We start from the raw sequence: 57,671 nt of genomic DNA, 5'->3' as shown, positions 1-57,671 counted from the left end.
ACCATCGAGGTGCTGACCGGCGAGGATGACAGCTATTACGTCGCGGATTCCTACCGGATGCCCGCGCAGCCCGTGACGCCCGAGGACAAAGACTTCCCCACCGTCCCGATCGAGGCGATGCCGCCGCGCGCTTTCATCACCAGCCATGCCGATGGCGCGGCCGTGGCGCGGGGCAAGCCGCTGGTGCTGGAAGGCATCGCGATGGGCGGGGATGCTGCGCTGGCCAAGGTCGATCTGGTCGGGAACGGGTGGGAACTGCCTTGCACGCTCGGCCCGGACGAAGGGCCCTACGCATTCCGCCGCTGGCAAGTCACCATCCCGCAAGTCACGGCGAATCTTGAACAAATCGGCGTTCGTGCGGCCAATGCGAAGGGCGCGGTGCAGCCTGAACAGCTCGTCTGGAACCCTTCCGGCTATGCCCGCAACGTCATCGAACGCATCACGCTGGTGGCACAATGAGAGGCGCTGTCCTCCTCCTCGCCCTGATGCTGGCCGGTTGCGACTCTGCACCGAAAGCCAGTTTCGCGGACGCGAGTATCGCCCTGCCCGATGATCCGATGAACTTGCCCGAAGGCCCCGGACGGCAAGCGGTGCTGGAGAACTGCACCGCCTGCCACTCACCTTCGACCATGCTCCAGCAGCCGAAGGTCAGCCGCGAGAAATGGGAGTCGATCGTCGGCAAGATGATCAAGCTCTACAAGGCTCCGGTCGACGAACAGGCGGTGCCGCAGATCGTCGATTACATGGTGCATGTGCAAGGCCAGCAAGCCGCCCGCTAAGGGCAATGTTCCACATGAAACATAGTGCCAAAACGAGGCTAAAGGGGGTCTAGGCGGGGTCTAACGGGGGTCTAGGCCCCGCACCGCCGCAGCCTCACCCTTCCAGCGGGCTGTTCGCCGGATCGCGCAACAGCGCCAGCGCGAGCCCTGCGATGGTCAGCGTCCGTGCCAACCCCTTGTCCGACGGATCTGTGAGGATCAGGCGCGGCCGGCCGTTGATCTCCACCGCACCGACCGGCTGCCCCGCCTGCTCGAAGACATAGCCGATCGGGCTCGCCAGTTCGAGCGGCGAGCCTGCGATCTTGTGCACCGAACTGATCTGCACAACCTCGCCCCCCAGCGCGATTTCGCCGCGCCGTTGGCGGCGGCTGAGATTATCGGCAAACCCGGTCTTCACCTCGTGCAATTCGAAGCGCGCGGGGAAGGCCTGCCCGTCAGCGGTGAAACGGCAGGCATAGGACATCGGCGCGGGGGTGAAGGACACCGCGCCCACCTCGACCACCCGCTCGCGCATCCGGCAATCGGCTTCGATGGTCCACGAAATCTCCGGGCCTTCCATGACGAAGCCGGCATGGCCGCGATTGGTGACGAGCGCATCGAACACCGCGAGCCGATCTTCCGAGCGCGTGAAGCTGCCCTGCCACGGACCGATGTAGAACCGCCCCTTGTCACCGCCGCCGCCCAGCCCTTCGATGGGCAGGGTCTGGCGCGGCTGCCCGGCCAGCGCAGGCGGTAAGCGCATTTCCGCGGGCGGCACAGCGCTGCATCCTGCGATAAGCAGCATGGCGGCAAGAAAGCTGTACTTTTTCATCCCATTGAAATCCGAAAGTGAAGGGGTGCCGGCCGGTCTTGCGGGGGGCACTAGCAACCGGCACCCCGCACGCATCACCAGCCGAGGCGGATGGATGCGCGCAAGCTGTAGCCGATCTGGCCGAACTGTTCTTCCAGTCCGACCTCCCCGGCAATCTTGTAACTCCCGTCCCCGCCCAGCGCGCGGGCGCGGGCGAACCAGCCGCCGTTGCGGCCTTCGGGATTGAGGGTGAATTGCGCGCCGGTGTTGTACCGTGCGCGGGTATCGCCGAGATCGCTGGTCAGCAGCTCGCGCCAGCCGCCTTCGGTCTCGAGCCGCAGCCAGCCGCGATCACGCGCCTGCATGCCCCACAGGTCGACCCCGAGCGCGACGCCGCCATTGATGCCGATTTCCTTGCTGGACCGCGCATCAACCGTCAGGTTCAGCGCGTTGCCGCCGCCGGTTTCGGTATAGCCATCTTCCTTCAGACGCAGATAATCGACCACCAGCGAGGGGCGGAAGAAGAAGAACCGGCCGCCGCCTTCGATCGAAACGCCGCCGGTCGCGGTGACGAAATCGCCGCTCCATTCGCGCAGGATCGTGTAATTGGCGGCGTTCGCCCCCGTCCCGCCCGAAAACACACGGCTGCCCGTATAGTCCGCCTTACCCGCACCGACGCGGGCGAAGCCCACCACCGGGCCGAACTTGCCGCGCCAGTGCGCACCGGCTTCGTAAGTGTCGCTCAGCACGGAATTGTCGATCGGGCCGTTCTTGTGCTTGTTCCACAGCCAGCTGCCGGTCACCCCGAAGGCGCCGGCCGAGGTAAGGTATTCCACCCCGCCGCGGAAGCCGAGGCCGGTGAGGTCAAAGGCCGCCGATTGCCCGCGATCCTTGTCGACATTCCAGTTGGCAAAATCGGCGATGATCCGGAACTTGCCTTCCTGATCGAAGGGCGAATCCGGGTCCATGAAGTGCCGGTCAAAGGCGCGCAGGCCCTGGCTCAGCCCTTCAAAGGTGCCGCCTGCGTGGTCGGGCAGGGTCTGCGCGACATAGGCCTGGAAAACGTCAGCGGTGTTGATCGCCAGGAACAGGTCGGCGACCTTGGTGTCCTTGGACAGCGCGGCGAACAGCGGGTCGAAGGCCGCCGCTTCCGAACGGTTGAGGCCCAGATCGGCGGTTGCCTTGCGGGTGATGGCGACGTTCACATTGTTGCCGCTCACCGCCAGCGCCGCCTTGTAGAGGAACGGCACGAGCGCGGAATCGGCGGTGAGGTTGCTCGCCCCAGCCAGGCTGCCTGCGGAAATCACGGTGTAATTGCCGACTGCGGTGTTGATGTCGGCCAGACGGATGCGGAGCTTGCTCCCCGTGCCGAAACTTGCCGCGCCGCTCACGGTGATGGCGGTGCTGGAGCCTGCCGCGCCGCCCAGCGTCGCGCCGATCACGCCGTTCGCGCCGACATCAAGGCTGGCGATGCTGGTCTGGCCCGTCAGCACCATGGTGCCGCTGCCAAGGCTGACCGCAACGTTCTGTGCGCCGGTCAGCCGTCCGCCGAATCCGGCCGTGTTGGCGAGGCTCAGCACGCCCGCACCGCCGCCGAAATCGACATTGCCGATCAGTGCCGCATCGCCGGTCATGATGAGGCGATTGGTGCCCCCGCCGAAGCTGACATTGCCGGTCACTGTGCCATCGGCCAGTTCGAGCAGGTCTGAACCGCTGCCGAAGCGGATGTCGCCGGTGATGGTGGGCGCGGTGACGCCTGCCGCAACCGCGGTCTGGCGGATGATGGAATCGCCGGTGCGCGCGCTGAGATCGATGGCGATATTGCGGGTCGAGGTCGCATCGGCCCCGGTCGCGCTGATTGCGCCGCTGTTCTCGACCAGGCCGAGCGTGCCCGAAAGGTCGCGGATGGCATAGGCGCTGCCGTCCTTGATGGTGGTGGCGTTGATCGTCCGCGAATTGCGCAGCACCGGCAGCGATGCGCCCGCGCCGATCAGCACGGCGGTTGCCGTTCCGGTGCCGGTGGTGCCGCTGACAGTCGCAGCGATCGTCCCGGCGTTGCGCAGTTCGGGCGTTGTGGCTCCGGCCGCGAATTCAAAGGCGGTGGCATTGGCCCCGCGCGATGCGCCGCCGATCTGGCCGTTGATCTGGATACCGTTGGCGATGCTGACGGCTCCGCCGCGTCCGCCGATCCGCATCCCCGTGCCGTTCACGCCCGCATAGACCCCGTCGCCGAGGATGGTGCCGGCCATGATGATGCCGAAGCCATTCGCGGTGCCCTGCGTCGCGCCGATGGTGGTGGCGGTGGTGCCGCCGATCTGCACCGCGGGGGCCGCGCCGTAGGAGATGATCCGGGTATTGCCTTCCTTGGAGTCCTCGATCCCGTCCTTGTCCTCGTCATTATCGGTGGCGACGGCGTCAGGCGGGGCAACCTCGAACACGATCCCGCGTGCGACATTGCCCTCGATCACCAAGGCGCTGCCGCCTTGCAGCAGATCGTCGGCGTCCAGCTTGGAGACGTCGGACGGGGCAGGCACGGTGCGGTAGCCGGTGGTGGTCAGGGTGCTCTGCACCCGCAGTGCGCCGCCGATATCGCCGCTCAGCACCGCGCCTTGCGTGTTCTGGCCGCGCGCGGTGATCTCGCCCGCAAGCCGGACATTGCCCGACACGCCGCCTAGCGCCACGCCGACGCTGTTGTTGCCGTTGATCGTGGTGCGACCCTCGATGGTGACATTGCCGGTGATCGGTGCCGAGGCACGGATGCCGGCGGAATTGTTGCCTTCGACGACGATCGTGCCGGTGTGGCTGAGGTTGCCGGTCAGCGCGCCGTCTATGCGGATCGCGGTGCGGCCCGTGCCGATCGCGAACGCCCCGTCGAGGTCGCCGTCATTGTCGCTGTCGGTCGCGGTGTAGGTCTCGTCGATGGTGATCGTGCCGGAATTGGTGATGTTGGCGGTGCGCGCACCGGTCACCAGAATGCCGGTGGCGTTGTCGGCATTGGCAATGGTGATGTTGCCTGCGTTGGTGACGGAGTTGTTGCTATCCACCGTCACCGCGGTGCCGGTGGACACGGTCACCGAACCGGCGCTTTCGATCCGCACGTCATTGGGCTGGCCGCTGTTCACGGTCGAAGTGACGACCGGCGTGGTGCGCGCGGTGTTGATGACGGTCTGCGCGGCAAGCGGCTGGGCAAAGGCGGCAAGCGCCGTTCCGGCAAGAAGCGTGCGGTTCATCGAGGGGATTCTCCTGGTCTTTGAACCATGAGACGGAGCCCTCGCCGCGCGACCTTGGCGCCAGCGCAAAAAACTTCAGAAGCGCGTGTCGAACCCGATACGGAAGGTGCGCGGCTGGAGCGGTGTTTCCTGCGCACGCCCCGTTGAAAACGGCGTGCCGAGCGCAAAGCGGTTGCCCTCGCTGCCCGCAAGGTTGGTGACCGACAGTGTCAGCCCGGCATTGTCGCGCCCCCAGCGGATAATCAGACCGCTGTCGAGATAGTCGCCCTGCAATTCACCCAGCTCCGGCCCGATGCCGAGCCGCGACGTGCCGACGTAGCTGATCCAGCCATCTGCCGAGAGTGCGGTGCCGTTGTCGAACTCGCGGCTCCATTGCAGTCCCGCCCTGCCCGAAAAGCGTGCGATGTTGGGGATGCGCGACAGGCGCGGGGCGGCCAGGACGCGCGACCTGCCAACGTCGCCATCGGGCGGGATGACATCGAAGCCGACCAATGCAGCGCCGATCTGGGTGAAGAACACCGGCTCGTCGACCTTGCTGTCGTTGAGCGTTGCCCCTGCCTCGGCGCGCAGCCCTTCGGCAAGGCGCACGCTGCCCGAAATGCTCGCCGCCCACAGGGTGCCATTGCCGATGTTGGCGGTGGACGGCAGGCCGCCATCGTCGATGAAATCGGCCTGGATATCGCGCCAGCGGGTGTAGGAAAGGCTCGCCGAGACATCGAAGTCCCCGCGCCCCGGCTGGCCCCAGCCCCCGCCCAGCTCCACGGTGCGCGCATGGTCGGACCGGAACTGGCGCACGAAATCGCCCGCCACCGCCAACCCGCCCGGGCGGAAGCCTTCCTGATAGCGGATATAGGCGCGGCCCTGATCGCCGAGATCGACCAGCGCGGAGGCAGAGGGGAGATAGGCGGTCTCGCGCCGCTTGGCCGTGATCGCCGCGCCCGCCAGCGCCGCCGCGCGCGACACATCCTCGCCCCCGCCGCCCAGCTCGACCTCGGTGATGCGCAGGCCCGCCGCCAGCGTCAGCCGGGGGAGAAGGCGGTAACTCGCCTCGCCATAGCCGGTAATTTCGAACACCGCGTTGCTGACTCCGGTCGCCGCGGGCAACAACCGCGCATTGCCATCGATCACGCCGCCTTCGCCCAGGTCGAACACCGGCACGATCAAGGCCAGATCGCCCAGCCCGCGGGTCACGGTGTTGTCATTATCGATCACGCTGGTGCCCAGCACCCAGCCGAAGCCGCTCTCCCCTACCGGCTGCCACAACCGCGTCTCGTTGGCGATCATGCGGGTTTCGTTGCGCTGGCGGAACAGCCGCGGCGGCCCGCCGGGCGCGGTCGCATCGTAACGTTCGGTGAGATCCTGCACGCCGATCCCGGTCGATGATTTGACGCGGATGTCGCCGACGCGCCCGGTCACCACAAACTGCGCCTGCCCGTATTGCGCGCGGCTGCCTTCGGTCACCTGCGCCGAACTGACCAGCCGCCGCGTGCCAGACCGGTCCGCATACTGGCTGTCATCAGCCTCGGTATCCTGCCCGAGGAGGATCACATCCGCGCTCCAGTCCGGTGCGATATCAACCCGCAGCGCCGCCCGGCCCGAGAGGATCGCGGTGCGATTGACATTGCGCCGCCCGATCAGGGGCTTGTCGATATAGCCGCCGAGCGTTGCCGCATCGAAGTTGAGCCGCAGCGTCGCGGTCTCTCCGGCCAGCGGCAGGTTCAGCGTCGCATGGACATCGCCGCCCGGCTCGCCACTGGCGATCGCGCTCGCCCCGCCGGAAAAGACGAGGCTCGTCTCCCCCGGCTCCGGCGCGCGCGGCACCAGCCGGATGATCCCGCCCAGCGACCCCGCGCCGTAAAGCGTGCCCTGCGGCCCTTCGAGGATCTCGACACGCTCCATGTCGGACAGGCGCAGATCGGGATCGGGCGAGTTGTAGCTGAGGCGCAGGTCGCCGAAATACTGGCCCACGGTCGCCTGCGTCGGGCCGGTAAAGCTCGAATCCGCAATGCCGCGAATGAACAGCTTGTTGCGCCCGCTGCCGAGATAGGTCGAACTGACCGTGGCGGCGCGCTGCATGATCTTTTCCGTGCCGCCCACCCCGCCGCTCTGGAGCACATCGCCATCCAGAAGCGTCACCTGCGCTGCAACTTCGGTGAAGCTCAGATCGCGCTTGGTCGCGGTGACGGTGATCGGCGCGCCCTCCACCTCGGGCGGAGGGGCGCTGCTGGCCGCCGCCGACACCGGCTCGGCACGTGGCACCCGCGCGCGCGGGATCGCCGCCGCGCGGCGCGGCGCGGCGATCAGCCGCCAGGCGTTCGGCCCGACCTTGACCGCCTGCAAGCCGCCCGACCGCGCCAGCTTTCGCACCGCGTCCGCGGCGTCCATCCGCCCCTTGATGCCCGCGACTTTCTGCCTTCCCAGCGCCGGATCGGCGATGACGATGCTGGCATTGGTCGCCCGCGCGATCCCGATGGCCACATCCGCGACCGTGCCAGCCGGCACAGCCAGCGTGACATCACGCGCGGCAAGCGGCGCAGGCGCGGCCATCACGGCGATAGCCAACAGGGGGGCGAGCGGCCTCATGGTGTCACACTTGCGGGCTCATTGGGCGGCAATCACCCAGCCATCGCCCTCGGCGCGCACCCGCACGCCCAGCAGTGCCTCCAGCGCGCGCGGATCGTTGCGCACGGTGCCGGTTGCGATGCTGCCCGATAGCCGCGTGGCAGTGTCGGCGCTGGCGAAGCTGGTGCCGGTGGCGCGGGTCAATTCCGCAGCGATGACGGCAAGGCTCGCATTCTCGAAGGTGATCCGGCCCCGGCTCCATTCGCCCACGGCGTTCGGATCAATGGCGGCCACACGGTAACGCCCGCCTTCGCGCACGGCGCGCATCCCGGCATCGACGCGAATCGCCTGATCCTTGGGGTTCACAACCACCGCGCCTTCGGAGACGGCCAGATCGAGCGTCTCGCCCGAAAGGCGCACATCGAACACCGTGCCTGCATCGACCAGCCGGTCATTGCCGGCCATCAGCACGAAGGGATCGGTTTCGTCATGCCGGATGGTGAACAGCGCCTGCCCGGCTTCGAGCCGCGCGGCACGGTTCCCCTCCAGCGTGAGGCGACTGCCGCCTGCCAGTTCGACCTTGCTGCCATCATCGAGCGCAATCAGCCGCGTTTCGCCCGGCGCGGTTTCATAGACCCCAGAGCCTTGCGGGCCGAGCCACAGGACCGAGGTCAACGCCAGCACCAGGGCAGCGGCCATCGCTCCGCCCAGCCAGCCACGGCGGCTGGCAAACCAGCCGGGCGGGTTGTCATTGGCGGCAAGCGCTTCAGGCGCGGGAAGAGGCTGCGGGCGCGCGGTCAGTACAGCGTCAGCCTCGTCGAGCGCGAACTGCACTTCATCATAGGCCGCGCCATGCGCCGGGTCAGCCTCAAGCCAGGCGGTGAACCCGTCCCAGTCGGCAAATTCGGGCTCGCGCGTCTGCATCGCCCACGCAAGGGCGGCATCACGGATCGGCTGGTCAGGGTTCATCACGCGGGTTCTCCTGACAGCAAGACGGAGTCGCAAGCCTCAAACCTCATCGAGCGCCCTCCTTACCTCGAGGATCGCGGCATAGGCGCGCCTCAGATCGCTCTCCACCGTGCTGAGGCTGATGCCGAATTCGGCCGCAATGTCGCGCTGGGTCATGCCGTCGATGCGGTGGCGGCGGAAGATCGCGGCGGCGCGGTCGCCCACCGCGGCCAGCGCGTCATCGACCAGCGCGAATTGCTGGCGCGCGGCGATAGTGCGGTCGGCACCGGGAGCGGGGGCGATATTGTCGGAGAGGCCGGGCTGCGACTCGGCCCAGGCCTTGTCACGCAAGGCCCCCTGCCGTTCGGCGCGGTAGCGGTCGATCATCAGCCGGTCGGCGGCGCGCATCATGTAGCCGAGACCGGCGGCAGCCACCGGATCGGGCCCGGAGGAGAGCCGCAACCACAGGTCTTGCGCCAGATCCTCCGCAGCTTCCCCCGCACCGCGGGCGCGCAGAAAACGCACCAACCGCTCCCGGTTGGCGAGATAGGCCTGCTGGAGTGCGGCAGAGGGGGTGATGGGCTGTCCGGACACGGGTTCGAAGGTCAGTATTTGTCAGCCGCGCGCCTGAATGCGGGCCGAACGCCAGCGCCATAAGCGCAAATCGCCGCCGCGAACAGACCTGAGCGGAACCGGGACATCGCGTCCCGCCCGGTCAGACTGTCATTTTGGCAGGTTCTCGCACAGGATTTGCTGCGGTGCCTGCCCCAGCTTGTACTCGCCGCTATCGAAGCCTGTGCCCGTAAAGTTCTGCCACAGGTCGATCCCGTTGATCCAGCAGGTGCCATCGCTGCGCCGCGTCGCCACCCACGCGCCGATCTGGCGGTATTCGGGCACACTGGTGAATTCATTGCGGTGGATATACCAGTCGGAACTGTAGAGGTGGAGCCTGAGGATCGTCTCATCCGGCACCAACCGCGAAAAACCATCGCGCAGGCCATTTTCCCACGCAGGGTTCTTCGCCAGCGCGGGCTTCATCCGTACCGCGGCGAGCGAGGCGGCGCGGTTGGCGGTGACCAGTTTGCGGATCGCGGCATCATCACCGACGCGGGCAAGCGCGGCGTCCGCCTCGGCCAGCGCCGGGGCGACCTCGACCATATCGGGATAGACCCGCGCTATCGCCGCCAGCCCGGCGCGCAGGGCCAGCAGCGCGTGCTTCTGTGCCTGCGCGCGGCAGATATCGTCCTCGACCGGCGGCACGTAACTGTCGGGAGAGCGTTGTCCGCTGGTTTCGAAGGCGCCGAGATAGGCACCGATATCGCGCGCCGTGCCAAGCACCTGCTTCACATAATTGCGCCGCTCAAGCCCAAGCTTCTTGGGATCGGTCGGCCCTGCAAGGAAGCGATCGACATTGGCGTTGTAGGCATCGAGGAACTCCGCCAGCCGCGCCGGATCGCTGGCGCAGTCGGCGCTGTCGAAGCGCGGGATGCCGAAGCGCTTGGTGAAATCCCAGGTGCGCTTGACCGGGTTGGGACTGTCGGGCGCGGCGGCCACGCCAGCGGAGCCTCGCCCTTCGCGCGACGTTCTTTGCGCCGCGGCGGGGGCGGCGAGAATGCTCGCGGCGATGCTCGCAGTGAGGGCAATCGTGGCAAGCGAGGCAAGACGGCGCATGATGTTGTCCCTCCGGTCAGTCCGGAAAGGGTGTGGCGCGATGAAGGCTGCAAGGCCAATCCCCCCAACCGGAGGGATCGGGATCAGTCCGCCGGATCGGTCTCGGGCAGCGGCACGTCCAGCACCAGCCGGGTGCCGTCCGGTCCGCTTTCGATGGTGAGCGCCCCGCCGAGATTGCGTGCGCGGGTCTCCATGCTGGTGAGCCCGCGCCCGCGGCGGTAGCCTTCGGGCAGGCCCGTGCCGTCGTCGCTGATGGTGATCCGGATCGGCCCGCCCGCAGGCGCAAGGCTCTTCACCGCGATCCGCTTCGCGCCCGAATGGCGCATGGCGTTGGTCACCGCCTCCTGAAGGATGCGCAGCACCTGCAAGGTCGGTCGCGGGCCGAGGTCGAGTTCCTCGTCCACATCCGCGAAGAAATCGAGCGCGATGCCCGCCGCCTCGATCTGGCTTCGCACCCGGTGTTCGAAGGACCGCAGGGTTTCGGCAAGGCCTTCTTCCGCCGAATCCATCGAATCCACGATCAGCCGCAGGTCGGCGATGCTCGCTTGCAGGCCCTGTTCGACTTCGACCGGGCTGGCCCCGCCGCTGCGCACCTGCATCATCAGTCCGAGCAATTGCCCGCCGATCCCGTCATGCATATCGCGCACGATCCGCTGACGCTCGACCAGCATCACCTGCCTCTGAAGCATCTGCTTCTGCGCATCATAGCTGCGTTCCAGCTTGGCGTTCTGTTCGGTCAGCTGTGCGGCGAGGATTTCGTTGGATTGCACCACGGTGCGCCGCGCTTCGCTCGCCTGGCGGGCCAGCGACAGGATCATCGACAGGCCCAGCGGCACCCCGACAATCGGCGACCACGGCAAGGTCAGCGGCAGCGAGCGGTCGAACAGCGAATGAAGCTCGAAGATGCTCCCCAGCCGGTCGAGCGTGAAGAACGAGAAGCTGACGATCAGCACCAGCCGCTCGAACCAGAAGGCCCAGCCGCCGCGTGCCGCCGCCAGCGCGAGGAGGACAGAGGCAAGCGCGCAGGCGGCGCTGACAAACCAGAACGAGGCCTTCAGCACGCCCGCGACCAGCAGGGGTGCGCTGGCCGGAACAAAATGGCTCCAGATCATCGGCAGCGCGACCAGCAACGGCAGCGCCAGCCATGCCCAGCGCAGCACCCGGGCCGGGATCACCGTCACCGCGCCATCGCTTTGGGCATAGTGCATCGCCGCCAAACCGATCCCGGCGCTGCTCAACACATAAAGCGTGATGGTGATCGCAAAGGGCCATGTCGGCGGGATGTAGGACAGCACCGCCGTCGATGCCGCGCTCAGCCCGAGCAACAGCATGATCGCATTGATCCGGGGCCGGTCTTCGCGAGGCCAGACGACGACCGCGCACAGCAACACTGTGAACAGCTGGATCGCAATGCCGGCGAGCGGGAGGTCCAGCAGCATGAAGTTGCGCCAGCGGTGCGCCTGCGAAAGCGCGTTGGCATCACCGATGGCAAATGTCGGAAAATCGTTCACCGTGCCGGTGCTGAGCACATCGAGTTCGAGCCTGTTTTCCCCTTGCCGCAGCGCGGCAGGCGGCAGCGGCACGAAATGCGGGCCGACATTGACGCTGCCCTGCTGGCGCGAGACGGTCACCTCGGGCTGGACGATCATGCCGTTCAGCCGGATCTCGGCGACATCGTCCCGCAGGGACATGTAAAGTCCCAGCGGCGCATCAGGGTCGGTCGCGGCGAAGGGAATGATAAAGCGCGCATAGGCCGCGCCCGGCACCAGCGGGGCATAATAGCCCTGCTGCTTTTGCCGTTTGGCAGTGTAGCTCTTGCCCGGTTCGATGACCTTGCGCTCGGCGTCGAGCGCCTGGAACACGATTTCACCGCGCGGGTCGATTTCAGCCGGGCGGGTGATCCGCTCGGCAAAATCCACCAGCGGCCAGAACAGCATCTGCGAGAAAAGCAGGAATAGTCCGGCAAGCAGCCAGGTGCGCACCCTTGGCGACAGGTTCATTCAGCCCCTCCTGAAAAGCCCCACAGCAGCCGTCCGGCGAAACGCTGTCCGCGGTGAGGCGGCATGTCAATCCGGCACCGCCCGATAGGTCTGCAACCACTGGTGCAGCGGGATGCCGTAACAGGACGGCATTTCGACCGCGTCGACCATCTGGAACTCTTTCCCGGTCCACGCCCAGCGCCGCCGCCAGCCACACTTGCCGTCCGAATAGGCTGTGATCTGCCCGCTCGCCGGATCAAAATCGCTATTGGGCAGGATCGGCAATTCGGCCGCGCGGCCCTGTTCGGGTCGCGGGACAAGGTAGGGCGCGATGCCCTGCCCCGGCGTTTCGATCAGCCATAGGCGGCGCGGTGCATGCGGATTGCCGGAGCAGCCCAGCGCCCAGAGATATTGCCCCGTTTCCAACCGAAAGCGTGCGCGTGACGGGTCGGGGCCTTCAAGGCTGACCTGCGGGCACAGTTGCGCACGGGCGACAAGCAGCATCGTGTCGGTTGCCAGAGTTGCGTTTGCATCGACCTCCTCGCCGCGCACCACGGCCACGCGCGGGAGCGGCGGGCCGGGCGGGACGCTGCGCGCCGGGCGCGGGCCCTTGCCAAAGGTCGCCGTCACGGTTCCGCGCCGGCCTTGCGCCTCGTCGATGAAGCGCACCACGGCGGTCAGCCCGGCGGTGGTGATGGTCCCGTGCATCTCGCCATCGGCAAAGCGGGTGGCGGCGCGGCTGGACTGGATGCTTTCGGCGAGGAATGCGGCGACATCCTGCGGGGCCAGTTCGAAACGCCCCGGCTCGATTGGCAGCAGGCGATAGGCGCGGCCCGTGCAATCGCCATCGCAATCGAAATAGACATGAAGGCTCGCCGGGCCGGGGCCGCCCCCCGCCTCGCCCCAGACGGTGGTGTCGATGAACACCCGCAGCGGTGCCGAGGGACCGGGGCGGCGCTTCAACCACAGCTTGGGCAAGGCGTAATCGCCCGGGTCATTCATCGCGATCCGCGCCAGATAGTCGCGCGACAGGCTGACGGCGGTGCATTCGCGGCCATTGTCGCACGCGACCGACCAGTCGGAGAATTCGGCCACTTCGGGCGCGATCCATTCCCCGGGCTCGGAGTCCTCGGCGCGTAGCGGGCCGGTCATCAGCAGCGCGATGCCCGCAGCCAGCAGGGATAGCTTACCCACGGCGGCGCCACGGCCCGCGCCAGCCGATCACCGCAAACACGGCCGCCAGCACCAGTGCAATCACCATGCGCGGGTAAAAGATCGCAGGATCGAAATCGCGGATGTCCTCGATCAGCTCCGGCCCGTCGCTGCTGTAAGGCGTGTCAACCACCAGAAAGCTATCGCCCACCTTGGTCCGGGCATAGACATCCGGCGTCACCCATATGACCTCGTCAAACCGGAAATCCACCGCAGGGTCCCCGGTCGGGGGCGGAGCGGACGGCACAACGCCCGAGCCCGTGTAATCCCGATAGGCAAGCGCCGAGTTGGGGTTGTACCTCACGCTCAGCACCTGGATATCCTTCGTCTGTTTTCGCCCCTTGCGCAGATTGGTGACAAGCCGGTCTTTCTCCTTGGCGGTCACCACCGCGCGGCTGACCGTGCCGTCCTTGCGATAACGATCGGTGAGAGACTGTTCCTCCTGCATGCGCATGAAGAATATGAAGGCGAAGATCGCCGCCAGCAAAGCGCAGCATTTGAAGACAAGGCCGATCCACGGCCGTGCAGCATCATTCATGGCATCCCCCCCTCGCAGTGCTCAGGGCGGGCTTACCCCCTCAGCTGTGGGGGGCGCATCCCCTCCATCTGAGGGGGGTGCATCGGCGTAGCGCCAGGTGGTGGGGTGCCAGACCTTCGGCCAGAAATCATATGGTACAGCGCGGCAACGGTCATAACGGCGGTGGAGGATCATCTGGAACACCTCGCCCGAAAAGCCGAACTTGACCCAGTGGCCGCAATCTATCCTGTCCCCGCGCGGCATCTGGAGCACCAGCAGCGAATCCCCGCCAAATCCCGCATAATCGTGCCGCTGGATCACACCGGCATTGTCACGCATCTCGAAATGGATTGGCCCCGCGCCATCGGGGTGGAGGAATATCCGGTTGCCCTCGGGACATTCGGCAATCCACAGCCGGTGTTGCGGGCCGATCCGGAAGAGGAAAGGCCGGTTGGGAAGCGCGCGTCCGGAGCAGGCATCTTCCACCGCGTCCGGCACCGGCGCTTCTTCGTCGGCATCGCTGCGCAGGACGGTGTAGTGATATTCCTTGAGCCATTGCGAACGCTCCGCCTCGGTCAGGGGCGGCCGGGATGGGTGTTGCAGCCGGTCCATGCGGCGCATCAGCCGGTCGAGATTGCCGCGCGGCATGCGGGCGATGGTCCGCTCGCCATTATGCACCGCCGCCCCCGGCCAGCGACGCAGCGCGGCGACGATCGCCTCAGCCGCTTCGGGCGATGCGCGATAGGCACCATCTGCCTGGGCCTCGGAAAAGCCGAGCGGCAGCGCCACCGCGCGCCGCAGCCGCCCTTTGGGAACCAGCCGCCAACTCTCCTCGGGGGGCGGCACAGCGAGCGCGCCGCTCGAGTCCAGAAACGCCATGCGCAGGCGCGGGCGGGCGTCTTTGGCGACGCCGCGTTCGATCATCACCACCGCGCGCACCCCGATGTGGTTGCGCGGCGGCGTGACCACCCCGATGATCTGGCAGAACTGCGACGAATCGCATTGCAGCGTCCAGTCCCCCGCGTGGACCGCGCGGTCGAGCTGGCGCAGAAAGGCGGGCATCTTCCCGGGTGCGCCCGCCGCCGGGGCAACCCAAAGGAGCGAGGCCAATGACAGGGTCGCCGCTGTCATCAGCCTCGCTCGTCCGGAGCGGGTTTGGTTCAAGTCCCTGCTCCGGCCTCAGCGCGAGGGGGGCTCGCGCTAGAAGGCAATGCTCACGCCCGCTTCGACAGCATGGCGATCGGTCTTGCCGATCTCGCCGCGATAGCCGAGGCTGAAGGTCGCCCCGCTGCGGGTGGTGTAATCGAGCGCGATGCCGCCGACGCCCTGAAGGGTGTCGCGGGTGTCGCCCTGCAACACGATCCCGGCATTGCTGACCGCGAAGACCACCGGGATTTCCCGATCGCCCTGCAGCGCCAGATAGCGCCCGCCAAGGTCAAGCCGCAGGTCGAGCCCGGCGGGGCCGGTGTCCTCGCCCCCGACATTGGCGTCCCACAGCCGGGTCTTGGCGGTCAGGCGCGCCTGCCCTTCGAGCGTGGTGGTCGACATATCATCAAGCCGCAGGCGCAGCGGGCTGGTGCCGCTTTCGGTGTAGCCGTCCTGCTCCTGCGTGATCAGGCTGCCGCGCGCATTGATGCCGAAGCTCCACCCGCCCGACGCGCCCAGCGGCACGCCCACCTCGGCAAAGCCGCCGTAGATCGTGCTTTCGGTTGCGCCGTCGACGCTACCCGAAAAACCGTTGAAGCTGACATTGCGCAGCGTGCTCTGATCGACCGAGCCGTAGACCGCACCTGCGCCAAGCGTGATGCCCTCGCCCGCATAACGGGCTGTCACGCTGCCGAGGGTGTGGGTCTGCTCGCCGCCGCCGCCATTGCTGCCCAGCGTGATGTCGCCATCGGCCCAGCCGATTGCCGCGCCGAGCGTCACCGCGCTGCCGACATCGAAATTGATCCCGCCGCTGATCCCGCGGGTCTCGTGATCATAGGCCAGCGTCGAGCCCGAGGCGCTGCGGCTGCCCCAGGCGCCGAAGCCCGAGAGCCACAGGCGGTTGCCCGTGCCGTGGCGCGCATCGGCGAGCCCGATCGAGTCAATGAAGCCCAGCGCCGTATCGGCCGCAGCCAGCGACTGCGCGTTGAAGGTGGAAGGCCGCGCGGTCAGGACCGAAGGTGCCATCTGGGCGGTGTTCGCCGTGTAAAACACCGAGAGCGGGAGCAACGCGCCGACGGTCTCGACAGTGCCGAAGGTGCCGGTCAGCGTGCCGCCGGTGCGCAGGAAGGTGCCGCCCTGCCCCTCTGCTCCGCCGATCCCGACAAAGCGGATCGTCCCGCCATTGAGGGTGGCATTGCCGGTCACATCGAGCAGGTCGATATTCCCGTTCGCGTCGAACTCGATCTCAAGAACCGAATTCGCGTTGTGGGTGTAATTGCCCTGCACCGTCAGCGTGCCGATGCTGTTGCCGGGTGCGACCGTGCCATTGTTGACGAGGTTGCCGATGATCCGCCCCGTCCCGTCCAGCGTCGCGCCGCTGGCGACGGTGGCGTTGGTGGTGGCGATGGTGTTGATCCGGGTGCGCCCGGCGTTGAGGTTCAGCGCGCCGAGGGTGAAGTTGTTGGCGAAGGTCAGTTGCCCCGCCCCCAGCTTGTTGAAGCTGCCCGCGCCGGACACCCCGTTGCTGAAGGTGGCAGCAGCAGAGTTGGTGTAATCGAGGCTCGCACCGCTGGCGATGGTGATCGCCCCGGTGCCCAGCGCGCCATTGCTGCTCACCGCGACGCTGCCGCCCTGGATATCGATCCCGCCCGTGTGGGTGTTGGTGCCGGTAAGGCTCGCCGTGCCGCCGCTGGTCTTGACGATGCGGCCTGCGCCGGAAACGTTGTTGGCCAGCGCAATCGCGCCGATCCCGAGCTCGGCCCCGCTATTGATGACCACCGCACCCGTCCCCAGCGCATCACCGAAGTTGAGGCCCAGCCGCCCGGCATTGATCGTGGTGCCGCCCGAGAAGGTGTTGCCCGCGGTGTTCAACACCACCGTGCCGCTGCCCTCCTTGACCAGCGCGCCCGCGCCGCTCAGCACGTTGGCCATCGCGACATTTGCCCCGCCGCTGTAATTGACGACCAGTCCGGTGTTTGCCGCCATCTGCACCCCGCCGGTGCCCAGCGCGGCGGGCGAGTTCACCACTACGCGTCCCTGCTGGATGTCGGTGCCGCCCGAATAGGTGTTGGTGCCGGTCAGCACGGCGGTGTTGGTCGCGGTCTTGATGACCTGCCCCGCGCCCGAGATGTTGTTGGCGACAGCCACGCCGCCAATGCCGAGGGTCGCGCCCTGCAGCACGATCACATCGCCCGTGCCGAGGCCCATCCCGTCATTCAGCCCGATCCGGCCGGCATTGATGATCGTGCCGCCGGTGTAGCTGTTGGCATTGTTCATCACCAACAGGCCGGTGCCATTCTTGGTCAGCGCGCCCGCTCCGCTGATCAGCGTGTTGCTGACTTCGGTGGTTGCATTGTCGAACACCAGCTGGGTGTCGACCGCCGTCGTCACCGACCCGCCGCCCAGCGCGGCGGCCGTGTTGACGATCACCCGCCCGCCGACAATGTCGACCCCGCCCGTCAGGCCATTGCTGAGCAGCGTCAGATCGCCTGCATCCGACTTGCGCAGGATGCCCGCACCCGCGATGGTCTGGCTGAGCGACTGAGCGCCTGCGATGGCCAGATCGAGCGCCGCACCCTGCTGCACCGTGATCGCGCCGGTGCCGAGGAACGACACGTCGGTCACCCGGATCGCGCCCTGCTGGATGTCGGTGCCGCCCGAATAGGTGTTGGCCCCGGTCATGAAGACCGTGCCTGTGCCGGTCTTGACGAGGTTGCCGTCACCCGACACCGCATTGAACAGATTGGTGTTGCCCGCCGTATCGAGCAGCAGCGTTGCCCCGCTGCTGATGAACACGATCGAGCTGTTGCCGATATTCTGGCTGCCTTCGATCGCGAAGGTGCCGCCCGAGATGGCGATGCCGCCCGTGAACTGCGAGCCGTCGCCGGTCAGCCGCACCAGACCGCCGCCGAACTTTTCGAAGGAGCCGCTGCCAACAAGATCGGCCGCGACGATGGAATTGTTGGCAGCTGTCAATTGCACGCCAGTGCCGCTGTCGATCTGCAGGATGCCGGAACCCAGGGCATTGCCATCGGTCGCGATCAGCATGCCGTCCTCGACCTGGATCGTGCCAGTGAAGCCGCTGTTGTCGCCGTAGAGTTCGACCACGTTGCTCGCGGTCTTGCGCACCAGACCGCTGCCGGTGAGATTGTTGTTGAGGATGATATTGCCGACGCCCAGCTCCGCGCCGCTGTCGATCTGGATCGCGCCGGTCCCCAGTGCATCGCCATTGTTAAGGCTAATGCGGCCTTCGCGGATGATGGTGCCGCCGGTGTAGGTGCTGGTCTGATTCATCACGACATTGCCAGTGCCTTCTTTGATGAATCTGCCGTCGCCGGTCATGAACGGCGTGGTTTGGAGAAGCGTGCCCGCGCCATTGTAGTTGAGGATCAGGCTGCCGCCGACATTGGCGATGACCTGACCAGTGCCGAGCCGCGCAAAGCTGTCGACGCGGATCGCGCCCGTGTCGATCAGCGTGCCGCCGGTATAGGTGTTGGTGCCGGTCAGATCGAGCACCCCGCCGCTGGTCTTGGCTAGCACCAGCGCACCGGTGAGGTCGTTGGCCAGCGCCTGATAGACGCCGTTGTCCAGTTGCAGGATGACCCCGCCGGTGGTGCTGGTCACCGCGCCGATGCCCAGCGCGCCGACATTCGTCACGCGCAGGCTGCCGCTGCGGATGTCGATACCGCCGCTGAAGCTGTTCGCCCCGCTAAGGTCGCCGGTGCCGACCCCGGTATAGATCAGCCTGCCAGTGCCCCCGATGTTGTTGGCGAGATCGAAATCGCCCCACGCAATCGTGCCGTTGTTGACGATGACACCCGAGCCGACCGCATTGGCGATCCCCAGTGCGGCGGTCGTGCCGGCACCGATCGTGACGGCACCCGTATACCCACTGCCATCGCCGCCGAAGGTGATGGTGTGGCCCGAGGCATCAACATTGAGCCCGCCGCTGCCGGTCAGCGTGTTGTCGAAGCTGGCCGATGCGGTGTAGGCGAGCGTGAGGTTGCCGAACTGGCCGATGTCGACCGTGCTGTTCGCAACACCCAGCGCAGCGCCGCTGGTCACCGTGACACTGCCGCCCTGCACATTGACCTGGGTCGCATCTGCATTGCTGCCGGTCAGGGTGATGGCGGTGTTGGGGTTGATGTCGATGACTTCGAACCCGACCGTGTTGTGCTGCCAGATCCCGTTGAAATTGATGCTGAAGGCATCGTTGCCCGCCCCGCCATTGAACAGGACGGCACCGCCGCCCTGGGCCGTGATGTTGGAAGACCCGCCGATCGCGATGGTGTCGTCCCCGTCACCCAGCGCGATACCGAAACCGTCGGTCGCAGCCTGAAAATCGCCGAGAATGATTACGTTCTGATTCCCGGTGCCCCCGGTGAGCAGATATTGTCCGTTGCTGCCCGTCGCGAACAGGCCGCTGCCTGTGCCGAGCGTAATGTTGTTCTGCTCCCCAACGGGCGCCGAGATAATGGTCTGGCCGGGGTTCTGGGTGACTTGCGATCCGGCACCAAAAAGGAGCTGCGAGATCGCACCGCTGATATTGACGATCGAGCCATTGGAAACGGCGCCGTTCCCATAAAACACCGTATTTCCGGTGCCGGTCATGGTGATCTGCGACCCGTTCAGAACCGCATTGTTCCGGACGATGACCACGTTGCCGTCCCCGGTGACGTTGATGGTGGCCCCTGTGACGTTGGTTCCGGTCCCGTTGGCCTCCACATTGGTGCCGTTGGCGTTCACGGTGATGGTCGGCCCGTTCACGGTGCCCGTGCAGAAGACGATCGAGCTATCGGTCGTGATGTTGTTGAGCGGCTGCGTCGGGTTCGGCACACATTGCGCCTGCGCCTCGGTCGCGAAGGTCAGCGACATGAACGAGGCGGATCCCAGCAGGGCGGCATGGGCAAGCTGACGACGGTTTGAACGGCGACGGGTAACGGACATGGAAACTCCCCTCCAGGGTGTTGAATTCCATGTCGCAATCGGCCCGCGGGCCAGAACTTCATATCCCCACAGAGGAGGGGGGTGGGCCTGAAACGCCTATTCGCGGTCGATGCGGATCAGCTTGGCCTGGATCGCCTCGAACACCGCCTCGCCGCGCGATTTGACGTGCAGTTTGCGGTAGATGCCCTGCACATATTCGGCGACCGTATAGGGCGAAAGGTTCATGATCCGCGCCGCTTCCTTGCGGCTCAATCCGCGCGCCAGATACTCCAGCAGCTCGCGTTCGCGCGGGGACAGGTGCGGGGCGTCGGGCTCCGCGGTTTCGGCCACCGGCTCGTCGCGGACGAGGCTGAGCAGGTGCCCCGCCGCCCGCGCGCTGATCGGGGTCTCGCCCGCCAGCGTGGCGCGCACATGGGCGAGCACCATGTCGGCGGTGGTGTCCTTGAGGATGTAGCCATCGGCCCCGGCCTTCAATGTGCCGAGCACGCTCGCACGGTCCTCGAACACGGTGAAGACCAGCACCTTGCAGCCGGGCACCCTGGCACGGATCGCCTCGATCACGGTGATGCCGCTGCCATCGGGCAGGCCAAGATCGAGCAGCGCCAGATCGGGCATCAGGTCGACCAGCGGGAGGCCTTCGGCAAGGCTGCCCGCATCGCCGACCACCTCGATCTCGGGCGCGGCGGCGAGCGCGCTCAGCGCATAGGCGCGCAGCCGCTCGTCATCCTCGATGATGATGACGCGGGCGGTGCCCTTGGGTGCCTCCGGGGCCGGATCCTGCTCGTGTTGTTCCATTGTCTCGCTCGTCGTGCCTGCCGCTTTCAGCATGGTCCATCCCATTGCGCGCATCAACCTGCGCCAAATCCCTGCCAGAAATTCCACTCAGGTCCCGCGCATCCTGCGCCGCGTGTCGGCAATCCTGCCGTCCAGCGCGCGCGCATCGGCACCGACCCTGATCGCCGCCTCGAAATTCTCCAGCGCGGCGCGGTAATCGCGCTCGAGGCAGTGGCACACGCCGACCTGCACCAGCGCATCGGGCAGATCCGCGGGGAAGGCACGCGCGATCGCCAGCCACGCCTCGCGCGCCTTGGCGGTCTCGCCCGCCAGCACCAGCCGCAGCGCAGCACAGCGCCGCGCACGGCGATGGGCGTTGGCGGGATCATGTCCGAGCGCGCGTTCGAAAAGCTGCTCGGCCTGATCGGGCGCAGGCGCGGCTTGCACTGGCGGGGCGCGGCCGCCGAAAACGCTGTTCCAGAGCCTCATTCGTCCACCTTCCGCATGAGTTCAGCGGCGAACAAACCACAGACAGGCCCGCGCCTCACTCCCGCCAGATGGGGGGATGGCAACCCTCACCAGGGCGCGGCAGCATGGCTTTACGGATCTGACGAGGAGGGACATGATGCGAAAAGAATTGATCGTGCTGGCTGCACTTGGTGCCACAGCGCTGACCGGCGCGGCCATGGCACAGCCTGATCCCTTCAAGCGGTTCGAGCAGGCGGTGCGGCAGCCGCGCGCGCCCGCGACCACCAGCACCCCGACGCCCGAGCGCCCGACGCGCCGACCGCTCCCTGCGCCGAGCCCGGCAAAGGCACTTGCCGCAGCAGCGGGCGGCGGCACGTTTCCCGATCAGGGCGTGCACAACCCGGTCCACGCCGCGCACCAGAGCCAGATCGTCTTCACCCGCAAGGATCTCGGCATCGGCGCCATCACCGAGGCCGACATTGCAGCCGACTTCACGCTGGGCCAGCCGATGTTCTTCCGCGTGTTTACAGAGCGGTCGGCAGCCAACGCCCTCGCGCTCAAGAATAATGTATCCGCACAAGAGGTTTACGCCGACGGGGTCCATTATGTCGCCCGCTTCACGGTGGGCCGGCAAACCTTCGACACAACGATCTTCCCCTGGGGCGGGAGGAAGGACCACGAGACCTGGACCACGTGGCGCGGCCAGTTCGTCAATCCCGGCAATGCGCAGGTGACGCCAGGGACGGATGCGTTTCTGGAAATGCTGTCGCGCGCGACGGCGGCCGGACTGCTGACCCCGGGCCGGCACAGCGTGATGATGGAGGTCATTCCGTTCACCAACACCGAAAATCACGGGAAGCTGACCGCAGGCCCGGTCGCCGCTGGCAACTTCAACCTCACCGTTCCGGCGGGGATCTTCAAGGCGAACAATCCCGCCGTGTGCGGCCCCGGGCGCGGCGGTGCGGGGACGGCTGCGACAGAGGCACGCGCGCTCGACCAGATCAGGCGCTACTGGGACTGGGAGGAGCTGACGCCCGTCAAGGCAGTCGCAGTCGGCACCACCTGGAAAATCGAGGTCAACGAGTTGACCAGCGTGCCGATCGAGCGCTCCACCGATGTCGCAATCCTCTCGCGCGGGGCGAAATACTGCGCCAGCCACCGCCATACCCTGACCGAGAAATATGCCGGCGGTGGCACCTATGCCCCCGGCGGCATCTCGGTGAATTTCACCCCCGGCTACATCCCCTGCGCTTGCCTCGACTGAGGCCCGAAACTCGAAAGGAAATCCCTATGAAACACGTCCTGGCCACGCTTCCTTTGATCGCAGTGCTCGCCGCCTGCGGGCAAGCCGACGGGGAGCTTAACCCCGGCAATTGGAAAAGCACGATGGCGATGACCAAGTTCGACATTCCCGGCGCATCGCCCGAAGTGGCCGACCGCGCCAAGGCGATGCTCGGTCAGGCACAGACCATCGAGGCCTGTATGGACCCGGTGCAGGCCAAGCTCGGCGTGCGCGAGGTGTCGAGCTCCATGCAGCAGGGCGACTGCAAGATGGAGGAGTTCAAGCAAGGCGGCGGCACGATGTCGGGCATCATGGTCTGTTCGGGCAGCGGCAGCTTCGGCGCGCCGAAGATGGAGATGAACGGCACCTACACCGCCGAGAAGATCACCATGACTCTCGCGGGCCTGGTGACCGACGACAAGCTGCCCGGCGGCAAGGCCAGTATGGAAATGACCATCACCAGCGAACGCACCGGCGATTGCAAGGGGTAGGCATCACACGGTAGACACCACGGCGATGCACCGATCTTCCCTTCTTGCCTGCATGGCGATGGCTCTGGCCTTGCCGGTGCGCGCCGAGGCGCCAGCCGCACGCCCTGTCATGGTCGGCGGCTATGGCGATCTCGACGCCTGCCCCAGCATGGGCGCGATCATTCCCTTGCGCAAAGGGGGTGATGGTTATGTCGCGGTGCGCGCCGCGCCCAGCCGCAAGGCGCGCGAGCTTGACCGGCTGAAACCCGGGCGCGCGCTGATGCTGTGCCGCGAAAGCGCGGACGGGCAATGGATCGGCGTCATCTATCCCGAACCCTTCGGCGGCGCGGGGCCGGAGGATTGCGGCGTCTCCAGCGCAGCCGACGGCCCGCCGCGGCCTTATGAAGGGGTATGTCTGTCAGGCTGGGTCGCGCGCCGCTATGTCATGGTGACGGCCGGCTAACGGCAGTTCGAGAGCGAAGCGCGCGCCCTCTCCTGCGTCCTCAAGCCGCAGGCTTCCGCCTGCCGCTTCGACCAGCGACAGCACGATCGGCAGGCCCAGCCCGCTTCCCCCGGTGGCGCGGCGGGTGGTGAAGAAAGGTTCGAACACCCGCGCGCGGTCGGCTTCGGCGATGCCGGGGCCGTTATCCGCCACCGCGACCCGCATAATCCCCGCCCCTATCTGTGCCGAGAACGCGATGCGGCTTGCCCCCGCCTGCCGGCTGTTGTCGATCAGCGCCCCGGCAATCGCATCAAGCGAGGCTTCGGGAAGCGCCAGCGGCGGCAGGTCGGCGGGCAGATTGACCGCAACTTCGAACCCCGCCCCGCAGGCATCGGCGCGCCGCCGCAGCACGTCTGCCAGGTCGGCGCGCTCACTGGGGTCATTGCCCCCCAGATCGGCGCGCGCCAGTTCCAGCAGGCGCGCGGTCAGCATCGTCAGCCGCGCCGCATCGGCATCGGCATTGGCGAGAAAGCGGCGGCGCTCGTCGGGTGCCATGGTCTCGCCGTGGTCGGCCAGAATCTCCAGCGTCCCGCGAATGCCCGACAGCGGGGTCTTGAACTCGTGGCTCACCGCATGGGCGAAATCGCGCAGATAACGCGAACGGCGCTCGATCGCCTCGGCCATGCGCGCGAAGTCGGCGTAGAGGTCCTGAATCTCGCTGGCAGCGGTGCGCGGCGGTTCGGGAAAGTCCTGCCGCCCCGATGCCAGAGCCCGGCTCGCCCGCGCCAGCGCCTCGATGGGGCGCACGATCCCGCGCGACAGCACCCCGCTCATCACGATCAGCAGGCCAAAGATCGCCACGATCCCCAGCGCGATCTTGCCGCGGTCGGCATAGAGCCCCTTGAACAGCGCGCGGGCCGAGCGGGACAGCAGCAGCACGCCCACCACCTCGCCATCCACCACGATGGGTCGCGCATGATGTACCCGCAAAGCCGCTGCACGGCTGAGCCATTCGAGGTCATAGGTCGCGCGGTAATCGCCATTGCGGCGCAGCACGGTCTGCGGCTCCCCCGCCAGTGCGGCGCGGACTTCGGGCAGGCTGGCGAGGCTTTGTCCGTTCTTTAACGAAGCAATCAGCCCCTGCCTGTCGAGCAGGATGATCGAGGACAGCGTCACCTGACGTGTGCTGGCGGCAATCGGCGCAAGCCGAAGCGTCGCCGCCACAGCTTGCGGATCGGGCAGTGCGTTGACGGCGATTGGTTCGGGCCGCTCGGCAAGGATCGGCGTGCTGCTGAGATCGATAGTCGGCACCTCTGGCCGCAGATCGCGCGGATCGGGCATCGCTGGCGGCCCTGCGTCCGGCCACTGTGCCGCCGCTGCCGCCGCCAGCGCCGCGCCTTGTGCGACGAGTTCCGCCTCGGTCTGGCGGACCAGCGTGTTCTCGTAGACCCGCAGGAACATCGCCGCGATCCCCGGCAGAGCGGCAACGGTGAACAGCGTGGCGAAGACGATGCTGCGCAGCCGCAGGCGCGGCCAGCGCGCTTTCAGCCATTCCTTCGCCGCTGCGATCATGCGCGGGTGCAGGGGCCGAGCGCGTAGCCGATCCCGGCGCGGGTCTCGATCAGCGTGTCGCCTGCGCCAAGGCTGGCGAATTTGGCGCGGATGTTGCGGATGTGGCTGTCGATGGTGCGGTCGGTCACGGCAAAGCCAGGGCCGTGCAGCCGGTCGATGATCGCATCGCGGGTGAACACCTTGCCCGGCCGCGCGGCGAGGGTTTTGAGCATGGTGAACTCGGTGACGGTCAGCGCCACCTCCGCGCCGTCCCAGCTGGCCCGCCAGCTATCGCTGTCAAGGCTCAGGCAGCCGTGAGTGATGATCGCGGCCTCCCCCGCCGCCACAGGCGCAGGCGAGCCACCGGCAGCGCGGCGCAGGATCGCCTGCGTGCGGGCGACCACCTCGCGCGGGGAGAAGGGCTTCACGACATAGTCGTCGCCCCCCAGCTCGATCCCCAGCACCCGGTCGATCTCGTCATCGCGTGATGACAGGAACAGGATCGGCACGGCGCTGGTGGCGCGCACCCGGCGGCACACCTCCAGCCCGTCCATGCGCGGCATATTGATATCGAGGATCACCAGATCGGGCGCGTCAGCGGCGATGCGCGCCACCGCTTCCTCCCCGTCACCCGCCTCGATCGCCGCCAGCCCCGCCTTGCCCAGCGCGAAGACGAGCAGCTGGCGGATGTGCGGATCATCATCGACGACAAGGATGGTGCGGGCCATGACTTGCAAGATCACGGGTTTTCGTCCGGCGTCAATGCGGCATCGTCGGTTTCGGGATAGGCGATGGGCGGCGCGGGCGGCGGGGCAATATCCCCGCCGCAGCCGCGTCCATACGGAGCCTTGGCGGGTTTGCGGGTATCGCCCGCCAGCATCGCTTCGGCCTGCGCGAGGCGGATTGCGCCGCGCAAAGTCCATTCCTGCCAATCGGCCTGACGCTGGACGAGCTGGTCGTAGGCCTGCTGGCTGAGGAACACCGCCTGATCCTGAAGCTCCGCGCCCACCGGCGCATCGCGCAGTTCGATCAGCGGGATCAGCGCGGCACTGTCCAGCCGCTCAAGGTAACACATGTCGAGCCGCGAGGGATCGCGCAGGTGGTCGACATTCCAGCGCGCCGCGGTTGCGCCCAGATCGACCATGCTCGCTGCCGTCAGCACGATCCCCGCCGCCAGCGCATTGGCATTGATCAGCCAGCCCGCGCTGCGATTGCCGAGGAAGCGCCAGCACACCAGCACCAGCCCGGTGGCAACCAGCACCATCCAAGCCAGCGCGGAAATCCGCAGCTCGGTGAGCGAATAGGCCTCGATATAGTCGACAAGGCGCAGCATGCTGGATGCGACCAGCAGCAGGTTCTGCCCGATCCACACCAGCAACAGCCGGCGCAGCAGCGGGTTCTGCGCAGAGGGCGCGCCGGGACGCAATGCGACCAGCACGAACAGCCCGGCAAGCAGTGCGGTCGCGATCAGGGTGTAGGCCCCGCGGTGGGCGTAATCGGCCATGGTGATGTCACCCGGCAGAGGCGCGCCGCTCCACAGGAAGGTGATATCGAGCACATTCTCCAGCGCGAAGACCGCGTTGAACACGCCCAGAGTGATGACCATCATCGTCACCGGCGGTTCGGGAAGGCGCGGTGCAATGCTCCATCGCCCACCGGCAAAGCGGATGGCGCGCGGGCGCAAGGTCGGCCAGGTGAAGCCGAGGATGGCGATCAGCAGCATCACGTGACCGGTCAGCGTGGAAAGATCGGGCAGGCTTACTCCATCGAGCGCCTGACCCAGCACCGGGTTGGCGCTGGCGAACAGCGCAAGGAACACCGCTCCGCCGCCCAATGGCAGGACGAGGTTCATCAAGATCGCGCTGGCGGTGGAAACCCCGCTGCGGCCCGGCAGGCTCGCCGCGCGCCACAGATCACCCGGAGGGCCGAAGGGCGCCCGGATGCCGAGCATGGCCAGCCGCAGCGACCAAAGCCCGGCATTATCGAACACATGGCGCACCAGCAGTGCGGCGCTGCCGATGGCGATCAGGAACAGCATCGCCACCAATGGCCCCGGCTCGAGGATCAGAACCAGCGCATAAAGCGCGGCGCAGGCAATCGCCGCCCAGCCTGCGCGGGTGCGGCGGACGGCGGGGCGGGTGAGCACCATCACCAGCAGCCACGCCAGCGCGAAGGCACCGATGATCGAACCGCCCTCAAAGCCGTAAAGCAGCAGATCGCCGAGCGTCAGCAGCACTGCGGCGGCAGCGAGCTTGATGACGAAGCTGAAGCGGGATCGGGAATGTAGTGTCAGAGCACGCGACATAGGGTTTCTCCGGTTGTTGCCGTCTCCCTCGCAACCCCGCGTGCGCAAGCGATGGGGGCACCAATCCTGATGCCGCGTGCTTTTGGTGCAGATCCTGTGCAGACGACGGCGCGAGCCACTCGCCTTGTCACCGGGGCGGCTTGTCGAATTTGCGCGCTGCTGCCGCTTGGGCCTGTAAAGCGTGAAAGCTCTGTTCCATTCCGCGCGCCATATTGCGCCGCGCCGTCCCGCCTTTGCCTTAGGAGAATTCCGATGAAGCGTGCCTTCGCCCTGCCCCTCGCGCTTGCCGCCTGCGCTGCTATCGCCGTACCGCTCGCCAACACGGCGCTTGCCCAGACGGCGGCAACGACTCCGGCCCCTGCCGCCTTCACCCTCGCCCCGCTGCCCTATGCGCCCGAAGCGCTCGAACCGGTGATCGATGCCGAAACGATGCGCATCCACCACGGCAAGCACCATCAGGCCTATGTCGACAACTTGAACAAGGCGGTCGCTGCCGATCCGGCGCTGGCCGGAATGGGGCTTGAGGAACTTGTCGCGCGCGCGGGCACGCTGCCTGCTGCAATCCGCAACAATGCGGGCGGACACTGGAACCACACCTTCTTCTGGGAAACGATGGCGCCAGTTGCCCAGGTGGGCGCGATGTCGCCGGCGCTGGAGGCCGCGATCACCGCGCAGTTCGGCTCGGTCGACAAGTTCAAGGCCGCGTTCAAGGCGGCTGGCACCGCCCGCTTCGGATCAGGCTGGGTGTGGCTGATCGTCGGCGCGGACGGCAAGCTGGCGATCACCTCGACCCCCAATCAGGACAATCCGCTGATGGATGTTGCCGAGGTCAAGGGCACCCCCGTGCTCGGCAATGACGTGTGGGAACACGCCTATTACCTCAAGCACCAGAACCGCCGCGCGGATTACCTCGACGGGTGGTGGCAGGTGGTCGATTGGGGCAAGGTTTCGGCCCGTTATGCCGCCGCGACGGGCGGTTAGACGCGCAAACACCCACCCCCTGCCTAACCCAGGCTAGGCTGGTATTTGAAGTTTTCATCCCCGGATCTCCCATAGGGTCGGGGGATGAGTACCATTGACGAGAATATCGCTTCCGCCGGACACGCGCGGAAATCTTTAGCAACTTGCCCGCTTGCCGGCGCCCCATCCGTGCCTGCTGGCCGCGCCCTGCCACAGCCTGTGCAAGAGCGTCTGCAAGCAGGCCTGCTTGACCTGATCGAGGAGCAGGATTTCCCCTGTGTGGGGGCGAAGGCAGCGCTCGCGCAGGATGGACTGCGGATCGAAACCGCAGCCACGATCACCAGCCCGGCTGACGATCTTCGCCTGCATGACATGATCGCTCAGTGGAGCGCTATGCATCGCCGCGAAGTCACTTTCCGCAGTCTCGCGGTGGTGTTTGCCGCGCCGCTCGATCTTGATGAGGCGGGCTTCGAGGCGGCCTTGTGGGAGCGGCTGTCCGCGCTCACGGCGATCGACCGCGCGCAAGGCTTCGACCCGGCGGAAGGATTCAGCACAGATCCGCGCAATCCCGATTTCGCCCTCAGCTTCGGCGGGCGCGCCTATTTCGCCGTGGGGCTCCACCCGCAAGCCTCGCGCCGTGCGCGGCAGGCGCCCATGCCGACCATCGTGTTCAACCTTCACGACCAGTTCGCGCAGCTTCGGACCTCGCAGCGTTACGAGCGGATGCGCGAGGTGATCCTGACCCGCGATGCCGAGTTCGATGGCACCCCCAATCCGATGATCGCCCGCCACGGCGATCAGAGCGAGGCGCGCCAGTATAGCGGTCGCGCAGTCGGGAGCGACTGGGTGTGCCCTTTCGCACCGTCCGAGGGCCAGCCATGACCCAACGGATCGCGCCGCGCAGCGGCGTCGCCGTGAAATTGCCGCGCGGCGCTTTGCTGACCGTGATCGACCCTGAAGGGGGGCAGGTCAGCGATATGCTCGCCATTTCGGCAGACGATCCGGCGGAGGTCCTCTCCAACGGGCGAACCTTCGATTACGAGGAAACGCTGCGTCTGACACGCGGGGCGCGGCTGTGGTCCAACCGTTCGCGGGTGATGCTGACCATCATCGAAGACACCGCACCGCATCATGATTTCCTGCTGACGCCGTGTTCCTATGACACCTTCCGGCACTTCTATCCCGACAAGCCCCTTCACCGGGGGTGCTTCGGCAATCTGGCCGAGGCGCTGGCGCCTCACGGGCTGGAGCCGGACCATATCCCGGCAGCGTTCAATATCTTCATGAACGTGCCGATCGCGCCCGATGACACGCTGGCGGTGCTGCCGCCCGGAACGAAGCCGGGTGACCTGATCCGGTTCCGGGCAGAGATGGATCTGGTGGTCGGCCTGACCGCCTGTTCGGCCTATGCCTCCAACGGGGGTACCTTCAAGCCGATCGACTTCGCGGTCGAGCTGCCGTTCTGACCGCGCGCTTGCTCCGACCATATCCCGCACAAGGATTTTCCATGCACCTGAAGTTTATGTCCGCCGCGCTCCCGCTGTGTCTGTTGGCGCTGGGTGGCTGCGATGCCGGCACGTCACCCGGCTCGGAACCCGCACCGCGCGCGGCGGCGGAAGGTGACGGCGGGGCCGATGCCATGGCGTCGCGCGATCCTGCTCCCGGTCAGAAGGCGACGAACGGCAGCCCCGAAGATAAGGCGCGCCCGCTGATGCAGGCGCAGGTCGTGATGGAGCGGCTGGGCTTCGGCCCCGGCATCATCGACGGCAAGGCGGGCCTGTCCTTCACCAACGCGCTCGAGGGGTTTCAGGAATCGCGCGACCTGCCCGTGACCGGAGAGCTTGACCCGGCAACCCGTGAGGCGCTGGCGCAATGGGACAATATTCCGGCGACCCGCATGGTGACGATCCCGGCGTCCTGGGGCGAAACGCCGTTCACCGCCCTGCCCAAAGGCATGGCCGAGCAGGCGAAGATGACCCGGCTCGGCTACGAAGGCATGGCCGAGAAGCTGGCCGAGCGCTTCCATACCTCGCCGGGAGTGCTGGCGGAGCTCAACCCCGGCGTGGCGCGCTACACACCGGGACAGCAGCTTCGCGTCCCCAATGTCGGGGCCGACGCGATTGATGCCACGCAGGTCGAGAACAAGGACTGGCTCGCCACGCTGCACTCGCTCGGCGTCGGCACGGACCAGCCCGATGTGGCGCGGATCGTGGTCGACGAGTCCGAAGGCTGGCTGAAGGCCTATGACGATGACGACAAGCTGGTGGCGATGTTCACCGTCACCACCGGATCGCAGTATGACCCGCTGCCGATTGGCGACTGGAAGGTGAAAGGCGTCGCATATAACCCGCCCTTCGCCTTCGATCCCGAACTGTTCTGGGACGTGCCTGACAGCGCGGAAAAACAACGCCTGCCGCCGGGGCCGAATGGCCCGGTCGGCGTGGTATGGATCGACCTGACCAAGGACCATTACGGCATCCACGGTACCCCCGTGCCCGAGACCATCGGCCGCACCGAGAGCCACGGCTGCGTCAGGCTGACCAACTGGGATGCCGCGCGGCTCGCCGAAATGGTCAGCGGCAGCACCAAGGTGGAGTTCCGCAAGTAGCGCGCCGCACCGCCGACTGAATTGCCAAAGGCGAAGTCAGGCTTTAGCCCCCGGGCACAGCCAGCCTGACCCCCCGCTCCGGCGGCGGGGGCAAGGCTCCGGATTCAGGAAGCAGACACGCCAGCATGACCAGCCCCCGCGAATATTTCGTCACCCATCTCGAATGCGGCCTGACCGGCACCCGCTATGAAGCAGGCCGGGTGCAAGGCCTGTCGGAGGCCGGTCGCCCGCTGCTGGTGCGTTATGATCTGGAGGCACTGCGCGGCGCGGTGTCGCGCGAGACCTTCGCATCGCGCCCGGCGTCCCTGTGGAAGTGGCGCGAATTGCTGCCGCTCGCGGATTTTTCCAACCGCCTTGAGCTGGGCGAGGAGGCGACCCCGATCCTGCCGCTCACCCGCACCGCGGCGCGGCTGGGTGCGCGCTCGGTACTGGTCAAGGACGAAGGCCGCCTGCCCACCGGCTCGTTCAAGGCGCGAGGGTTAGTGATGGCGCTGTCGATGGCGAAGGAACTCGGCATTACCAAGATCGCCATGCCGACCAACGGCAACGCGGGCGCGGCAGCAGCGGCCTATGCCGCGGCGGCGGGGATCGAGGCGGTCATCTTCGCGCCCGAGGAAACGCCCGAGATCAACATCCGCGAAATCGCCGCCTATGGCGCGCGGGTTTACCGGGTCAACGGCCAGATCGACGACTGCGGCAAACTGGTCGCTGCGGGCAAGGAGACGCAGGGCTGGTTCGATCTGTCGACGCTCAAGGAACCCTACCGGATCGAGGGCAAGAAGACGATGGGGCTGGAGCTGGTCGAACAGTTCGGCTGGCGGGTGCCCGACGTGATCTTCTACCCCACCGGCGGCGGGACGGGCCTGATCGGCATGTGGAAGGCCTTTGCCGAGCTTGAAGCCATCGGCCTGATCGGTCCGGAACGCCCGCGCATGGTGGCGGTGCAGGCCGAAGGCTGCGCGCCGATGGTCCGCGCCTTCGAAAACGGCGAACGCCACGCAGTGCGCTGGGACGATCCGGCGACGGTCGCCGCCGGGATCCGCGTGCCGCAGGCTGTCGGCGATTTCCTGATCCTTGATGCGGTGCGCGAAAGCGGCGGCTTTGCGATTGCCGTCCCCGATTCCGCAATCGAAGAGGCCGTGTCCGCGGTCGCCCGCGATGACGGCACCCTGCTCTGCCCCGAAGGCGGCGCAACGCTGGCGGCCTATGAAAAGGCTTTGCGCACAGGGCTGGTCAGCACCGACGAGGAGGTGCTGCTGTTCAACTGTGCGACGGGCCTCAAATACCCGCTCGCCGACCAGTCGCGCCGTCTCGACCGCCATCAGCCGATTGACTGGGCGTCGCTCTGAAAGGCGAAACGGCAGGTTCCGCCACCAAGACTGTGCGACCCCGGCGGCGAAGCTCAACCGCCCTCCATACGATATGCGATTGAACATACAAATACGTCCGCTCGTCGAATATCCTAACCTAGTTGGTTGCAAGCGTCGGCAATCGCAGGACAAACGCCCGAATCTTCGCATGTGCAAGAAGCGGCAAGTGTATGACTGCCGCTGTCTGGGCGGGTGTACCTGCGAGGATCGAACAACGATCTCGAACAGGGAAATATCTTACATGATCAAGAATGACGTCAGGCGTCGCCACGCTCAACTCATGCTCACTGCCGGGCTGATTGGGCTGAGTGTTGGAATGCCGTCCGTTGCCGCCGCGCAGGATGCAGTCATCACCGCAGACGAAGTCGCTGAGGAAGAAGTCGAAGATATCGTGGTGACCGGTACGCGCATCCAGCGTCCCGAAGCCGCAACCGCCACCCCGGTGGTGAGCGTCACGGCCGAGAATATCGTCCAGTCGGGTATCAACAACGTTTCCGAACTGCTCGCCCAGAGCCCCGCGCTGTTCAATTCCGAAACCAATTTCGACGCGGCCGGATCGCAGGCGCGCACCGGCGCTGCGGGCGTCAACCTGCTCAACCTGCGCAATCTCGGCGCGAACCGCACGCTGGTGCTGGTCGATGGCCGGCGCCATATCGCGGGCGTTTCGGGTGAAGCGGCGGTCGATACCAACACGATCCCGGTCAGCCTGATCGAGCGGGTCGACATTCTCACCGGCGGCGTTTCGTCGGTCTACGGCGCCGACGGCGTCTCGGGCGTGGTGAACTTCATCATGCGCCGCGATTTCGAAGGCATTGATATCCGCGCGCAGAACGGGGTTTCCGACTTCGGCGATGCGGAAAGCCGCTTCTTCTCGGCCACCATCGGCAAGAACTTCGCCGATGATCGCGGCAACTTCACCCTGAACTACGAATACCGCGACGATGCGCGGGTCGGATACGGGGACCGCCCCAACGGCCGGTTCGAAGCCGACACGCTGGTCCGCAACCCCGACGGCTTCCTTGCCGATGGTACAGACGATCCCAACAAGCCCGACTTTGTCTTCCTGAACCGGATCGGATATTCGGACAGCGCCCCGGGCGGCGCGATCATCATCCGCCAGACTCCGGATGGCGATCTGCCGCCGGATTTCCTCGGCTCGGGCCTGCCCTATGATCGCGGCATATTCTTGCCGCAGTCGGGCTTCCTGGCGCAGGGCGGCGATAACACTCCGATCAACGACTATCAGGGCGATTTGCAAGCCGGGACCGAGCACCACTCGTTCAATGCCTTCTTCAATTATCAGCTGACGCCCGACATCCGCTTCTTCGCGGAAGGCAAGTATGTGAAGTCCGAAAACTTCACGATCGCGCAGCCCTCCTTCGATTTCTTCACCTATATCTCGGAAGATAACCCGCTGATCCCAGCCAACATCCGGGCTGCCGGACTCGACCAGTTCGGCGGGCTGCTGTTCAACCGTGACAACTTCGATTTCGGCACACGCGACGAGAATTTCGAGCGTGATCTCTATCGCACCGTCATCGGTTTCGACGGCAATGTCAGCGACAACGTGAAGTTCGAGGCGAGCTATGTCTATGGCCGCAACGACACCACCTACATCTCGACCAACCAGCGCATCGAAGACCGTTACTTCGCCGCGCTCGACGTGGTGGACGTCGGCCAGTTCCGCACCGGTGTGGCCAATGGCGTGTTCGATTGCCGCGTCAATGTCGACGGCGGGGCGCTCGCAGATGCTGGCAACGGCAATTATGGCGAAGCGCCGCAGACCTTCACGCCCGGTCAGTGCGTGCCGCTCAACATCTTCGGTGAAGGCGTTGCCAGCCAGGCAGCGCTCGACTTCATCCTGACCGACACGGAAAACGAATACCGCATCGAACAGCACGTCGCCAACGCCTTCATCAGCGGCGATTTCGGCAAGTTCTTCGAGCTTCCCGGCGGTGCGATCAACTTCGCGTTCGGCGGCGAATATCGCAAGGAAAGCAGCAATTTCCGTCCTGATGCGATCTCCACTCAGGTCACGGACTTCGATCCTGATTCCGGTGTGCTGGCCGATCTGGCGCTGCTCGCGCCCGAGCGTGGCAGCTTCGACGTTTGGGAAGTGTTCGGCGAAATCAACGTGCCGATCCTCGCCGACCGGCCGTTCTTCGAAGTGCTCGAATTCACCGTTGCGGGCCGTTATTCGGACTACTCGACCGTCGGCACCACCGAAGCGTGGTCGGTCAACGGCCAGTGGGCGCCGATCCGCGATATCCGCTTCCGTGGCGGCTATTCGGAATCGGTTCGCGCACCGAACATCACCGAGCTGTTCGCACCGCGCAGCGGGACGTTCGCCTTCATCAACGATCCGTGTGGTCCGGAAAACCTCAACCAGGGCACCTCGTTCCGCGCGGCCAATTGCCGGGCGCTGATCGAAGGTCTGGGCGTCGATTTCGACACCTTCGACCCGGCCAGCGACATCAATGCGAGCGCCAGCCGCGAAGGGATCTTCTCGGGCAACCGGAACCTCACGGAAGAAGGCGCGACCACCTGGACGGCGGGCGTGATCCTGCAGCCGAGCTTCGTGCCCGGTCTGACCGTGACCGGTGACTGGTACGACATCAGGCTTACGAACGCCGTGCGCACGGCAACGTTGAACGAGACCGCGCAGTTCTGCGTCGACTCGGCCACGCTGGACAACGTGTTCTGCGATCTGATCGAGCGCTCGACCAGCACGGGCTTCGTGAGCAATTACGAGCTGTCGCCGCAGAACGTCGCCTTCATCGAGACGGCGGGTGCGGATGTGACGGTGAACTATGCCTTCGAGCCGGGCGACGGCAAGCTGGGCCGGTTCAACCTGCGCGGCACCGTGGGCTACCTCGACAAGCTGCTGGTGCTTCCGGCCAATGGCGGCATCGTTGATGACAACCAGGGTGAGAACGGTTCGCCCGAGTGGGTCGGGACAGCCGATATCACATGGTCGCTCGATAACGTCACGCTCAACTACGGCGTGCAATATGTCGGCGATCAGCTGCGCTTCGAAAGGGACCAGATCGCTGGCGATCCGGACATTGCCGCGCCGGAATTCCTCGTGATCAACGATCGCTTCATCCACGATCTGCGGGCCGAATTCACCACCGACAACGAGCAGGCGAGCTTCTTCCTCGGGGTGAACAACTTCACCAACGAACTGCCGATCCGCGGGATCGCCAGTCAGTCAGGTGTGGGCTGGCTGGGCCGGTACTTCTATGCAGGTCTCCGCATCAACACCGACCAGCTTGGCTTCTGAGCCTTAGCTGCCGAACAAAAGAAGGGGGCATCCGGCGCGATCCGGATGCCCCCTTTTCTATGTCAGCGGTTGGTGCAGCGCAGCTCAGGCTGCTGCGATGGCTTCCAGCCCGGCGCCTGCGGCAAGCCACCGTTCTTCCGCCTCGGCGAGGGCATCGGCGGCTGCGGCGCGCTTCTTCAGCAGGCCCTGCATCGCCCCGCCTGCCTGCCCGCCCGCCTCGCTGCTGAGGGCAAGGATCTGCTGATCCAGCTGTTCCAGCGCCGAGGTTGCGCGGGCGATGTCGCTTTCTGCCTTGCTCAGCTCAGCTTGGGCGGAGCGCAGATCGGAACCGCCACCGCGCGCGCCTTTCGCTTTTCCGCCGCGGTCGCCCTTGGACTGGTTCCGGCCGAGAATGAAATCGATGTAATCATCCATGCTGCCGTCATATTCGCGCGCCGTCCCGCCATCGACCAGCACCAGCCGGTCCGAGGTCAGCTCGACCATGTGGCGATCGTGGCTGATCAGGATCACCGCGCCCGAATAGGAATTGAGCGCCTGGATCAACGCCTCGCGCGCGTCGACATCAAGGTGGTTGGTCGGCTCGTCGAGGATCAGCAGATGCGGCGCATCGCGCGTGATCAGCGCCAGCGCGAGTCGCGCGCGTTCTCCGCCCGAAAGCTTGTCGACGCGCTGGTTCGCACGCGGGCCTGAAAAGCCGAAGCGTCCGAGCTGCGCGCGAATGGCGCCCTGCGATTGCCCCTCCATCGCGCGGTTCATCAGATCAAGCGGGGTATCCTCGCCCGCCAGTTCCTCGACCTGATACTGGGTGAAGTAGCCGACTTTCAGCTTGCCCGGCGCGTTCACCGCGCCCTCTGCCGGGGAAAGTTGCGAGGCGAGCAGCCGCGCCAGCGTGGTCTTGCCGTTACCGTTGCGGCCCAGCAGGGCGATGCGATCATCCGCCTCGATCCGGAAGTTCAGCCGCTTGAGGATCGGCGGTGCATCGCCATAACCGACCGCTGCCTGTTCCAGCGTGATCATCGGCGATTTCAGCTCGGCCGGATCGGGGAAATCAAAGCTCAGCGACGGGTCTTCCATCATCGCCGCAATCGGCTGCATCTTGGCGAGCATCTTGGCGCGGGACTGCGCCTGCTTGGCGGTCGAGGCGCGGGCAGAATTGCGCGCAACGTAATCCTGCAAACGCGCGCGCTGGGCATCCTGCGAGGCCTTGGCCGCCGCCAGCTGCGCCGCGCGTTCGGCGCGCTGCTTTTCGAAGGCATCATAGCCGCCCGGATACAGCGTCAGCTGCCCGCCCTGCAGGTGCAGGATGTGATCGACGACCTTGTTGAGGAGGTCACGCTCGTGGCTGATCACCACCAGCGTCGCCGGATAGGACTTGAGGAAGTTCTCCAGCCACAGCGTCGCTTCCAGATCGAGGTGGTTGCTGGGCTCGTCGAGCAGCAGGATATCGGGCTCTGAAAACAGCAATGCTCCCAGCGCTATGCGCATCTTCCACCCGCCCGAGAAGCTGTCGACGGGGCGCTGCTGCATCTCTTCGTCGAAGCCGAGGCCGTTGAGGATCTTCGCCGCACGCGCGGGCGCGGAATAGGCGTCGATCGCCAGCAGGCGCTCGTGAACATCGCCCATGCGGTCCATGTCGGTGCAGGTTTCCAGTTCGGCCAGCAACGCCGCGCGTTCGGTCGCGGAGGCGAGCACGACCTCCTCGGGGGTCATGTTGCCGTGCGGGGCTTCCTGCGCGATATAGCCGATGCGCGCGCGCGAGGGCTTGGAGATTTCTCCGTCATCCGGCTCGATCTCGCCGATCAGCGCCTTCATCAGCGTCGATTTGCCCGCGCCATTGCGCCCGATCAGCCCGACCCGCGCGCCCACCGGCACGGTCGCACTGGCGCGTTCAAGGATGGCCCGGCCGCCAAGCCGCACGGTGACGTTGTCGATGGTAAGCATGGGCGCGCCTCTAACAGCCTATCGCGGTGCGCCCAACGGGAATCTCGGCGCAAATGGCTCCGGGCAGATCGAAGAACGGCCAATGGGGCTGCCGAAATGCCGTTTTGGAGGGTGCCGTTGTCCCATTGACAGCCTCTTGGAGAGTTCATATGCGATGTGATAACGTTTCACTTGCCTGACTCTGGGGAATCTCACGAGGCAAATGGTGGAATGTTCTCATTCCTCTCGACCGGATTTCCCATGACAAGCCAACGTGTCATCCTTGCCGCCTGCCTTGCGGGCACCTCCCTCCTCGCGTTCCCTGCGCCGCTCGCGGCCGAAGATGGCGTTGACGCACTCGCCGAGAGCGAGGCCCCTGACGCTATCGTCATCACCGCCACCCGGCCCGCCTACCGCGGCGAGTTCGATCCGCTGGAAGTGCCGCAAGCCGAACAGGTGATCGGCCAGCAAATGCTGCGCGACGTCAACGCGCTCGATCTCAACACCGCGCTCGACCTGTCGGCTTCGGTGGCGCGGCAGAACAATTTTGGCGGTTTGTGGAACAGCTTCGCGGTGCGCGGCTTCGTCGGTGACGAGAACCTGCCGAGCAATTACCTCGTCAACGGCTTCAACGCAGGGCGCGGTTTTGCAGGGCCGCGCGACCTGTCCGGGATCGAGGCGGTCGAGATCCTGAAAGGCCCGCGCGCCGCCCTGTTCGGGCGCGGCGAACCGGGAGGCACGGTCAACCTCGTCACCAAACGTCCGAAGTTCGAAAGCGCCGGCGAAATCCGTCTGCTGGCCGGTTCCTTCGACACCTACCGCGCAGATGCCGACCTGCAGACCACCCTCGGCAGCAATGTCGGGGTGCGCTTCGTCGGCTTTTACGAGGATGCGGGCAGTTTCCGCGATACCATCGAGACCGAACGGTTCGGCTTCATGCCGTCGGTCGCGGTGAACATCGGGTCGGCCACCCGTTTTGTTTACGAGCTGGAATATGCCCGGCAGGAAATCCCGTTCGACCGCGGTGTGGTCGCAGTGAACGGGGAACTGGGCGTAATCCCGCAGAGCCGCTTTCTGGGAGAGCCCGGCGAAGGGCCGAATGTCGCCGAGGTCTTCGGACACCAGATCGAATTGCAGCACGATTTCTCCGAGAACTGGAGCGCGCTGGTCGGTGTGAACTACCGCGACACCTCGTTGCAGGGCACCTCGACCGAAGCCGAACTGACCGGCAGCCGCCAGCGCCTGTTCCGCGACGGGCGCACGCTCACCCGCCAGCGGCGCTTCCGCGATTACGATGCGCAGTATTTCGTCGCGCGGGCCGAGCTTGCGGGCAATTTCACCACCGGCGACATAACCCACCGCGTGCTGATCGGTGCGGATACCGACCGGTTCGAGAATGATCAGGTGTTCCTGCGCGTCCGCGCGCCCTCGCTGGCCGGCAACCCGACCGAGCAGCAGTTGCAGGCGATCGACATCTTCAATCCGGTCTATGGCCGCTTCCCGCTGCCCACCCCGATGCCGCTGACCGACCGGGTCGAGGTGCAGAAGGCGACCGGGGTCTATGCCCAGTACCAGATCGGCATTGCCGAGAAGCTGGAGCTGCGCGTGGGCGGGCGGTATGACGATTACGACCAGCGGCTCACCAACCGTGCGAACAACGCTGTCGCGCGCACCGGGGAAAGCCGCTTCAGCCCGCAGGTCGGTGCTGTTTACCGGGCGACGCCGGAACTGTCCCTCTACGCCACCTATGGCGAGAATTTCCGTCCGCTTTCGGGCGCGGATTTCGCGGGCAATCCTTTCGACCCCAACCTGTCGGAATCGCTTGAGGGCGGGATCAAATACACCGCTGCCAATGGCCGCCTGACTGCGACCGCCAGCGTCTTTTCCATCCAGCAGGGCAACATCCTGGTGGGCGATCCGGTCAATGCCGGATTCACTCTGGCCGGCGGCGAAGCGCAGAGCCGCGGCTTCGAATTCGATCTGGAGGGCGAGATTGCAGAAGGGCTCGATCTGTGGGTGTCCTATGCCTACGTCGATGCCGAGGTTGAAGGCGACGTGCGCGATCCCGATTTCGGCCTGCCGATCGAAGCCGGTGACCGGCTGCTCAACATTCCCGAACACACGCTTTCGGTGCAGCTCGCCTATTCGACCGAAATTGCCGGGCGCGAGACGCGGTTCGGCGGCGGGGTGCTGCACGTGGGCGATCGGCTGGGCGAGGTCGGCACCGATTTCGAACTGCCTGACTACACGCTGGCGCGCGTCTTTGCCGAAGCGGAACTGACCGAGGGCGTGCGGCTGCGGCTTGATATCGACAACCTGTTCGATACCGAGTGGTACAGCAATTCCTTCTCGCAGCTGTGGGTGCAGCCCGGCACGCCGCGCAACGCGCGGGTCACTGCCAGCTTCGCATTCTGACGCCAGAACAAGAAAGAACCTCGATGGCAGCCGCGCTCGAAGCCCGATCGCTCTCGCTTGTCCGTGATGGCACCGTCGTCCTCAACGATGTGTCCTTCGCGGTCGCGCCGGGCGAGGTCTATGCCTTGCTGGGCGGCAATGGCGCGGGCAAATCGACGACGCTGCTGACCTTCCTCGGCTTTCTTGCGCCTTCGGGCGGAAGCGTGCTGGTCACTGGCCGCGAAGTCGCTGCCGATGTGCAGGCAGCGCGCGCGCAAATCGCCTACCTGCCCGAGGCAGCCGCACTCTACGGCCATCTCGATGCTTACGAGAACCTCGGCTATTTCCTCGATCTCGCCGGACGCAAGGTGGATCGGGGGGCGCTTGATGCCGCGCTCGATCAGGTCGCGCTTCCGGCCGAGGCGCGCGGGCGGCGCATGCAGTCCTATTCCAAGGGCATGCGCCAGAAGACCGCGATCGCGCTGGCGTTGCTGCGCGATACGCCGATCCTGCTGCTTGACGAGCCAACCTCGGGCCTTGACCCTGTCGCCATCGACGAATTTCACGACATGGTGAAGGCGCTCGCTGCGGCGGGGCGCACGGTGCTGATGGTGACCCATGATGTCTATGGCGCCTGTCAGGTCGCCGACCGCGTCGGCTTGCTGCGCGGCGGGCGGCTGGTTGGCAGCTTTCAGGCGGCGCCCGGGGGCCGGATCGACACCGAGACAGTGCACGCCGCCTTCGCCGCACGCGAGACGGCATGAGCGCGGCGCTGCGCATCGCACGCGAGGAGTGGCGGCTCTGGGCACGCTCGCGCGTGGTGCTCGTGGCGGCGCTGATCGTGGCCGTGCTGGTTGCGATCACCAGCGTGCTCACCGCGCAGCGCGTCGCGGACGAGGCAAACAATCGCAATGCGCGGCAGGCGAGCGCCGAGCAGACCTTCTTTGCCCAGCCTGACCGCCATCCGCACCGCATGGTGCATTACGGGCATTACGCTTTCCGCTCGCCCCCGCCACTGGCTGCCTTCGATCCCGGCGTGGACGCGGTGACCGGCCAATCGATCTTCCTCGAAGGGCACCGCCAGAACACCGCGATGTTCGCAGACACGCGCTCTGGCGCGGACCTCGGCGGGTTTGCCGCGCTGACCCCGGCCAACCTTTACCAGTTGCTGCTGCCCTTGCTGCTGATCATCATCGGCCACGGCGTATTGCTGCGCGAGCGCGAGAGCGGCACGCTGGCGGTGCTCCTGGCGCAGGGCCAATCGGGGCTGGCGCTCGCCAAGGGCAAGGCGTTGGCGCTGGCGGGCGTGGCCGGCCTGTTCATGCTGCCGGTCGCCGCACTTGCCATTTACGCGGTTTCTGCGGGCGAGGCACCGCTGGCGGCGGCGATGCTGTTTGCAGGTTATGCGCTTTACCTCGCCGTATGGGCCGCGCTGGTACTCGCCGTATCGCTGTGGGTGCGCCAACGCAGCGTCGCGCTGGGTCTGCTGGTGTTCGTTTGGCTGCTGGTTGCGCTGGTGGTGCCACGGATCGGCATCAATATGGGGAGCGCCGCTGTGGACGCCCCCGGCAAGATCGAAAGCGATCTGGTGATGCTCGCCCAGCAACGCTCGCTCGGGGACGGGCACAACGCCGCCGATCCCGCCTTCGATGCCTTGCAGAAGCAAGTGCTGGAACAGTACGGAGCGCAAAGCATCGAGGAGCTGCCGGTCAACTGGCGCGGAGTGGTCGCCGGCTATTCCGAGGCCAAGCTGACCGCTGTGATGAACGACTATGCCGAAGACCGGATGCAGATGGAGGCGCAGCAATCGCGCATCGTCACATGGTTCGGCCTTGCCTCGCCGACGCTCGCCGTGGGCGCAGCGTCGCGAACGCTGGCGGGCACGGACCTTGCCACCCACCACCGCTTCCTGCGCGAGAGCGAGGCCTTGCGGTTCGATTTCGTCCAGGCGCTCAACAATCTGCACGCCTCGGCGCTGTCCTATGCCGATGATGCGCAGCGCAGTTCCGATCCCGAGGCGGAGGCCCGCACGCGCGTGAATGCCGATGCCTGGCGTCTGCTCGACAGCTTCCGCTTCGCCCCCGACGCCGCAAGCGAGCGCGCGGCGCGGGCTGCGCTGCCGCTGGCGATGATGCTCGCATGGCTGGCGATGCTCGGCGGTGCCATCGTGATCGGCGCGCGGAGGCTGACGCCGTGAACGCCGTGCTGCGAGAAGGGCGCTTCCTGATGCGCGACCGGGGCGCGCTGCTGTGGATCGCACTCGCCTTCCTGCTGTCGGCTGCGGCAACCGGTTTCGGCGTAGCCGAGGTGCGCGAGCAGCGCGCCACCATCGCCGAATTGCGCGCCGAGGATGCGAAGGACCGGGCCAATGCGCTGGCAGGGCAGGCGGACTGGGGCGGAGCCGCCTATGCCGCCTTTCACCTGACCTATGCGCCGCCTTCCGATCTGGCCTTCGCCGCCTTGGGCCAGCGCGACACGGCCCCCTGGCTCCACCGCGTGCGGATGCTCGCGCTGGAGGGGCAGATACACGAAGCCGATACGAAGAATGCCGATTTCGGCCTGATCGGGCGGTTCGACTTCGCGTTCCTTGCCGCCACGATTGCCCCGCTGCTGCTGATCCTGCTGCTCCACGATCTGCGCGGCGCAGAGCGTGTGGCGGGGCGGCACGACTTGCTGGTGGCGACGGCGGGGCGGCCCTCGCGAATCTGGCTGCCGCGCGCAGCGGTGCGCTTTGCAGGGCTTGGCCTTGCCCTGTTGCTGCCGTTCTGGATCGGCGCGGTGATTGAAGGCGCGTCGCTTTCCAAAGTGCTGCTCGGGAGTGCGCTGGTGATCGGCGCGCTGTGTGTCTGGTGGCTGCTGGTCGAAGTGGTCGGCCGCTACAAGGCCAGCCCGCCGGTGCTGCTCGCCGCGCTGGTCGGCCTGTGGATCGCGCTGGCGCTGCTGCTTCCCGCCACCGCCCGCGCCGTGATCGAAGCGAGCAACCCTGTGCCCGACGGCGCGGAAATCCTGATGCTCCACCGCGAGGCGGTGAACGACGCGTGGGACATTCCCAAGGAAGCGACGATGACGCCCTTTCTGGCCCGCCACCCCGAATGGCGGACGCTTGGCGAGGTAAAGAAGCCCTTCGAATGGAAATGGTTCTACGCCTTCCAGCAGGTCGGCGACCAGCGGGCAGAACCCCTCGCCAAGGCATACCGCGACGGGCGTTTGGCGCGTGACCATGCCGCCGGGATGGCTGCCTTCCTCTCTCCCGCGTCACTGGTAGAGCGCGGGTTCGAACGGCTCGCCGGCACCGATGCGCGGGCCATGATCGCTTACGAGGAACAGGTGCGCGCCTATCATGCCAAACTGCGCGCGTTCCACTATCCGCTCTTGTTCCGCGACCCGCCCTACGATCCGGCTGTCTTCAAACGCCTTCCTTCCTATCGGCCCGCACCATGACCCTGCTCCGTACCCTGATCGCCGCTTTGCTGCTGGCGCTTCTGCCCGCCGCCGCCTTGGCCGAGGCCCGCCCTTTTGCCATCGCCGGACAGGAGGTTGCCACTGGCACGCGCGCCGATTTCCGCATCACCGTGCCTGCGGGGAATGACGGAGAAACCTTCATCCCGGTGACAGTCATCCACGGTGCGCGGCCCGGCAAGGTGCTGGCGGTGGTGGCAGGCGTCCACGGCTTCGAATTCGCCTCGATACTGGCGGCAGAGAGGCTGGCCGAGCGGATCGATCCGGCGCGTCTTTCCGGCACGCTGGTGCTGGTGCGCATCGCCAACATCCCCGGCTTCGAAGGGCGCTCACCCAACGTCAATCCGGTGGATCGCAAGAACCTCAACCGCGTCTTTCCGGGCAAGGCGGACGGCACCCAGACCGAACGTATCGCCGACCTGATTGCCCGTGAGGTGGTGGCCCGCAGCGACTTCCTGATGGATGTGCACAGCGGCGACGGGGCGGAGTTTCTCGATGCTTTTGTCGGGGTCTATGGCGGGCCGCTCGCCACGGATTTTCCGCTGGCGCTCACGGTGGCGCAGGGCTTCGGCTTTCCCAATATCGTGCGCTACAGCATGGAAACGCAGGCGCAGATCGATAGCGGCCGATCGCTCAACCGGCAGGGCGTGGCGATGGGCAAGCCCACCATTCTCGTCGAGATCGGCCAAAACGGCAGCCGCGAGGAAGCCCATGTCGCCGCGATTGTCGCGGGGGTAGAGAACGCTCTTGCCATCCTCGGCATGAGCGATGCGCCTGTGCGCGAGGGATCGGCGCCGCCGCGTCTTTTCAATGGGACGGTGTCGGTTTCAGCCTCGCACACCGGTATCTATCATCCGGCCAACCCCGTCCCCCGCCCGCTGACCAAGGGCGAAATGATCGGCACCATCCGCGATTACACCGGACGCGAGGTCGAGCGGCTGTTCTCCCCGGTCGATGGTTATGCACTCTATGGCATCACCGGTCCGCCGGTGGAGGCTGGTGACGGGATCGTGACGATCGCCCTCCCCGTCCCGGCTTTCTGATATCGTCGCCGGCCAGACCCGCTTACTCTGGCAGGTCCGAGATGTTCTGCGCATACCAGCCCATGATCTGGGCCAGATGATGCTGATCGCTTGTCGTCCCGACTTCGGCAACAATGTCCGCAAGGCTGATCGCCTTCAATGCAGCACGATAGGCCGTTTCAGCCCCGGCAAAGGCAGCGGCGATCGGACAAGCCTGCCTGCATTGGTCGCGGTGGAGCGCGCATGGCCCCTTTTGACGGATTTCTGTGCAGCGAAACGCCGGTAGGGTGCCGTCGATCGCAGCCTTGATGTCCCACAGCGAAATCGCCGCGGCAGGGCGGGCGAGGCTGTATCCGCCGGTTTTGCCACGGCTGGCCCGCACAATGCCCGCTTTGCTCAAGGCTTGCATCTGCTTGGCCATATAGGCGGCGGGCACGCCGTGATATTCAGCCAGCAGGGCGAGGCTCAATCCCTTGCCGGGGCCGAGTGGCGCAAGCAGCGTGCAGGCATGCACGCCCCATTCCACACCCTTGTTAATCCGCATCAAAGCCCTCCGTCAGACCGGGCTTGTAACACGCGCTTAAAGCGGATATCAAATATCCGAATATATCCAGCCAAGGAGAATGGCGATGTGGGCGCGCGTGCATTCGATCACCGGGATGTTGATCCTGACCTTCGTTGCATTGCACCTTGCGGTCCATCTGACAGCTTTGCTCGGCATCGCGGCGCACGTCAGGTTCCTGTCTGTCGTTCAGGTTGTCTATCGCAATCCGGTCGTCGAGCCGGTGCTGCTTCTGGCCTTTGCGCTACAGATCGGAATAGGCATCCGATTTGCCATATCGCGGTGGCGCTCCACCAGGGCTGACCGGTGGGCGCGCGTGCAGCTTGTCAGTGGGCTGTATCTCGCCTTTTTCGTGATCAACCACACCGGTGCAGCGCTTTATGCGCGCTATGGCGCAGCGCTCGACACCAATTTCTACTGGGCGTCCGGCGTGTTGCTGCACCCGGTCCTGCGCTGGTACTTCTACCCCTATTACGGGCTCGCGATCCTCGCCGTCTTTACCCATTTCGCTGCTGCCGTTTGGTACAGAACCCGCAGCGTCGGTTCTGTGCGACTTGCCATATTGTCGGGGGTGGGCATCGCCGGACTTATTCTGCTGTCATTTGGTGGATGGCTCTATCCGATCGCCACGCCGGATGCCTACCAGCGCTATTATGACGGCTTGATCGCCCTTTGAGGCTGTCGTCATCGCCGCTCCGCGCTCGGTGCACCATATACAGCACCGGTACATCGGGTTTCACAACTTTTTGACGCGGCATGTTACTAAACGGCGCACGACTGCGTCAGGATCGTGAGCCATCGCGGGCACGCGTCGGGGGTTTGCGATAGGCCGGACATTTTGTCTGGCCCCTGATGACCGGTTAAGGACGTTCGATGAAGGCTGGCCTCGACATACTTCTGATCGAAGATAACGACGCGCTGGCTGCGAACATTGCCGATTATCTTGAGGAGCGCGGCCACAGGATGGACTTTGCGACCGATGGTGCATCCGGGCTTGCCGTGGCGACATCCTCGCAGCCCGACATCATCCTGCTCGACATTGCGCTTCCCAGACTGGACGGGTTGATGCTGTGCGAACAGCTGCGGAAAGATGCGTCGCACTACATTCCCGTGCTGATGCTGACCGCGCGCGACACGCTGGATGACAAGCTGGCCGGCTTTGCCGCCGGAGCTGACGATTATCTGGTCAAACCGTTCGCCCTTGCGGAGCTTGCCGCCCGCATCGACGCATTGTCGATGCGGCACCGCGTCGGCACAAACCACTGCATCCAGATCGGTACGTTGACGCTCAATCGGCAGGAGCAACGCGCATCGCGCCGTGGCACGGAATTGCGGCTCACTCCGATCTTGTGGAGCATCCTGCTGCTTCTGGCAGAGGCTTACCCCCGGCCACTCTCGCGCTCGGAAATCACGCGCCGGTTGTGGGGTGATGATCCGCCGCCGTCCGATGCATTGCGCAGTCACATTCACCTGCTGCGCCAGACATTGGATAAGCCTTACGCGCAACTGATGCTCGAAACCGTTCACGGGGTGGGCTTCCGGCTGGTCGCCGATCAATGACGCTTGGCACATCTTCCCTGCGCATGCGGATTGTCATTGGCGCAGTTTCCACCGCGATCATCACCAGCGCGCTGTTCGGGCTGGTGACCTTCGTATTTGCCTACACCGTCGAAGACCGGATTTTCGGCGGCGCTCTCGAGAACGAGGTCCTTATCCAGCAGGCGAACTGGCAGAAGCACAACCGCCTTGCCGAACCGTCGCGCGAATACATGCGGATTTTTCGCAAGCCATCCGAACTACCCCGTGACTTGCGAGCGCAATTCGATCTGAACGATGACCAAACCGAATTCTTCGGGACGGCCGACAGATATTATCATGTGAGCCGGTTCACCCTTCCCAACGGCGGCGGAAAGGCCATCGCCGTGGCGGAGGTTGGGCCATACCTGGTCGTGCGGCCGCGGCGCGACAAGATGATCAAGGCACTTCTGGTACTGTCGACGCTGATTGCGCTGGTTTCCGGCGGCATCGGGTATTTCATCGCAAGTCAGGCCGTCGCGCCCCTGTCGAAGCTCGCTGCCGAGCTGTCAGGCCAGCGTGACGAAGCCGTGCCGGTTATCGACAGCAGTGCCTATCGGACCAGGGAAATCTCCATTCTGGCAACGGGGCTGGAAACGGCTTTCGACCGGGTGCGCGCCTTTGTTGACCGCGAACGCGCCTTTACACGCGATGCCAGTCATGAACTGCGAACTCCCCTTGCGGTCATTCGCAGCGGCGCGGAACTGCTGGCGTCCCGCACACCCGACGACGACGTTGCGGCTGGCCCGATCAAACGCATTGAAGCCGCCGCCAAGGATATGGGGCGGATACTGGATCTGCTGCTGACGCTGGCGCGCGAGAACGGTGCACCGCAGGCCATCAAACCACTCTTGCCGCTCGTCGAGAGAGCCGTTTTCTACGCCAGCGAGCGGTTTTCGAACGCCGATATCCGCCTGATCGTCAACGTGTCGCCAGACCAGACAGTGCCGATGAACCCTGTTGTCGTGCAGCTGATCCTCAACAACATCATCGGCAACGCGTTCCAGCACGCCAATCACAGCACCTTGACCGTGTCAGGCAGTGGACGATTTCTTTCGGTTACCGACACCGGGCCGGGATTGGGCGATGATTCGCTGCTGGAACCCTTCCGCAAAGGCGCTTCGAGCACCGGGGAAGGGCTTGGTTTGTCGATCGTGCGCCGGTTATGCGCCCAATCGGCAATCGGGCTGTCGATCGCCACCGGCGACGACGCGGGAACATGCTTCACACTGGAATTCGCCGAAGCCGGGGAAACGCCGTTCGGAAAGGGAAAATCATGAGTCTTGAACGGCGCTTCTGGTGGTTCTGGACGGGCGGTCTGGCGATCATGGCCGTGATGATCGCGATCAACCCGATCTTCGTCAGCGATGTTTCGCCTTGGGGTATCCGCGACCATCAGTCAGCGGGCAGCGCGGCGCAGATCGACGCAATTCACTCTGCCTGGCTGGCCGCGGGCGTGATGGAATATGCCAAGGCAATGGTGGCTTTGGACTTCGCATATATCGCGCTCTATTCATTCGGCGCCTTCTGCGGCGGGCGCATGTTCCTGGCTGCGAACCGGCCCGCGCTGAAGGTGTTCGGTGCAATCATCATGGTGGCAGCCGTGGTGATCGCCGTGGCGGACACCATCGAAACCGTCTGCCAGCTGATTCAGGCGATGCAGGTCAAGGGCGATGACACACTCGCGGGAATTGCCGCGACAGCCCAGCCCATAAAATCGACCGGGTTCTTCACCAGTCTCGTGACCATTCCCCTGGCGTTGGCTGTCAGGAAACTTTCGGCCAAACGGGCATAGACGGTCATTCGAACCGGAGCGTCAGCGTGCGATTGGGGCCAAACCGCGCGGTGTAACTGCCATCTGTCTGCGCCCGCGCATCGAAGACGCCGATCGGCGTGACCAATGCAGCACGCGACAATCCGCCCGCTGCATCAAGGCCCACGAGCCGGAGTGCGGCCGCATCCTTTTGCGGGAACGGATTGAAGTAATCTGCGAGCGGTTTGTCGAGCAGGATCTCGCCCGTGCAGACGCCGTCCTCCATGACGAAACGGACGCTTCCGGCGACCTGGCTTTCGCCGAATTGCCCTGCATAGCGCGTGGTTACGGTCGGGCATTCCGAAGCCACCAATCCTGAAGGCGCCGGTTTGAACGGTGCGGCGATCATCATTGCGGATTGCTCGATCGATGAAACCCAAAGCGCGTTCGAAAGCAGGCTGACCGCCATCGATTGATCCGGCCAAAGCACCAGCGCACTACGCGCACCAATGGTGACGCCGGCGTGATGGGCAATTCGCGCACCGTCGGCATCGGTACCGGTGCGCCAGCCGAAGCCGACGACATCCTGCCGATCCATCACGACGCTGCCATCGTTCAGCCGGGCTGGCGTCAACATCCAATCGAACGTTGCCGATGACACGACCTTGCCGCGCATCATCCTCCCGCCGAATTCCGCCAGTGCTGCGGGTGTCGCCCCCATCCCGCCGCCTGCCCAGGTGTAGCTGAAGTCGTGCGGTTCGGCAGGTTGCGCCTGCCCTTCGACGAACTCGTAGGCGACGGAAGCGGCGGGATTGCCGCTGTTTGTGGCATCGGGGACGATCGTCAGGCCCGGCGTTATCCGTGTTGCCAGATAATCAAGGTAACGCACCCCCGCGCGCTGTTCAACGACCGCGCTGAGCAGCGTGTATCCCCAGGATGAATAGCTGAATTCGCTGCCCGGCTTGAACAGCAGGTCACGGTCCTGAAAGACGCCCACGGCTTCGCGAACGCTGGAATAATGAACGCCCCCGCGCTGCTCGTCGACATCCTGATAATGGGGAATGCCTGCGGTATGGGCGGCGAGCTGCCGCGTGGTGAGCGGCGCCCACCGGGACGAGAGATAGGGAAGGATCGCCGCCAACGGCTGATCAATATCGAGCGCGCCATCCTCCTCCAGCCGCGCCGCTGCCGCAACGCCGAGAAGTTTGGAGACGCTCGCAAGCCGGAAGATGGTGTCGGATTTCACAGGCAGGTTCTTGTCCACATCGCGGTGGCCTGCCGATCCGGACCACACCACCGCGCCGTCCTGCCAGACAGACGCGCCCATGCCGGGCACACCATTCGTTTCGATCAGCGCCTGAAGGATCTTGTCTGCAACCTGCGAGGAATAGTCGTGCGCCTGCTCCGCTTCGGGTTCAGCGGCCATCGCCTGCGACGCCAGGATCATGGCGAGAACACCGGTTGCACTGACCCGTGCCACGCCCGCACCAATTTCAATTCGCGCCATGGGGCACCTCCTCCTGAATGTCTGCTTCAAACCGGATCAAATCCGAACAAGGCCCACCATGACCGGGCGCCAACGGCAAAGCTGGCGGCATGATGTCCGGCGGCAAGCGCCACCGTCTCGCCACCCGCTCCGAGAGTCATTCCAGGAGCGGATGTCGCAGCCCGCAACATTCGGCGGGCGAAAACCCGGCGCGTGCCAGATAGGCAAGCTCCTGATGCAGCGCCGCCCCGTGAAGGATGAAAGGGTCGAGCGCGTCCGTCCCGGCAAGGATGGGCACGCCTGCCGATAGGACTGCGGCATACTTCAACACGCGGCGCATGGTGATTAAGCCGGACTGGGGTCGAACAAGGACGCTTTGGCGTCACGGTCGGCTGCGATGACGACGATCAGTGCCGCCATCAACGCGACGCTGTATTCGCTCCCGCCGGTGCCATGTTCGCCGACGAACCAGCCGAAATGCCGATGGATCAGCGCAATCCCCGTCGCGGCGATCATGAACAGCACCGCCGCTGCCTGCGTCACATATCTGTTGAGGATCATCGCTGTCCCGGCGGCGAGCTCTGCCAGGGTGATTGCCCATACCAGCGCCTCTCCCTGCGGGAACCCGAACGATTCCATGGCGGCGCCGAACTGCGGGATCGTCCCGAGAACGATCCGGACCGCGGCGTGGGCCATGAACAGCAGCGCCGTGACAATGCGGAGCATCGTCACAGCATGTCGCAGCGAGGGAAACCCAAAGCGCTTCATTACGAATTCCTCAGAAAGGTGCGATCGGCCAGCGCCACGGCGGTGACCGGTCAGCGCCGCGTTGTGCGAAAATTCTTGATGTATGCGGTCGTGCCGTCGCCGATCCAGATCCCGACGCCGCCCGGCTGAGCGGCGTATCTGAGATCGTCGATTTGCAGAACGGCTTGTCCGTCAACGAAAGCCGCAAGGTCACCGCCGTCGATCTCGAGTCGAAGCCGGTGCCACTGCCCCAGCTTTACCGCCGCAGACTTTTCGTACCGGCCCGGCGCTGATTTGCGCGAATCGTCGAAATGAAAACCGGGATGCGCCACATATTGCACCGCGCGCACATCGCGGGGCGCAGGCGGCGGGGGATCGTTCAGCGTACCGTTGGCCATGCGCAGGTAGACGGCCTCGAAGTTTTCGCGGCGATCATCGATGTGGAACGCGATCCCGACAAAGCCACGCGCATCCTGGCCCCCCTTGCCGTTGATGACCCCGGCCACATCGACCTCGATCACGCCATCTGCGAAGTCTTCGCCGAGCACCACGAAAGTCGGCCGATTGCCGCCCGCACCCTGCAACTGACGCGCCTGTTCTTCGGCCGTCAGTTCCAGCCGGGTGGCCCGATCGCCCAGCCAGGAGCTTTCCGAAACGCTGACATGCTGCGCCATGAGCGGCGCCACTCCGGCTTCCGGAGCTGTGCCGGAAGAGCTTGCACAGCCCGCCAGCGCGCTTGCCGCAGCAATACTCAATATCAATGCCTTAAGCATCGCTCAGCACTCCATACTGAAGTCGAACACCCGGTAGGCTTTCACGCCCACGCCGCCTTCTTCGAGGTACGGCGTGCGCGAACACTTCCGGGAACGCGACGTGACGTCGAGCTCGGACGTCTGACCCATCTGTCCGCCTGGGCCGAGGATATCGACCCGATTATCGGCGACGCCATATTGGGTATCGCTGAAATGGATCCCGCTGCCCTTTTCGGCGGTATTGGGCGCGGGGAAAGCCTCCACCGCCTGCGTCGCCTCGTTGGACGCGGTGTAGAGGGTCATTGCCTTGTTCTTGCCCGCTTTCATCGGCGGAATGTCAGGACCGCTGATGACAATGAAGGCGAACTCGCTGCCGCTGGTTGGCGCGACATAACCTGCCTTTTTCGGCCCTGCCACGGATGTGACCGAGCACGATCCTCCCGCAGCGCGATTGTCGTCACCGCGCCAATACCCGTCCGCGCTTTCGAACACCTTCTTGACACCGGCGCTTGTTGTCTGGGCGCCCGCTGCATCGCTTTGCGTGTTTCTCGCCAGATACTTGCCGAGCGTCGATTGCGCCTGCGCTGCCGGGGCGGCGAGCGTCAAACCAAGGACGATTATCAGGGCGCTGCGGGCGTTCATCAGCGTGCGGCTTTCATTGACTGACGCAATCAGACGATTGTCAGATGCATGTTCTCCCGCGTGGATGACGCAGCCGCTGTGAAAAGGATGTCAAAGCCGCGCCTGAACCTCTGGACGCGCCACGATGACGGGCTGCGTCCACGCGGAAGGTCAGATTTTCACGCACACAAATCTGATTTTATTGGATTATTTGGCGGAGCGGGTGGGATTCGAACCCACGATACGCTTTTGACGTATACACACTTTCCAGGCGTGCGCCTTCGACCACTCGGCCACCGCTCCGCATGACTTTCCGGTGCGCGACATAGGCGCATGGAAAGGCAAGAGCGGGCCCACTAGCCGCGAATGGATTGCTTCGCAAGGCGCGTGGTGGCACCAAATGCGCCATGAGAACGATGCTTCTGGCGGCTTCGGCTGCATTCGCCCTCTCCGTGCCGCTGACCGCGCAGGAGGCCACCAAGCCTGTGGCCCTGGCACCCTCGGAAATTGTCGCTGCCGCGCCCAAGGCGGACTGGGTGGCGATCCCGGCGGAGGATCTGCTGGTGATGACCCTCGCCCCGGATGCGGATGGCAAGCCGCGACAGGTGGTGATCCAGCTGATGCCTGCGCCCTTCTCACAGGGCTGGGTGCACAACATACGCCTGTTCGCCCGCGCCAAGTGGTATGACGGCATCTCGGTCAACCGGGTGCAGGATAATTACGTCACCCAGTGGGGCGATCCCAACTACGACAACCCGGAGGCGACGGGGAAGCCCAAGCCCCTGCCCGAAGGGCTGAAGGTGATGGGGGAGGCGGAATATCTCACCGAGCTTAATGCTTCAGTGTCGCCGTTCCTTTGGTTCAGAGATCATCGCATCGCATACGAAGGTTTCGGCAAATCGGGTTCTGTTCAGCTTCGTCCCGTTCCACGCCGTGCCAACTTTTTTGATCCTTACAGTCCCATCGTCACTTTTTCGAACGGGTTTCCAATCGGAACCGCGTTCGCCCCGAACAGTCCACCGGAAATCGGCTGGCCCACCCACTGCTACGGCATGGTCGGCGTTGGCCGGAACTACTCCCCCGACACCGGATCGGGCGCGGAGCTTTATACCGTAATCGGCCATGCGCCACGCCACCTCGATCGCAATATCGCGCTGGTCGGCCGGGTGATCGAGGGGATGCAGCACCTCTCCTCGCTGCCGCGCGGGTCGGGTGCGCTCGGCTTCTATACCGCCGAGGAAGCGGGCAAGCGCACGCCGATCCTGTCGGTGCGGGTGGCGAGTGATCTGGCCGCTGGTGAGCAACCGAAGTTCGAGTATCTCTCGACCGAGAGCGACACCTTCGCCACCTATGCCGAAGCCATCGTCAACCGCCGCGATCCGTTTTTCATTGTGCCCGCGGGCGGAGCGGATATTTGCAACATCCGCGTGCCGGTGCGGCGGGTGGCCCCTTAGTCGTCATTGCGAGCGTAGCGAAGCAATCCATGGACTGACCGCTCCGCACGGGGCACCGTCAGCCCATGGATTGCCGCGTCGCCTGCGGCTCCTCGCAATGACGATGTATTGAACCCTACTGCCGCTCCGCCTGCGCCACCGCGTCACTCGCGCGCAGGGCCGAGACGATGCGGTTGAGGTGCGCCACATCCTCGACCTCGACCTCGACGTCATAGGTGACGAAGGGATGGTCGATCTGCGACTGCATCAGCGTGATGATGTTGGCCTTGTTCTGGGCGAAGATGCCCGCCATCTCCGCCAGCGTGCCGAGCCGGTCGTAAATCGTCACCGACAGTTGCCCGGTCGCGCCCGAGGACTGGTTGCCCCAGGCAAGGTCGATCCAGTCGCTATCCACGCCGCTTGCCAGTTCCAAGCAATCGATCGCGTGGACCAGCACGGTCTCCCCCTTGCGGCGGATGCCGACGATGCGGTCGCCCGGCACCGGGTGGCAACAGGGCGCGAGTTCGAAGGCGACGCCGGGCGTGAGGCCGCGGATCGAGATGGCGCGTTCGCGGCGTTCCCAGTGTTCGTCTTCGGCGATGCCCGCGGTGCAGCCGGGGACCAGCGCCTCCATCACCTCGCGGTCGGCGATCTTGGCGGCGCCGATCGCGTACATGAGGTCGTCAGGCTCCTCCATGCCGAGCCGTTCCACCGCAGCGCGGATTGCCTTCTTGCCGATCCGGGCGGGCACGCGGGCGGCGATCTCGTCGAACAGCTTCGATCCGATTGCGGCGACCTCGTCACGCTCCTTCATGCGCACCGCGCGGCGCACGGCGGCGCGCGCCTTCCCGGTGACGACGAAGGACAGCCATGACAGCTGCGGGCTGGCGTGCGGGTTCTTGATGATCTCCACCACGTCGCCGTTCGCCAGCGGCGTCCTCAACGGCATGTGCCGCCCGTTGATCTTCACGCCCGCCGTCTGCAGCCCCAGATTGGTGTGCACCGCAAAGGCAAAGTCCACCGCCGTCGCGCCCTTGGGCAGCTGGAACAGCGCGCCCTTGGGGGTGAAGGCAAAGATACGATCCTGATAGATCGCCATGCGGGTGTGTTCGAGCAGTTCTTCGGCATCGTGGCTGGCATCGACGATCTCGATCAGATCGCGCAGCCAGCCCACTGCGCCATCGGGCTTGTCGCCTTGCTTGTAGGCCCAGTGCGCGGCGAGGCCGAATTCGTTGGTGCGATGCATCTCGCGGGTGCGGATCTGCACTTCGACGCGCATCGAGTTCTGGTACATCAGCGAGGTGTGAAGGCTGCGATAGCCGTTCGACTTCGGCGTCGAGATATAGTCCTTGAACCGCCCGGGCAGGAACTGCCAGGTGGTGTGCAGGATGCCCAGCGCGCGGTAGCAATCCTCGTCGCTTTCGGTGAGGACGCGGAAGGCCATGATGTCTGTAACCTGTTCGAAGCTGACATGGCGCTCGGCCATCTTGTGCCAGATCGAAAAGGGGTGCTTCTCGCGCCCGTAGACCTCGACCTTGAGCCCCGCTTCGGCGAGGCGCTGCTTGATCGTGAGGGCAATCGCATCGACCTGCCCCCCGTCCTGATTGCGCAGCTGTTCGAGCCGGTTGGTGATGGTCGCATGCGCCTCGGGCTCCAGCTCGCGGAAGGCCAGCGCCTGCATTTCGTGCATGTATTCGTACATGCCCACCCGCTCGGCCAGCGGGGCGTAGATATCCATCGTCTCGCGGGCGATGCGCTGGCGCTTTTCGGGTGACTTGATGAAGTGCAGCGTGCGCATGTTGTGCAGGCGGTCGGCCAGCTTGACCAGCAGCACGCGGATGTCTTCGGACATGGCGAGCAGGAACTTGCGCAGGTTTTCCGCCGCGCGCTCGTTCTCGGGCATGGCCTCGATCTTGGAGAGCTTGGTCACCCCGTCCACCAGCCGCGCGACCTCGGGGCCGAAATGGACCTCGATATCGTCGATCGTGGCGAGGGTGTCCTCCACCGTGTCGTGCAGCAGCGCGGTGATGATCGTCGCCATGTCGAGCTTCAGATCGGTCATCAGCCCCGCGACTTCAACCGGGTGGCTGAAATAGGGATCGCCGCTCGCCCGCTTCTGGGTGCCGTGCTTCTGCACGGTGTAGACATAGGCGCGGTTGAGCATCGCCTCATCGGCGTCGGGGTCGTAATCGAGGACCTTCTCGACGAGTTCATATTGGCGCAGCATAGCTCACGGATATGGGGCGGAGCCGCAGCAGGGGCAAGCGGGATTGTTGCGGTGCGGCAGGGCGCGTGTTATAACGGACGTATGAACACGACGCTCAAGATCACCAAGATTGGCAATTCTGCTGGAATCATCCTGCCCAAGGACTTGCTGGCCCACCTCCAGTCGGAGCTAGGCGACGAGCTTACGGTGACGACCACGCCGCGCGGGATCGAACTGAGCGTTCCAGAAGATGATTTCGAAGAACAGATGCGGGTCGCTCGCGAGATTATGCGCAAGCGTAGGCGCGCTCTTGCCGAACTCGCCAAGTAAGCCTGCACCTTGACCAAATCGAACTGGATTTGGGTCGCCACGTCGGTGGCGCAGGCCGCGCATCGCGAACAGCTGGCCGAACACGGCGGGCTGGATGGTGTGCGCGATGTCGCATTGCTAGAAAGCGCGATGGCGCGGCCACAGCAGCTTGAAGCCTATGGCGCGCCTGATGTCAGCCAGCTTGCGGCCGCATATGCTTACGGGATCGCGCGCAATCATCCGTTTGCCGATGGAAACAAGCGCACAGCGGCTGTGATCAGCGAGACCTTTCTGGTGCTCAATGGCTTCGATCTGCCAACCACCAGCGATGCCGAAGTGGCAACAGCCTTCATTGCCCTCGCCGCCGGGGAACTGTCCGAAGAGGAACTGGCCGACTGGTTCCGGCAGCGGGTCGTCGCGGTCGGTTAGGCCGCGACGATTAACTCCAAGTCGCGCGCGGCGGCAGGCTCATCAAAATCGCGTCGATATTGCCGCCGGTCTTCAGGCCGAAGATCGTGCCGCGGTCGTAGACGAGATTGAACTCGGCATAGCGGCCCCGGTATTCGAACATCTGCGCCTCGTCCTCGGGCGAGAATTCGCTGTTCATCCGCTTGCGCACGATCATCGGGTACACTTCAAGGAACTGCTTCCCGATGTCCTTGATGAATTCGAAGTTGCGGCCAAAGGCAGCGTCGTCCGCGCATTCCAGATGGTCGCAGAAAATCCCGCCCACCCCGCGGTGCACCTGGCGGTGGGGGATGTAGAAATACTCGTCCGCCCACTTCTTGTAGCGTTCGAAATAGGTCTCGTTATGCGGATCGCAGGCGGCCTGCATCGCGGCGTGGAATTCCGCCGTGTCTTCTTCGTAAGGGATCGGCGGATTGAGGTCCGCGCCGCCGCCGAACCACGCCTTGGTGGTGGTGAGGAAGCGGGTGTTCATGTGCACCGCAGGCACATGCGGATTGCTCATGTGCGCAACAAGGCTGATGCCGGTGGCGACAAAGCCCGGCGCATCGGCGCTCGCCCCGTTGATGCTGCCAGCAAACTCCTTGGCGAAGCTGCCCCGGACGGTCGAGACATTGACGCCGACCTTCTCGAAGACCTTGCCCTTCATCAACCCCTGCACCCCGCCGCCGGGATCGGGATTGCCCTCTTCCTCGCGGTTCCACGGGGTATACTGGAAGCTGGCGTCAGAACCGGCCTCGCGCTCGATCGCCTCGAATTCAGCGCAAATCTGGTCGCGCAGATTTTCAAACCACACGCGTGCGTGGCCTGTGTGTTGTGTCCAGTCCGTCATACATCCCCGTCCGTCATTCAGGGCGTACCATAGGCGATGAGGCGCGCCGCACAACCCTATCCTTGGCCCAATCCTCGGCCCCATCCCCGGCCCCGCCAGCGGTGTTGCAAAGCCGCATGTTTGCAGGCAGAGGCAAGGCATGGTTCGCGCTATGTTCGCCCCTTTCCAGTTCGCCGGGCACGAGATGTCGCTCGGGCCGGCGCGCGCCTTGTACTGGCCGGCGGAGCGGGCGTTGCTGGTGGCCGATCTCCATCTGGAAAAGGCCAGCTGGTTCGCCCAGCGCGGGCAGATGCTCCCGCCCTATGACAGCCGCGACACGCTGGAGCGGCTGGCAGATGCGGTGCGGATCACCGGCGCGCGGCGGATCATCACGCTAGGGGACAATTTCCACGATGATGCAGGCGCATTGCGCTTGGACTCGCATTGCACCGGCATGCTGGAGGCGCTGACCCGCGCGCTCGACTGGGTGTGGATCACCGGCAACCACGACGAGGCGTTACCGCGCGGGTTCGGCGGGACGATCGTGGCCGAACTTGAAGTCGGCAGCATCATTCTGCGCCACGAAGCCCGCGCCGGAGAGACTGCACCCGAGCTATCGGGGCACTATCACCCCAAGCTGCGGGTGAACGTCAGGAGCCGCCATATTGCCCGCCCTTGCGCTGTCATGGGGCGCAGCAGCACAGGCGCCGAGCGGATGATCCTGCCAGCCTTCGGCACGCTCACCGGCGGAATGGACGCAGGCGCGCCCGAAATTCTGGCCGCCCTCCAGCCCGCCCGCCGGATTGAGGCGCTGATGCCCGCCAGCGGCCGCATCGCCCGCTTCCCGCTGTGGCAGGCGGGG

Annotated in this window: 48 protein-coding genes and 1 tRNA gene (2 of these 49 only partly in view); 24 read left to right on the top strand and 25 right to left on the bottom strand. The window is 65.4% G+C overall.

Annotation, left to right across the window (positions count from 1 at the left end; genetic code table 11):
• Together KVF90_RS07400 and KVF90_RS07395 are read left to right on the top strand one after the other, a co-directional pair.
• Positions 1–459, top strand: partial view of a molybdopterin-dependent oxidoreductase gene (locus tag KVF90_RS07400; RefSeq protein WP_264394205.1) — the final stretch only. 750 nt of this gene lie to the left of the window's left edge; the window shows 459 of its 1,209 coding nt (coding positions 751–1,209); its start codon lies off the left edge, out of view; the stop codon is at positions 457–459.
• The gene (locus KVF90_RS07395) at positions 456–779 is read left to right on the top strand and encodes a cytochrome c (protein ID WP_264394204.1); all 324 of its coding nucleotides are present in this window, start codon (positions 456–458) and stop codon (positions 777–779) included. Before KVF90_RS07400 ends, KVF90_RS07395 begins: the two co-directional genes overlap by 4 nt.
• 94 nt (positions 780–873) lie before the next feature.
• Here KVF90_RS07395 and KVF90_RS07390 read toward each other — a convergent pair whose 3' ends face one another.
• From KVF90_RS07390 to KVF90_RS07330, 13 genes are all read right to left on the bottom strand, one after another.
• Positions 874–1,590: a hypothetical protein gene (locus tag KVF90_RS07390; RefSeq protein ID WP_264394203.1), complete on the bottom strand. Its 717-nt coding sequence runs from the start codon at positions 1,588–1,590 to the stop codon at positions 874–876.
• Between the two features lie 74 nt (positions 1,591–1,664).
• Entirely contained in the window at positions 1,665–4,799 is a 3,135-nt protein-coding gene (locus KVF90_RS07385) for an autotransporter domain-containing protein (RefSeq protein ID WP_264394202.1), read from the bottom strand.
• Between the two features lie 75 nt (positions 4,800–4,874).
• Positions 4,875–7,382, bottom strand: a complete 2,508-nt coding sequence (locus KVF90_RS07380) for a TonB-dependent receptor (protein WP_264394201.1) — start codon at positions 7,380–7,382, stop codon at positions 4,875–4,877.
• 18 nt (positions 7,383–7,400) lie between these two features.
• Positions 7,401–8,330 carry a FecR family protein gene (locus tag KVF90_RS07375; protein ID WP_264394445.1) on the bottom strand — a complete coding sequence of 310 codons (930 nt, stop codon included), beginning with the start codon at positions 8,328–8,330 and terminating at the stop codon, positions 7,401–7,403.
• A 39-nt stretch (positions 8,331–8,369) separates the two neighbouring features.
• Positions 8,370–8,903, bottom strand: coding sequence for a sigma-70 family RNA polymerase sigma factor (locus KVF90_RS07370; protein ID WP_264394200.1), 534 nt, complete (start codon positions 8,901–8,903; stop codon positions 8,370–8,372).
• Positions 8,904–9,032: 129 nt separating this feature from the next.
• The gene (locus tag KVF90_RS07365; RefSeq protein ID WP_264394199.1) at positions 9,033–9,980 is read right to left on the bottom strand and encodes a hypothetical protein; all 948 of its coding nucleotides are present in this window, start codon (positions 9,978–9,980) and stop codon (positions 9,033–9,035) included.
• An 83-nt stretch (positions 9,981–10,063) separates the two neighbouring features.
• Entirely contained in the window at positions 10,064–11,980 is a 1,917-nt protein-coding gene (locus tag KVF90_RS07360; RefSeq protein WP_264394198.1) for an ATP-binding protein, read from the bottom strand.
• Positions 11,981–12,046: 66 nt separating this feature from the next.
• The gene (locus KVF90_RS07355; RefSeq protein WP_264394197.1) at positions 12,047–13,153 is read right to left on the bottom strand and encodes a DUF1176 domain-containing protein; all 1,107 of its coding nucleotides are present in this window, start codon (positions 13,151–13,153) and stop codon (positions 12,047–12,049) included.
• Positions 13,146–13,709 (bottom strand): hypothetical protein, encoded by a 564-nt coding sequence (locus KVF90_RS07350; RefSeq protein WP_264394196.1) that lies wholly within the window; start codon positions 13,707–13,709, stop codon positions 13,146–13,148. The genes KVF90_RS07355 and KVF90_RS07350 overlap by 8 nt, the downstream gene beginning before the upstream one ends.
• 21 nt (positions 13,710–13,730) lie before the next feature.
• Positions 13,731–14,819 carry a hypothetical protein gene (locus KVF90_RS07345; protein WP_264394195.1) on the bottom strand — a complete coding sequence of 363 codons (1,089 nt, stop codon included), beginning with the start codon at positions 14,817–14,819 and terminating at the stop codon, positions 13,731–13,733.
• A gap of 69 nt (positions 14,820–14,888) precedes the next feature.
• Complete coding sequence (locus tag KVF90_RS07340; RefSeq protein ID WP_264394194.1) at positions 14,889–19,781, bottom strand: beta strand repeat-containing protein; 4,893 nt, start codon at positions 19,779–19,781, stop codon at positions 14,889–14,891.
• A 96-nt stretch (positions 19,782–19,877) separates the two neighbouring features.
• A complete protein-coding gene (locus KVF90_RS07335; RefSeq protein WP_264394193.1) occupies positions 19,878–20,609 on the bottom strand; it encodes a response regulator in 732 nt (243 codons plus the stop codon).
• Between the two features lie 54 nt (positions 20,610–20,663).
• Positions 20,664–21,044: a tetratricopeptide repeat protein gene (locus KVF90_RS07330; RefSeq protein ID WP_264394192.1), complete on the bottom strand. Its 381-nt coding sequence runs from the start codon at positions 21,042–21,044 to the stop codon at positions 20,664–20,666.
• A gap of 133 nt (positions 21,045–21,177) precedes the next feature.
• On the opposite strand from KVF90_RS07330, the gene KVF90_RS07325 reads away from it, so the two are divergent.
• From KVF90_RS07325 to KVF90_RS07315, 3 genes are read left to right on the top strand one after another with little or no spacing between them, the layout of a single operon-like run.
• Positions 21,178–22,287, top strand: coding sequence for a hypothetical protein (locus KVF90_RS07325; protein WP_264394191.1), 1,110 nt, complete (start codon positions 21,178–21,180; stop codon positions 22,285–22,287).
• Between the two features lie 26 nt (positions 22,288–22,313).
• Positions 22,314–22,796, top strand: a complete 483-nt coding sequence (locus KVF90_RS07320; RefSeq protein ID WP_264394190.1) for a DUF3617 domain-containing protein — start codon at positions 22,314–22,316, stop codon at positions 22,794–22,796.
• A 25-nt stretch (positions 22,797–22,821) separates the two neighbouring features.
• Positions 22,822–23,238 (top strand): hypothetical protein, encoded by a 417-nt coding sequence (locus KVF90_RS07315; RefSeq protein WP_264394189.1) that lies wholly within the window; start codon positions 22,822–22,824, stop codon positions 23,236–23,238.
• On the opposite strand, the gene KVF90_RS07310 is transcribed toward KVF90_RS07315, so the two are convergent.
• From KVF90_RS07310 to KVF90_RS07300, 3 genes are read right to left on the bottom strand one after another with little or no spacing between them, the layout of a single operon-like run.
• Positions 23,194–24,789: a sensor histidine kinase gene (locus KVF90_RS07310; RefSeq protein ID WP_264394188.1), complete on the bottom strand. Its 1,596-nt coding sequence runs from the start codon at positions 24,787–24,789 to the stop codon at positions 23,194–23,196. The genes KVF90_RS07315 and KVF90_RS07310 overlap by 45 nt on opposite strands.
• Positions 24,786–25,511, bottom strand: coding sequence for a response regulator transcription factor (locus tag KVF90_RS07305; protein WP_264394187.1), 726 nt, complete (start codon positions 25,509–25,511; stop codon positions 24,786–24,788). The genes KVF90_RS07310 and KVF90_RS07305 overlap by 4 nt, the downstream gene beginning before the upstream one ends.
• The gene (locus tag KVF90_RS07300) at positions 25,508–27,073 is read right to left on the bottom strand and encodes a DUF4173 domain-containing protein (RefSeq protein WP_264394186.1); all 1,566 of its coding nucleotides are present in this window, start codon (positions 27,071–27,073) and stop codon (positions 25,508–25,510) included. Before KVF90_RS07300 ends, KVF90_RS07305 begins: the two co-directional genes overlap by 4 nt.
• 252 nt (positions 27,074–27,325) lie before the next feature.
• On the opposite strand from KVF90_RS07300, the gene KVF90_RS07295 reads away from it, so the two are divergent.
• From KVF90_RS07295 to KVF90_RS07270, 6 genes are all read left to right on the top strand, one after another.
• Entirely contained in the window at positions 27,326–28,054 is a 729-nt protein-coding gene (locus tag KVF90_RS07295; RefSeq protein ID WP_264394185.1) for a superoxide dismutase, read from the top strand.
• Between the two features lie 168 nt (positions 28,055–28,222).
• The gene (gene gntA, locus KVF90_RS07290; RefSeq protein WP_264394184.1) at positions 28,223–28,915 is read left to right on the top strand and encodes a guanitoxin biosynthesis heme-dependent pre-guanitoxin N-hydroxylase GntA; all 693 of its coding nucleotides are present in this window, start codon (positions 28,223–28,225) and stop codon (positions 28,913–28,915) included.
• Positions 28,912–29,499 (top strand): urea carboxylase-associated family protein, encoded by a 588-nt coding sequence (locus tag KVF90_RS07285; RefSeq protein ID WP_264394183.1) that lies wholly within the window; start codon positions 28,912–28,914, stop codon positions 29,497–29,499. The genes gntA and KVF90_RS07285 overlap by 4 nt, the downstream gene beginning before the upstream one ends.
• 41 nt (positions 29,500–29,540) lie before the next feature.
• Positions 29,541–30,641, top strand: a complete 1,101-nt coding sequence (locus tag KVF90_RS07280) for a L,D-transpeptidase family protein (protein ID WP_264394182.1) — start codon at positions 29,541–29,543, stop codon at positions 30,639–30,641.
• A 125-nt stretch (positions 30,642–30,766) separates the two neighbouring features.
• On the top strand, positions 30,767–31,990 hold the full coding sequence (locus KVF90_RS07275) for a threonine synthase (RefSeq protein WP_264394181.1): 1,224 nt from the start codon (positions 30,767–30,769) through the stop codon (positions 31,988–31,990).
• Positions 31,991–32,252: 262 nt separating this feature from the next.
• Positions 32,253–35,294 carry a TonB-dependent receptor domain-containing protein gene (locus tag KVF90_RS07270; protein WP_264394180.1) on the top strand — a complete coding sequence of 1,014 codons (3,042 nt, stop codon included), beginning with the start codon at positions 32,253–32,255 and terminating at the stop codon, positions 35,292–35,294.
• Positions 35,295–35,378: 84 nt separating this feature from the next.
• Here KVF90_RS07270 and KVF90_RS07265 read toward each other — a convergent pair whose 3' ends face one another.
• Complete coding sequence (locus tag KVF90_RS07265) at positions 35,379–37,235, bottom strand: ABC-F family ATP-binding cassette domain-containing protein (RefSeq protein WP_264394179.1); 1,857 nt, start codon at positions 37,233–37,235, stop codon at positions 35,379–35,381.
• Between the two features lie 240 nt (positions 37,236–37,475).
• Here KVF90_RS07265 and KVF90_RS07260 point away from each other — a divergent pair, with 240 nt between their 5' ends.
• From KVF90_RS07260 to KVF90_RS07240, 5 genes are read left to right on the top strand one after another with little or no spacing between them, the layout of a single operon-like run.
• A complete protein-coding gene (locus tag KVF90_RS07260; RefSeq protein WP_264394178.1) occupies positions 37,476–39,629 on the top strand; it encodes a TonB-dependent siderophore receptor in 2,154 nt (717 codons plus the stop codon).
• A 23-nt stretch (positions 39,630–39,652) separates the two neighbouring features.
• Entirely contained in the window at positions 39,653–40,372 is a 720-nt protein-coding gene (locus KVF90_RS07255; protein ID WP_264394177.1) for an ABC transporter ATP-binding protein, read from the top strand.
• Positions 40,369–41,805 carry an ABC transporter permease gene (locus KVF90_RS07250; protein WP_264394176.1) on the top strand — a complete coding sequence of 479 codons (1,437 nt, stop codon included), beginning with the start codon at positions 40,369–40,371 and terminating at the stop codon, positions 41,803–41,805. Before KVF90_RS07255 ends, KVF90_RS07250 begins: the two co-directional genes overlap by 4 nt.
• Positions 41,806–41,834: 29 nt before the next feature.
• Positions 41,835–43,049, top strand: a complete 1,215-nt coding sequence (locus KVF90_RS07245) for a DUF3526 domain-containing protein (protein WP_264394175.1) — start codon at positions 41,835–41,837, stop codon at positions 43,047–43,049.
• A complete protein-coding gene (locus tag KVF90_RS07240) occupies positions 43,046–44,110 on the top strand; it encodes a M14 family metallopeptidase (RefSeq protein ID WP_264394174.1) in 1,065 nt (354 codons plus the stop codon). The genes KVF90_RS07245 and KVF90_RS07240 overlap by 4 nt, the downstream gene beginning before the upstream one ends.
• A 22-nt stretch (positions 44,111–44,132) precedes the next feature.
• On the opposite strand, the gene KVF90_RS07235 is transcribed toward KVF90_RS07240, so the two are convergent.
• Positions 44,133–44,633 (bottom strand): RrF2 family transcriptional regulator, encoded by a 501-nt coding sequence (locus KVF90_RS07235; RefSeq protein ID WP_264394173.1) that lies wholly within the window; start codon positions 44,631–44,633, stop codon positions 44,133–44,135.
• A gap of 79 nt (positions 44,634–44,712) precedes the next feature.
• Here KVF90_RS07235 and KVF90_RS07230 point away from each other — a divergent pair, with 79 nt between their 5' ends.
• The 4 genes from KVF90_RS07230 (at position 44,713) to KVF90_RS07215 (ending at position 48,021) form a co-directional block, all read left to right on the top strand.
• Positions 44,713–45,327 (top strand): hypothetical protein, encoded by a 615-nt coding sequence (locus KVF90_RS07230; protein ID WP_264394172.1) that lies wholly within the window; start codon positions 44,713–44,715, stop codon positions 45,325–45,327.
• 197 nt (positions 45,328–45,524) lie between these two features.
• Positions 45,525–46,211: a response regulator transcription factor gene (locus tag KVF90_RS07225; protein ID WP_264394171.1), complete on the top strand. Its 687-nt coding sequence runs from the start codon at positions 45,525–45,527 to the stop codon at positions 46,209–46,211.
• Positions 46,208–47,506, top strand: coding sequence for a sensor histidine kinase (locus tag KVF90_RS07220; RefSeq protein WP_264394170.1), 1,299 nt, complete (start codon positions 46,208–46,210; stop codon positions 47,504–47,506). Before KVF90_RS07225 ends, KVF90_RS07220 begins: the two co-directional genes overlap by 4 nt.
• Positions 47,503–48,021, top strand: coding sequence for a hypothetical protein (locus tag KVF90_RS07215; RefSeq protein ID WP_264394169.1), 519 nt, complete (start codon positions 47,503–47,505; stop codon positions 48,019–48,021). Before KVF90_RS07220 ends, KVF90_RS07215 begins: the two co-directional genes overlap by 4 nt.
• 4 nt (positions 48,022–48,025) lie before the next feature.
• Here KVF90_RS07215 and KVF90_RS07210 read toward each other — a convergent pair whose 3' ends face one another.
• The 5 genes from KVF90_RS07210 to KVF90_RS07190 form a co-directional block, all read right to left on the bottom strand.
• On the bottom strand, positions 48,026–49,486 hold the full coding sequence (locus KVF90_RS07210) for a serine hydrolase domain-containing protein (RefSeq protein WP_264394168.1): 1,461 nt from the start codon (positions 49,484–49,486) through the stop codon (positions 48,026–48,028).
• 324 nt (positions 49,487–49,810) lie between these two features.
• Positions 49,811–50,233 (bottom strand): DoxX family protein, encoded by a 423-nt coding sequence (locus tag KVF90_RS07205; RefSeq protein WP_264394167.1) that lies wholly within the window; start codon positions 50,231–50,233, stop codon positions 49,811–49,813.
• Positions 50,234–50,283: 50 nt separating this feature from the next.
• On the bottom strand, positions 50,284–50,967 hold the full coding sequence (locus KVF90_RS07200) for a hypothetical protein (protein ID WP_264394166.1): 684 nt from the start codon (positions 50,965–50,967) through the stop codon (positions 50,284–50,286).
• A gap of 21 nt (positions 50,968–50,988) precedes the next feature.
• Positions 50,989–51,606 (bottom strand): hypothetical protein, encoded by a 618-nt coding sequence (locus KVF90_RS07195; RefSeq protein WP_264394165.1) that lies wholly within the window; start codon positions 51,604–51,606, stop codon positions 50,989–50,991.
• A 191-nt stretch (positions 51,607–51,797) separates the two neighbouring features.
• Positions 51,798–51,888: transfer RNA gene (locus KVF90_RS07190), tRNA-Ser, on the bottom strand.
• 104 nt (positions 51,889–51,992) lie between these two features.
• Between KVF90_RS07190 and KVF90_RS07185 the strand changes: the two genes are divergently transcribed.
• Complete coding sequence (locus tag KVF90_RS07185; protein ID WP_264394164.1) at positions 51,993–53,039, top strand: peptidylprolyl isomerase; 1,047 nt, start codon at positions 51,993–51,995, stop codon at positions 53,037–53,039.
• A gap of 115 nt (positions 53,040–53,154) precedes the next feature.
• Here KVF90_RS07185 and KVF90_RS07180 read toward each other — a convergent pair whose 3' ends face one another.
• Positions 53,155–55,245, bottom strand: coding sequence for a RelA/SpoT family protein (locus KVF90_RS07180; protein ID WP_264394163.1), 2,091 nt, complete (start codon positions 55,243–55,245; stop codon positions 53,155–53,157).
• Positions 55,246–55,326: 81 nt separating this feature from the next.
• Between KVF90_RS07180 and KVF90_RS07175 the strand changes: the two genes are divergently transcribed.
• Positions 55,327–55,554, top strand: a complete 228-nt coding sequence (locus tag KVF90_RS07175; protein WP_264394162.1) for an AbrB/MazE/SpoVT family DNA-binding domain-containing protein — start codon at positions 55,327–55,329, stop codon at positions 55,552–55,554.
• Positions 55,555–55,563: 9 nt separating this feature from the next.
• Positions 55,564–55,962 carry a type II toxin-antitoxin system death-on-curing family toxin gene (locus tag KVF90_RS07170; RefSeq protein ID WP_264394161.1) on the top strand — a complete coding sequence of 133 codons (399 nt, stop codon included), beginning with the start codon at positions 55,564–55,566 and terminating at the stop codon, positions 55,960–55,962.
• 10 nt (positions 55,963–55,972) lie between these two features.
• Here the strand turns inward: KVF90_RS07170 and hemF are convergent, their stop codons facing one another.
• Positions 55,973–56,830, bottom strand: coding sequence for an oxygen-dependent coproporphyrinogen oxidase (gene hemF / locus KVF90_RS07165; RefSeq protein WP_264394160.1), 858 nt, complete (start codon positions 56,828–56,830; stop codon positions 55,973–55,975).
• Positions 56,831–56,981: 151 nt separating this feature from the next.
• Here hemF and pdeM point away from each other — a divergent pair, with 151 nt between their 5' ends.
• On the top strand, positions 56,982–57,671 hold the 5' portion of the coding sequence (pdeM, locus tag KVF90_RS07160; RefSeq protein ID WP_264394159.1) for a ligase-associated DNA damage response endonuclease PdeM. 21 nt of this gene lie beyond the right edge of the window; 690 of the gene's 711 nt are visible here — the first part of the coding sequence; its start codon is at positions 56,982–56,984; the stop codon falls past the right edge of the window.

The organism is Porphyrobacter sp. ULC335 (assembly GCF_025917005.1).
Taxonomy (GTDB): Bacteria; Pseudomonadota; Alphaproteobacteria; order Sphingomonadales; family Sphingomonadaceae; genus Erythrobacter.
The sequence above is the reverse complement of the archived record's forward strand: the minus strand, read 5'-3'. Positions and strand labels throughout refer to the sequence as shown.

What these genes read in the sequence shown, in the direction of transcription:
- KVF90_RS07395 (WP_264394204.1), top strand. Translation starts at nt 456, where the DNA reads ATGAGAGGCGCTGTCCTCCTCCTCGCCCTGATGCTGGCCGGTTGCGAC.
- KVF90_RS07390 (WP_264394203.1), bottom strand. Translation starts at nt 1,590, where the DNA reads ATGAAAAAGTACAGCTTTCTTGCCGCCATGCTGCTTATCGCAGGATGC.
- KVF90_RS07385 (WP_264394202.1), bottom strand. Translation starts at nt 4,799, where the DNA reads ATGAACCGCACGCTTCTTGCCGGAACGGCGCTTGCCGCCTTTGCCCAG.
- KVF90_RS07380 (WP_264394201.1), bottom strand. Translation starts at nt 7,382, where the DNA reads ATGAGGCCGCTCGCCCCCCTGTTGGCTATCGCCGTGATGGCCGCGCCT.
- KVF90_RS07375 (WP_264394445.1), bottom strand. Translation starts at nt 8,330, where the DNA reads ATGAACCCTGACCAGCCGATCCGTGATGCCGCCCTTGCGTGGGCGATG.
- KVF90_RS07365 (WP_264394199.1), bottom strand. Translation starts at nt 9,980, where the DNA reads ATGCGCCGTCTTGCCTCGCTTGCCACGATTGCCCTCACTGCGAGCATC.
- KVF90_RS07360 (WP_264394198.1), bottom strand. Translation starts at nt 11,980, where the DNA reads ATGAACCTGTCGCCAAGGGTGCGCACCTGGCTGCTTGCCGGACTATTC.
- KVF90_RS07350 (WP_264394196.1), bottom strand. Translation starts at nt 13,709, where the DNA reads ATGAATGATGCTGCACGGCCGTGGATCGGCCTTGTCTTCAAATGCTGC.
- KVF90_RS07345 (WP_264394195.1), bottom strand. Translation starts at nt 14,819, where the DNA reads ATGACAGCGGCGACCCTGTCATTGGCCTCGCTCCTTTGGGTTGCCCCG.
- KVF90_RS07340 (WP_264394194.1), bottom strand. Translation starts at nt 19,781, where the DNA reads ATGTCCGTTACCCGTCGCCGTTCAAACCGTCGTCAGCTTGCCCATGCC.
- KVF90_RS07335 (WP_264394193.1), bottom strand. Translation starts at nt 20,609, where the DNA reads ATGCTGAAAGCGGCAGGCACGACGAGCGAGACAATGGAACAACACGAG.
- KVF90_RS07330 (WP_264394192.1), bottom strand. Translation starts at nt 21,044, where the DNA reads ATGAGGCTCTGGAACAGCGTTTTCGGCGGCCGCGCCCCGCCAGTGCAA.
- KVF90_RS07325 (WP_264394191.1), top strand. Translation starts at nt 21,178, where the DNA reads ATGATGCGAAAAGAATTGATCGTGCTGGCTGCACTTGGTGCCACAGCG.
- KVF90_RS07320 (WP_264394190.1), top strand. Translation starts at nt 22,314, where the DNA reads ATGAAACACGTCCTGGCCACGCTTCCTTTGATCGCAGTGCTCGCCGCC.
- KVF90_RS07315 (WP_264394189.1), top strand. Translation starts at nt 22,822, where the DNA reads ATGCACCGATCTTCCCTTCTTGCCTGCATGGCGATGGCTCTGGCCTTG.
- KVF90_RS07310 (WP_264394188.1), bottom strand. Translation starts at nt 24,789, where the DNA reads ATGATCGCAGCGGCGAAGGAATGGCTGAAAGCGCGCTGGCCGCGCCTG.
- KVF90_RS07300 (WP_264394186.1), bottom strand. Translation starts at nt 27,073, where the DNA reads ATGTCGCGTGCTCTGACACTACATTCCCGATCCCGCTTCAGCTTCGTC.
- KVF90_RS07295 (WP_264394185.1), top strand. Translation starts at nt 27,326, where the DNA reads ATGAAGCGTGCCTTCGCCCTGCCCCTCGCGCTTGCCGCCTGCGCTGCT.
- KVF90_RS07285 (WP_264394183.1), top strand. Translation starts at nt 28,912, where the DNA reads ATGACCCAACGGATCGCGCCGCGCAGCGGCGTCGCCGTGAAATTGCCG.
- KVF90_RS07280 (WP_264394182.1), top strand. Translation starts at nt 29,541, where the DNA reads ATGCACCTGAAGTTTATGTCCGCCGCGCTCCCGCTGTGTCTGTTGGCG.
- KVF90_RS07275 (WP_264394181.1), top strand. Translation starts at nt 30,767, where the DNA reads ATGACCAGCCCCCGCGAATATTTCGTCACCCATCTCGAATGCGGCCTG.
- KVF90_RS07270 (WP_264394180.1), top strand. Translation starts at nt 32,253, where the DNA reads ATGATCAAGAATGACGTCAGGCGTCGCCACGCTCAACTCATGCTCACT.
- KVF90_RS07265 (WP_264394179.1), bottom strand. Translation starts at nt 37,235, where the DNA reads ATGCTTACCATCGACAACGTCACCGTGCGGCTTGGCGGCCGGGCCATC.
- KVF90_RS07260 (WP_264394178.1), top strand. Translation starts at nt 37,476, where the DNA reads ATGACAAGCCAACGTGTCATCCTTGCCGCCTGCCTTGCGGGCACCTCC.
- KVF90_RS07255 (WP_264394177.1), top strand. Translation starts at nt 39,653, where the DNA reads ATGGCAGCCGCGCTCGAAGCCCGATCGCTCTCGCTTGTCCGTGATGGC.
- KVF90_RS07250 (WP_264394176.1), top strand. Translation starts at nt 40,369, where the DNA reads ATGAGCGCGGCGCTGCGCATCGCACGCGAGGAGTGGCGGCTCTGGGCA.
- KVF90_RS07245 (WP_264394175.1), top strand. Translation starts at nt 41,835, where the DNA reads ATGCGCGACCGGGGCGCGCTGCTGTGGATCGCACTCGCCTTCCTGCTG.
- KVF90_RS07240 (WP_264394174.1), top strand. Translation starts at nt 43,046, where the DNA reads ATGACCCTGCTCCGTACCCTGATCGCCGCTTTGCTGCTGGCGCTTCTG.
- KVF90_RS07235 (WP_264394173.1), bottom strand. Translation starts at nt 44,633, where the DNA reads ATGCGGATTAACAAGGGTGTGGAATGGGGCGTGCATGCCTGCACGCTG.
- KVF90_RS07230 (WP_264394172.1), top strand. Translation starts at nt 44,713, where the DNA reads ATGGCGATGTGGGCGCGCGTGCATTCGATCACCGGGATGTTGATCCTG.
- KVF90_RS07225 (WP_264394171.1), top strand. Translation starts at nt 45,525, where the DNA reads ATGAAGGCTGGCCTCGACATACTTCTGATCGAAGATAACGACGCGCTG.
- KVF90_RS07220 (WP_264394170.1), top strand. Translation starts at nt 46,208, where the DNA reads ATGACGCTTGGCACATCTTCCCTGCGCATGCGGATTGTCATTGGCGCA.
- KVF90_RS07215 (WP_264394169.1), top strand. Translation starts at nt 47,503, where the DNA reads ATGAGTCTTGAACGGCGCTTCTGGTGGTTCTGGACGGGCGGTCTGGCG.
- KVF90_RS07210 (WP_264394168.1), bottom strand. Translation starts at nt 49,486, where the DNA reads ATGGCGCGAATTGAAATTGGTGCGGGCGTGGCACGGGTCAGTGCAACC.
- KVF90_RS07205 (WP_264394167.1), bottom strand. Translation starts at nt 50,233, where the DNA reads ATGAAGCGCTTTGGGTTTCCCTCGCTGCGACATGCTGTGACGATGCTC.
- KVF90_RS07195 (WP_264394165.1), bottom strand. Translation starts at nt 51,606, where the DNA reads ATGAACGCCCGCAGCGCCCTGATAATCGTCCTTGGTTTGACGCTCGCC.
- KVF90_RS07185 (WP_264394164.1), top strand. Translation starts at nt 51,993, where the DNA reads ATGAGAACGATGCTTCTGGCGGCTTCGGCTGCATTCGCCCTCTCCGTG.
- KVF90_RS07180 (WP_264394163.1), bottom strand. Translation starts at nt 55,245, where the DNA reads ATGCTGCGCCAATATGAACTCGTCGAGAAGGTCCTCGATTACGACCCC.
- KVF90_RS07175 (WP_264394162.1), top strand. Translation starts at nt 55,327, where the DNA reads ATGAACACGACGCTCAAGATCACCAAGATTGGCAATTCTGCTGGAATC.
- hemF (WP_264394160.1), bottom strand. Translation starts at nt 56,830, where the DNA reads ATGACGGACTGGACACAACACACAGGCCACGCACGCGTGTGGTTTGAA.